The organism is Halomonas sp. KM007, from assembly GCF_050709225.1.
Taxonomy (GTDB): domain Bacteria; phylum Pseudomonadota; class Gammaproteobacteria; order Pseudomonadales; family Halomonadaceae; genus Vreelandella; species Vreelandella hamiltonii.
Genome location: NZ_CP136131.1, coordinates 913312 through 970471, shown reverse-complemented (window position 1 = coordinate 970471; position 57160 = coordinate 913312). Strand labels below are relative to the sequence as shown.

Here is a 57160-nt window from a genome sequence, read left to right as displayed (position 1 = left end):
CGTGAAACCATCAAGGCCCACCTGGATCGGGAAAAGCAGTTGTTTGCCCAGGGCATCAAGGTGCTGTCGCTGTTCTTTATCGACGAGGTGGCCAAGTACCGCGACTATGCCCAGCCGGATGAGCAGGGCGAGTATGCCCGTATTTTCGAAGAAGAGTATCAGCTGCTAAAGGACGAATATTTATCTGAGCTGGCGATCGATAATGAAGCCTATCGGCAGTACCTGGACGGCATCGAACCGGCAGCCACGCACAACGGTTATTTCTCCATCGACAAGAAGACCAACCGCCTGAAAGATCCGGCTGTTGGGGCTCGTTCCGTTGATTCTGACGATGTGGATGCCTACGACCTGATTTTGAAGGACAAGGAGCGCTTGCTGTCCTTCCAGGAGCCGACGCGTTTTATCTTCTCTCACTCGGCCCTGCGCGAAGGCTGGGATAATCCCAACGTCTTTGTTATGTGCATGCTCAAACACAGCGACAACACCATCTCACGGCGTCAGGAGGTAGGGCGCGGGTTGCGCCTGTCGGTGGATCAGCACGGTGACCGTATGGATAACCCTGCTGTGGTGCACACCATCAACGTGCTGACCGTGATTGCCAGTGAGAGTTACAAGGATTTTGTTGCCGGTTTACAGCTAGAGATCAGCGACACTCTGAGTGCACGGCCCCGCCAGGCCACTGCGGCGTTCTTCAGCGGCAAAGTAATGAGTACTGAAGGCGGCCTTGTCACTGTCAGTGACGACATGGCGTCAGGTATCGAATACTACCTGGTGCAGAACGGATACGTTGATCGTCAGAAAAATATTCTGGACAAATACCACGATGCAAAAGACAGCGGAACAGTGGCTGAGCTACCGGATGACCTGAAGCCTTATGCTGATCAAGTTTTTGACTTGATCGACAGCGTATTCAGCGATGCCCAGCTGCCTAAAATCGAAGATGGTCGCAAACCGAAAACGAACCCCCTCAACGCCAACTTTGACAAGAAGGAATTCCAGGCGCTATGGCAAAGGATCAATCGCAAAGCAGTGTACCGTGTCGAATTTGACTCGGACGAGCTGGTGCGCAAGTGCATCGCAGCCCTGGACAAGAGCTTGCGCGTCACCCCGCTTCAATACACCGTGCAAAAGGGCATCCAGCTGGATGGCCTGACAGATGAGCAATTGAAGAAAGGCGATGGCTTCAAGGTCGAGGAAACCGCAACGGAGTATGGTGATTCAATCCACTCGCGGGTCCGCTATGACCTGCTCGGCAAGGTGGCCGAGAATGCGCAGCTGACCCGCCAGACGACCGCCAACATATTGCAAGGCATTCAACCCGCCGTGTTCCAACAGTTCCGGCAAAACCCTGAACACTTCATTGCCGAGGCCTCCCGGTTGATCATCGAACAGAAGGCCGCGATGGTCATCGAGCGCCTGGCCTACGATGAAGTGGACGAGCGCTACGATGTGGATATCTTCACCGCCAACCAAACCGGACAAGACTTCTCCCGAGCCACGCAAAAGCTCAAAAATCACGTCTACGACTACGCCATCACCGATTCTGAGATCGAGCGTCGCTTTGTCACCGAACTCGATACCAGCAGTGAGGTAGTAGTTTATGCCAAGTTGCCACGTGGCTTCCTGATTCCTACCCCGGTGGGCGACTACAACCCAGACTGGGCTATTTCATTCCGAGAAGGTAACGTCAAACACATCTACTTTGTCGCTGAAACCAAGGGCTCAATGTCGTCCATGAAACTACGCGAGATCGAAAAAACCAAGATTGAATGTGCTCGCAAGTTCTTCGCCGAGATCAGTCAGCAGGTCACCGGTGATAAAGTGAAGTACGACGTGGTAACAGACTACGCCAAGCTGATGGATGTGGTAGGTCCGTAAGCTGCTCGAGGGCGATCAACTGTCAAGTCATGCTTGACAGTTGATGTGGATCTGCGTGTTCGGCAGCTACCGACAATATAAAGCTCCTCGAGCTCGCCCATATGATGCTTGCTTATGGTCGATATTGCTTTAGTGCGAAGCCAGCTCTTCAAAAAACGCAGGGTCATCCTGAATCGTCGCCAGTACCTTAGCGTGCCACACGCTGCTATCTGTCTAGCCCAGAAGGGTGAATCCTACTTCCACCATCCCAAACACCGCCACCCCCGCCGCCACTGGCCAGCCCAGGGAGCGCAGGCGCCGCCATACCAGCAGCGTCACGCTCAGCCCGATGGCCGTGGCGAGCCACGAGGTCGGGCTGGGGTTGACGGGCACGATGGAAACCCCGAGCACGCCTGCAATCATCAGCGGGCCGAGGATCACCAGCCACTGCGGCATGGCATTGAGGCCGGTGTCGCTACCCAGGCGGCGCTGCATCCACAGAAAGGGCACCACCCGCATCAATAGCGTGCCCAGCGCGCATATCACCACGGCAACCCACAGCGATGTGCTCATGGCGTGTGCTCCCGGCTGCGAAAGGTCAGGGTGTAGAAACACAAAGCGCCGCAGGCCGCCGCCAGCGGAATGGCCACATTGCTCCAGCCTGCCAGGTTCAAGCCCAGTGCGGCCAGCACGGTACAAGTGGTGGCGGCCGCCCAGCGTTTGCTGGTAAAACGCGGTGCCACCATGGTGAGGAAGAGCGCAGGCAGGGCAAAGGGCATGATTTCTCCCAGCAATGGCCAGCGGGCGGTGACGGCTTCGCCACCGCTGGCTCCGGCAATGGTACCTATGATCCATACCCCCCAGGCCAGCAGCGACGCGCCCACGAACCAGGCAAAGCGCTTGGCCTCGGGGAGCTGCGGCAGGCGGGTGAGCGCCAGGGCAAATACCTGGTCGGTCAGGCCGTGCATCAGCCAGGGCCAGTGGCGGCTACGGGGTAGCAAAGGCGCCAGGTTTGGCCCATACACCACATGGCGCACGTTGATCAGCAGGGTCAGCGCCACCACCAGCCACAGCGGCGCACCAGCCGCGATCATGCCCACGAACAGAAACTGCGAGGCGCCAGCGTAGATCAGGGCCGAAATGATCGCGGCTTCCCAGGTCGTGAAACCCGCCTGGGTTGCGACCAGGCCAAACGACAGCGAAACGGGCACATAGCCACCCAGCAATGGGATGGCTTCGCGAACGCCCTGAAAGCCGGCGCGCAGGGCGGAATGCTGGCTCGTATCGGCTTGCTCGATCGACTGGTTCACGATGGCGTACTCCCTTGGCCGTCAGTAGGAAACGTTAGCTTGGCAACTATTATGACCTTCTGTCAGGGGCGTGTCATGCGTAGAGAAGGTTTCCAGTGGCATCTTTCATGCATGGTCTATAGCGCGTCTGCTACGAGGAAGCGCGATGTATTCATTAGCCATGCTCAACCCCGTTAAATCGATACTGCGCAGTGTGGCACTTCTGTTGCTGGGCAACGGCCTGCTCAACACGCTGCTTACCCTGCGGGGCACGGCGGAAGGTTTCTCCAGCGCGGTGCTGGGCATCATCATGTCCGGCTATTTTGTCGGGTTTATCTGCGGCACCTGGGTAAGCGGGCGCTTGATTCGGCGTATGGGGCACATTCGTACCTTTGGCTTCTGCGCTTCCATTTGTTCATCGGTGGCGCTGTTGCATCTGGTGTTTATGAAGAGGATGAGCGTGAGCGTTTGGCGAGACTGCTGAAAACATCCAGCGGGTAGTACGAGAGCGTCGTAGAGCAAATCGTGGGTAACCGTCGTGGGGAGGGCGTGCGGGGGAGTGGCGGTGGTCAGCCGCCACTCCCCCTGGCAAACGCCTACGCGCGCTTCGCCTCTTGCGCCCGGCAGGCGGCAGCCGTAAACAGCACGTCGGTGGACGAATTGAGCGCCGTTTCGGTGGAGTCCTGCACCACGCTGATGACGAAGCCGATTGCCACGGCCTGCATGGCGACTTCGGTAGGAATGCCGAACAGGCTCGCCGCCATGGGAATCAGCATCAACGACCCACCGGCCACGCCAGACACACCGCAGGCCGCCAGGGCCGAGACGACGCACAGCAGCAGGGCAGTGGGGAAGTCCACGGCAATGCCCAGCGTATGGGTGGTGGCCAGGGTAATGACGGTAATGGTGATGGCGGCGCCGCACATGTTGATGGTGGCGCCCAGCGGAATGGAGATGGAGTAGGTATCGGCATCCAGCTTGAGGCGGCGGCACAGTTCCAGGTTCACCGGGATATTGGCCGCCGAGCTGCGCGTAAAGAAGGCGGTGATGGCACTGCCGCGCAGGCAGGTGAACACCAGGGGGTAAGGATTCTGGCGAGTGACCAGATAGACCAGCAAGGGGTTGCTCACCAGGGCGACGAACAGCATGCAGCCCACGATGACACCCAGCAATTGGGCATAGTTGAGCAGCGCCTGCATACCGGATTCAGCCAACGTACCCGCCACCAGGCCAAAAATGCCAATGGGGGCCAGCCGAATCACCAGCGTCACGATGCGGGTAATGGCGTTGGAGAGGTCTTGCAGCGCCTGGCGCGTGGTATCGGCCGCCTGACGCAGCGCCAGACCCAGCGCAATGGCCCAGGCCAGAATGGCGATGAAGTTGCCTTCCATCAGCGCGCTGACCGGGTTGGTGACCGCGTTCAGCAGCAAGTCACGCAGTACGCTGAAAATGTCGCTGGGCGGGTTGCCGTCTACCTGGCCGGCATCCAGCGTCAGTTCGGTCGGCATCCAGAAGCTGGCGGCCACCGCAATCAGCGCGGCGATCAGCGTTCCACATACATATAAAAGCAGCACCGCACGAATGTGCGTAGGTTGCCCTTGGCGATGTGCCGCGATAGCCGCAGCGACCAGTACGAATACCAGAATGGGGGCGACGGCCTGCAGGGCGGCGATGAACAGTTGGCCCAGCAAGCCAATGTCGCTGGCGACCGTAGGGGCGAGTAGCGCCAGCAGCACCCCCGCAATGATCCCCATCACGATCTGGGGTACGAGCCCCCATTGTAACAGTGGTCGGAAGAGGGCAGTGGCGGTAGCTATCATGACGGAACTCTCAGGTAGTGGGTGCAGATAGTAGGTGCAGATAGTAGGTGCAGTAGTCGGTGGAGCCGCGAGCTGGCAAGCCGCCAGCCCGTGCCTGAAAGGGGCAGTATTCTATCAGCTACGCAGAAGCTGTGGGGGGGGCTGCAAAAAAGCGCCTAAGGCTATCTCGAAAATGGCGGGCCGGAGATATACTGATATTAGCGTCTGGGCTCGGCGTCAGCAGGCTTGGCGCGCTAACGTGGTTTCCAAAAAAACATCAGGAATACACCCATGCGTATCAAAGTGTGGCTCTTCTCTTTATTGCTGCTGTGCAGCTCGTCGCTCGTGATGGCGGACGATTACTATGTGGATATCACCAATCGTACCGGCTACACCATCTATTACATGTACGTGAGCCCAGCATCGTCTTCCAGCTGGGAAGAGGACGTGCTAGGGAGCGATGTGTTGATGAATGGTGATACCCAGCGGGTGACGTTGACGGGCTATCGCAGCCCTTACTTCGATATTCGCCTGGTCGATGAGGATGACGATAGCTATACCTTCTGGAACATCGATGTATCGCGCCAGGATATCGTGGTCACGTTGGAGCATCTGGACTAAAAGAAACGGCTTGCGCTCAGGGAGCGCAAGCCGAAGTAAACCTTGTAGGAAGCTGGGTGGTCAGTGCATCAAGCCACGGCGACAGAAACGGATGACGTCGCTTTCATCGCTTGATTAGCGGCACTGGAAGATTCAGCGTGCTGTGCGGCGCTCAAGGTCGCCATGTCGGCATAGGCCTTGCCGTCGCCTATGCGATTGAGCACGATGGCCAGCAGCGCCCAGCCATAATGCTCGAAGGCCAACAGGGGCAGGGCCAGCATACCGATCAGAAAGGCCGCCAGGGTCACCTGATCCGGGGTGATGTGGCAGGCGTGAAGCGCGCGGGCGACCCAGCGTAGCGGAGGGTGGGTCAGGGGCATGGTAAAGCGGTCCAGCATGGGTGAACTCCTGAGCGGGGTGGGGCTCAGCCTGGAGCAGTGAAACAGATTTGTATACCTTGATTCTCTGCGGTCAACATTTTAGCCAATGCTAATAATTACGACCAAAGTGTTTAGACTTTGGTTGTAATTGCCGTCAATTTACTGGACTAATGGCTTATGGCAGTGAATAAAGGGCACCTCAAAAAAGCCAGACGCGCTGGCACATTTGTCCTTGGGTTGGCCCGTACGGCGCCCATTCGTTCACCCTGACTGCGAGCGGTACTTCATAATGCGCAGAACTGCCACGATGACGCTCTGGGACTCCCTTTGGCATTCCCATGACCAAGCAAAAAACCTCCTCATGTGTGCGCTGCCCACTTCTGGCACGGGCAGCGCTGGGCGAGGTGGTTCCTCTGACGCACAGCCAGGCAATCAGCCTCCGCGTCCGCCTGCCTTCAACACGGCGCAAAAAATTGGCCTGGTACTCGGGCCTGCTCTCTTTGCCTTTGTTTTGCTGTTTTTCCATCCGGCCGACCTGAGCTTCGAAGGGCGCATGGTGCTGGCTACCACGCTGTGGGTTGCCGTCTGGTGGATCACCGAAGCGATTCCGATCCCGGTCACCTCGTTACTGCCCATCATCCTGCTGCCGATTACCGGCGCCCTGGATGGCAATACGGTGACGGCGGCCTACGGTAACCCGATCATCTTCCTGTTCCTTGGCGGCTTCATGATCGCTCTGGCCATGGAAAAATGGGATCTGCACAAGCGCATTGCGCTGTCGATCATTTCCATTTTAGGCACCAGCATCAATAGCATCGTCTTTGGCTTCATGGCGGCCACCGGCTTCTTGTCCATGTGGGTATCCAATACCGCAGCGGTCATGATGATGCTGCCGATTGGTACCGCCATTGTCTACCAGGTGACCCAGGAGCTGAAAAAAACCGAAGGAGATCACAGCGACGAGATTGATAAGTTCAGTAAGTCGCTGATTTTTGGCGTGGGCTACGGGGGCACCATAGGCGGTTTGGGCACGCTCATTGGCACGCCGCCGAACATAATCCTGGCGGCGATCGTGAACGAGCTGTTCGGTGTCGAGATTTCGTTCGCGGGCTGGCTGATGTTTGCCTTCCCGGTGGTAGTGACGCTGCTGGTGATTGGCTGGGTGATGCTCACACGCTTCATTTATCCGATCAAGCTCGCCAAATTGCCGGGCGGCCGAGCGCTGATCCGCAAAGAGAAAGAAGCGCTGGGTAGGATCACCTTCGAAGAGAAGGCGGTGCTCGGTGTGTTCCTGTTTGCCGCGTTTTTCTGGATTACCCGCTCGTTCCTATGGCAGGGGCAGATCCTGACGATCCCCGGCATTAACGACACCATGATTGCGATTACCGCTGCCGTGGCGCTGTTTCTCATTCCTTCTCCCAACAAAGGCGGCTGCCTGCTGGGGTGGGATGTGGCCAAAGACGTACCGTGGGGCATCTTGCTGCTGTTTGGCGGTGGCTTGGCGATTGCGGCGGGCTTTGGCTCGTCGGGTCTGGCTTCCTGGATTGGCGGCCAAATGAGCGTGCTGGAAGGCGTCAACTTCCTGCTGGTGATTCTGCTGGCGGCCGGCATGGTACTGTTCCTGACCGAAATCACCTCCAACACAGCCACAGCGACGATGATTTTGCCGGTGCTAGCCTCATTGGCGCTGGCGCTCGATATTCATCCGTTCGTGCTGATGGTGCCAGCGGCCATGGCGGCCAACTGCGCCTTTATGCTGCCAGTGGGCACGCCGCCCAATGCGATCATCTTCGCCACGGGTAAAATCAAAATCATCGAGATGGTGCGCAACGGTTTCTGGCTCAACATCATTGCGATGCTGTTGATCGTGGCCGCGGTCTACTTCCTGCTGCCGATGCTGTGGGGCGTGGATATCACCACCTACCCGGATGCGTTTAGAGACTAACCCGCGACGTGTTCCGCATTAATCGCCCCGCCTCGTGCGGGGCTTTTTCATGGGTGAAACGCAGGCGCGGTTGCTATGATGACCGCACACTTTTTTCATCGAGCCTGTCATGCGATTACTTCACACTGCCGATTGGCATTTAGGGCGTCTATTTCACAACCTTTCCCTGCTGGATGACCAGCGTCATGTGTTGCAGCAGTTGCTGGAGATCATCGACCGCGAGCAGGTGGATGCGGTGCTGGTCGCGGGCGATATTTACGACCGCTCGGTGCCACCCGCTGCGGCGGTCACGCTGCTGGATGAGATATTGGTCGAGCTGTGCGAGCAGCGCGGCCTGCCGGTCGTGATGATTTCCGGTAACCACGATGGCGCTGAGCGGTTAGGGTTTGGCGCGCGCCATTTGCGCCAAGCCGGGCTGCATATTCTCACTGACTTAGCCACTTGCGATCAGCCAGTCACGCTCACGATTGGCGATGACACGGTGGATGTGTTCGGCATCCCCTACGCGGACCCAGAGTACGTGCGCAGCGCGTTTGGCGTGGACGTACGCGACTTCGATAGCGCCCACCGCTACCTGCTGGAGCGCATTGAGGCACAGCGCCAGCCGGGCCGCCCGACGCTACTGATGAGCCACTGTTTTGTGGATGGCGGCACCGCCAGCGACTCCGAGCGCCCGCTCACCCTAGGCGGTGCCGAAAGCGTGGCGTGGGAACCCATGCAGAGTTTCGACTACGTGGCGTTGGGCCACCTTCACGGCCCCCAGATTCGCGGTGGCGAGCACATTCGCTATAGCGGCTCGCTGCTGAAGTACAGCTTTTCCGAAGCCACCCAGCGCAAAGGCGTCACCCTTGTTGAGGTGGGCAGCGAAGGTGTCACTCAAATAGCCCACCATCCGCTGCTGCCCCGCCGGGACGTGCGCGTGCTGGAAGGTGAGCTGGCTCAGCTGCTGGCCCAAGGGGCCGCTGATCCCCACGCCGATGACTATCTGCTGGTGCGCCTCACCGACCGTCACGCCATTCTCGACCCCATGGGTAAGCTGCGGGCGGTGTACCCCAACGTGCTGCACCTGGAAAAGCCCGGCATGCTGGAAGCAAAAGGCCGCCAACAGCTAGGCCGCGAGCGGCTCGCGTTCAGCGCGCTGGATATGTTCAGCGACTTCTTCACTCAAACCAGCGGCGAGCCAATGAGCGACGCCCAGGCCCGTGCCATGAGCGAGTTGATCACCGCCTTGAGTCGCGAGCAGGAGGGCCAAGCATGACGCCATTAACGCTGACCATGCAGGCTTTTGGCCCCTTTGCCGGTAGCGAAACCATCGACTTCACCGCGCTGGGCAGAAGCCCGCTGTTTCTGATTAACGGCCCCACCGGCGCGGGTAAAAGCTCGATCCTCGATGCGATTTGTTTTGCTTTGTACGGTCAAACCACCGGCAACGAGCGGGACGCCGTTCAAATGCGCTGCGATCAGGCGGATGCCTCTCTGCTCACCGAAGTTAGCCTGACGTTTCGCCTGCGTGATGTCATGTATCGGGTGCGCCGAGTGCCTTTGCAGGAGCGTCCCAAAGCCAGCGGCGAAGGCACAACGACACAAACCGCAGAAGCCCAGCTGTGGCGACTCACTCCAGAAGGCGAGGAGGACGAGTGCTTAGTGGCGCGTAAGGTCACCGACGCCACGGCGGAGCTGCAAGCGCTAATAGGCCTAGACGCCAATCAGTTTCGTCAGGTGATGGTGCTCCCCCAGGGTAAGTTCCGGGAGCTGCTGCTGGCAGGCTCCAAAGAGCGCGAAGTCATTTTCTCCCAGCTGTTTCAAACCCAGGTGTTCCAGCGTATTGAAGAGCGCCTGCGCACTCAGGCTAATCAAATCGAGCGGGCGGTGAGCGATCATCGCCAGCATATCAATGGCATTCTTGCCGGGGGGGAGCTTGAGAGCGAAGCCGCGTTGGCGCAAGAGCTAGAAGCGCTGGTGCCACAGGTAGACCAAGCGCGGGAAGGCTTTGAAACCGCGCAGCGAAAGCGCCGACTTGCCGAACAGCAGCGCGATGAGGCCCTGGCGCTACAGCGCCAATTTGAGGCGCGGGACGCGCTGGCAGCCGATAAAGCCCGTCATCTTGAGCAGCGAGGCGAGGTGGAAAACAGCCAATCGCGGTTAGCGCAGAGTACCCATGCCCAGGCGCTGCGCCCCCAGAAAGCCGCTCTAGACCAAGCGCAGCAGGCGTTGGCTACCGCCCACGATGAGCAGCGCCAAGCAAACGCCGCGTTAATCACGCAGCATTCTCACGCTGAACAGGCACAGCAGGCGCTAGAGACGGCACGCCAGCAGCAGGCGGAGCTCCCTGTAATGAGGGAGCGGCACCGCCAGCTGGGCGAGTTTATCCAGAAAAGCCAGCAGCTCAGTGAACTGCAGGAGCACTTTCAAACAGCTCAGGCCGTTTGGCAACAGGCCGATGAGGCGCTTAAGCGTGATGAGCAGCAGCTAGATGGCATTCGCCAGCAAGGCGAAGCCATCGGCGTTCACCTGGAACGCTTGCAGAGTGAGTTTCAGCAACTGGCGAGCGCCCCCGCTGAGCTAACCCGCCATCACCACCTGCTAGCCCTGCGCCAAGAACTGGATAAACTCACCCAGCGGCACCAGGCATTAACCACGCAACAGCTGCAGGCTAAAAACGCGCTCAGCCACCAGCAAGGCGAGACCGAGCGTGCCGAACGCTACGCCACTGAGCAGGAGATGCGCTGGCACCAGGGCCAGGCTGCGCTGTTAGCGCTGACCCTTGAGCAGGATGCCCCCTGCCCGGTGTGTGGCAGCCTGGAACATCCCGCCCCAGCGATAAATCGCGCTGAGTTGGTCACCCAGGCACAGGTGGAAGAGGCCAGAGCAGCGCAGGAACAGGCCCGTCAAGCGCTACAACGGGCAGAGCGCCATCACCATCAGCTCACCCAACAGATCGACAGCCACACAGAGCAGGCCCAGCGACTGAATCAGCAGTTAGGGGAGTGGGTGAGTCAACCGCTGTCTGCTTTGCAAAATGCCTATGAAGACCTGCGCCGCCAGGTGCAGCGCCGAGAGCAGGTTGACGCTGAGATTCGCCAACAGACCGAAGCCCGGGACGCGCTGCGACGCGAGTGGGGCACGCTGGATAAACAGCTAAAAGCCCAGCGGCCTGAGGTGGAAAAGGCGAAAGAGCACGCGCTTCGCTTAGAGAGTCAGCGCGACCAGCTGAGCCAATCGCTGCCGGAAGACGCCCGTTATCCCGAAGCAATGCGCCAAACCCTGGCCGAGCTGGAGCAGCACATCGCCCAGCTTGAAAAAGCCTGGGAGAGCGCCCAGCAAGCGCTTTCGACTAGCCAGACCCAACTGGCGCGGGCGGAAGAGCAGTTGCGCGGGGCGAACGAGCGGGTCGAGCGTAGCGAGCAGTCGCTTCAGCAGGCTCGCGCCGAGTGGCAGGCCGCGCTGCAGGCTAGCCCCTTTGCTGATGAGGCGGAATATCAGGCTGCCCAACTGAATGATGCCCAGCGGCACGAGCTGACGCATCGGGTGGAGGCGTATCAACGCCGCTTGGCCGAGCTTGAGGGCGCGCTAGAGAATTACCAAACCCAGCTGGCGGAAAAGATACCGCCGGATCTTGCCGCACTGACTGCCCAGGCTGAAAGTGCACAGGCCCAAGAAAACAGCCAGCTAGAGGCGTGGCGGCAACTGGATGGGCGATTAACCACGCTGCAAAACATTCACCAAAAGCTGGTGGCTGCCCACGCCTCCCAGGCGGAGCTGGAGGCCCAATACCAGCTGTGGGGCACGCTCAGTGAAGTCGCCAATGGCCGCACCGGCCATCGCATTAGCCTGCAGCGCTTTGTACTGGGCGTGCTGCTGGATGATGTGTTGATTCAAGCGTCTGAACGTTTGGTGCGCATGAGCCGTGGGCGCTACCAGTTGGTGCGCCGGGAAGACCCCTCTAAAGGCAATAAAGCGTCTGGCCTTGAGCTGGACGTGGCCGATACCTACACCGGCAAAAATCGCCCGGTGGCCACGCTCTCTGGTGGGGAGTCGTTTATGGCGGCGCTGTCGCTGGCGCTGGGGCTTTCCGATGTGGTGCAGGCCTACGCGGGCGGTATTCAGCTCGATACGCTATTCATAGATGAAGGCTTTGGCAGCCTGGACCAAGACGCCCTTGATCAAGCCATCGCCATGCTGAGCGAGCTGCAAATGAGCGGACGCATGATTGGGATTATTTCCCACGTCAGCGAACTCAAAGAGCAGATGCCGGTTCGTATTGAGGTGAGCGCTAGCCGTCATGGCAGTTCGGTCGAGGTGAAAGAGGCGCTGAGCTAAGCGCTAGCGCAAGGTTAATTCATGCTGTATTCATGTAGCATGCGCTATAACAAGGGTTAAACGACCCGCGTTCAACCCGTCGAATGAATGTCTATTGAGGAGTGCAAGGATGAATGCAAGCAAAATTCTGCAGCAGCTGATGAGCCAGGCCAGTGGTAGCAAAGGTAGCAGCGGCGGCATGGATGTCAAAGGCGTGATTGATGGGCTCTCCCGCCATTTGGGCGGTAATAGCAGCCAAGGTACGCGTCAAAGCAGCGGATCCAGCGGTTTTGATGTGAAAAGCCTGCTGGGCGGCGGTGCCCTGGGCATGCTGGTGGGCTCGAAGCGTGGCCGCAGCATGGGCGGTAAAGCGCTCAAGTATGGTGCGATTGCGGGAGTGGGCATGCTGGCGTGGAAAGCGTGGCAAAGCTCTCAGGAAAAGAAAGGAGCTGCGACCCAATCCTCCTCGGAAGGCGAGCGTGTCGAGGTGTTAAGCGGTGAGTATCAAGAGCGCCGCAGCCTGGAACTGCTGCAGGCGATGATTATGGCCGCACGGGCGGATGGTCATATCGATGAGCAGGAGCAGGCGCTGATCACCGATCAGATTGATGCCCTCGGCGCGGATGAGGAGATGCACCGCTGGGTCGAACAGCAGCTAAAAGCCCCGCTGGACGCCCAGGCATTGGCCCGTGAAGCGGACTCCCCCCAGGCCGCTCGCGAAATGTACTTGATTAGCGTTGCGGTGATTGATGACCAAAACCCCATGGAGCGGGCATGGTTGGACCAACTCGCCAGCGCGCTAAACCTAACGCCTGAGATGGCGGCAGAGCTCGAGCGTCAGGCGCAGCAGGCTGGCTAATGCTCGATACGCTCAACTTCTGGCTAGCCACCGGCTTTGGGTTGGGGCTAGCGCCCGTTGCGCCGGGTACCTTTGGGTCACTGATTGGCTTGCCGCTGGCGTGGTGGCTCTTGGGTCGCCCAACGGGGCAGCAGGCGGTCATCATCGCGCTGATGCTGATAGCGGCCGTGCCGGTCTGTCATATCGCTGCGTGGCATTATGATGGCCTGGACCATGGCAGCATCGTTGCCGATGAGTACGTCGCTCTTCCGCTCGCGGTGCTGGGACTAAAAGCCGCTCGCCATCCATTGGTTCTGGCCTTGGCGTTTGGCGTCTACCGCTTTTTTGATGCTTTAAAACCGCCGCCTATTCATTTAGCGGAGTATGTCACCGGTGGGTTGGGCATTGTGTTGGATGACGTGATTGCCGCGCTGGTAAGCTGGCTGGTGGTCGCGCTGATAGTGACGCTATGGCAGCGTCGGCAGCAGAAAATTGTCTAACGCCACTTTTAAAATACGCTACCCATAAAAAATGCCGCAGGTCATAAACGACACTGCGGCGTTTTTATGGATTAGCCCATCGTAAGCCGATGGGCTTGGCGATGTTAGCTTTGCACCACAATCACCGATTTAATGTTGACGAACTCGTGCATACCAAAGCCGCCGTGCTCACGGCCGTAGCCGGAATCCTTCACGCCGCCAAACGGCATTTCAGGCGTTGCCACACCAAAGCCGTTGATAAACACCATGCCGGTATCGAAATACTTGCTGGCCAGCTCGGTGGCGCGCTTCACGTCTTTGGAGATGATGCCACCGCCCAAGCCGTAGCGGCTGTCGTTGGCGATGCGCATGGCGTCTTCATCATCTTTGGCACGAATCAACGCGGCAACCGGGCCAAACAGCTCGTCGTCGTAGGCGGGCTGGCCGGGGGTGACGTTATCCAGCACGGTGACCGGGTAGAATGCCCCTTTACCTTCTGGTTTTTCGCCGCCGCAGAGGATTTTTGCGCCTTTACGCACGCTCTCTTCCACCTGTTTGTGAAGGCCGTCACGAAGATCGACACGGGCCATCGGGCCTAGGTCACTATCTTTTTTGGTCGGGTCGCCCGCTTTTAAGTCCTTCATGCGTGCCACGTAGCGCTCTTTAAACGCTTCGTAGTTCTTTTCGGTGACCACAAAGCGTTTTGCCGCTACGCAGGTTTGGCCGCCGTTAAACACGCGGCCAGTGACGCAGGTATCCACCGCCACGTCCAGGTCGGCATCGTCCAGCACCAAGTAGGCATCGTTGGAGCCTAGCTCTAGTACGGTCTTTTTCAGATGCTCGGCGGCTTTGGCGGCCACTTTGCGGCCAGCGCCGTCGCTGCCGGTCAGGGTCACACCACGCACGGCTTTATGGGCGATGATGGTGTCGGATACATCGTGTGAAATCACCAGCGTGCGGAAAACGTTTTCCGGCAGGCCCGCTTCGCGGTAGATTTTTTCCAGCAGCAGGCCGCTGCCCGTCACGTTTTCAGCGTGTTTTAGCAGCACGCTGTTGCCCGCCATAATATTGGCGATGGAGTAACGCACCACTTGGTAAGCAGGGAAGTTCCAGGGCTGAATGCCGTAAATCACGCCCATGGGGGAGTAGGTAACAATACCGCGCTCGCCGTTGCCGGGTTTGCGCTCTTCATCGGCCAGCTTGGTGGGGCCATGTTCGGCGGTGTAGTCACAAATGCCGACGCAGAGATCCACTTCCAGGCGCGCTTGCGAGGGCAGCTTACCCATCTCTTTGACCATCAGGTCGGTAAGCTCTTCTTTATGCGCGTTTATGGCTTCGCCAATCGCTTTCACCACCTTGGCGCGGTGCTCTAGCGGCTTGAGCCGCCAGTCTAAAAACGCCTCATGACTGGCCTCGACTATCTGCTTGGCCTGGCTTTCATCCATCAGCGTGTAGGTCTCAAGCGTTTCGCCGGTGGTCGGGTTCACTGTCGTAATGGTGTTGCTCATAAGATCTCCTATCTCTTTAGATCAACGGGGCGTTCAATCAAGTAGAGTAGTCCTTTAGCCGACTGGTCTATTAATGCTGACTTTTTACCTTAGTAGAAAAATGGCGTTTTGCCCAAATGAATAATTAGCCATTTAATAACGCTCACGTTGGGGCAAGTCGCATAGGAAATCGTTCCATAAAAAAACGCCAAGGCGGATAAAGCGTCTTGGCGCTTTTGAGGGTAACGGAGAGGGTTACTTGTCAGGTTCCGCTTCCTTACAGCGACCTTAGCCGATGCGGCCACACCGTATCGAGGGTGTCTAGTGCGGCTTTAATCGTGGGCTCGGTGGCGCGGTCGCTGCGCCAGATCAGGCTTAATGCGCAGGGCAGGCGAACGTTGTCTGCCACCGCCAAGCCGCTCTCTTGGCGTTCGGCCATGGCCAGCGCGTCTCGCGCTAGGCTCAGGCCCACGCCTGCTCTGACTAAATCCAGCATACACGCCTCTTGGTCGACCTGGGCAACACGGTTCGGAGTCGCGCCGCTTGCGGCCAGCGCCCGCTTAAGTAGTCGCGAATGCGCTGACACGGTGGGAGTTACAATCCAGGGTAGTTGCGCAAGCGCCTCCCAGCGGGTGTCGGCAAGTTTGGCTTCCCAGCCCGGCGGTGCCACCACGTGGTAGTGAAAGTGAGTTAACTCCCGCCACGCCAGGGCGCTATTGCCGGTACCTTCGCCGGGCGGGGCGAGAAAAAAGCCCACATCCAATTCCCCTTGCTCAACGCTGTCCAATACGCTGCCGCTCATGCCGTGGTGAAGCTCGGTTTCCAGCTGTGGCGCGCGGGCCATCAAGCGGCTGAGAAAATCGCCCAAGCGAATAAATTCTGGGTCAACAATGGTGCCAATACGCAGCTTGCCGCGCAGCGTGCTGTGTAATGCGCTGGCGCTCTGCTCAAAGGCCAGAGCGCTGGCCAGGGCATTTTCAGCCGCAGGCAGCAGGGCGTAACCATCGGCGGTGAGCGTTAACCCTTGCGGGCGGCGGGTGAATAGCGTTAAGCCCAGATGCTGCTGTAGCTGCTTCAACTTTAGGCTAACCGCGGGCTGGGTCAGATGGAGCTGATCGGCCGCCCTCGAGACGCTGCCGGTATGGGCAACGGCCACAAAGGCCCGTAGCGTGGCGTACTCCTGCATGGTCGATGACCTTCGTTGTCATGTTATTAGCAGAGCTTATATCCGGGTTAAAAATTACTCAATTGCTTGGCCTGTGGCGCCGGGTAGTCTAGGGCAGACTCTCCTCACCACTTAAACGATGTTTATAAAGGTAGCGACAATGACAACTCACGCCATTCACCACTTCATCAACGGCCAGCGCAGCGAAGGCACCTCTGGTACTTCCCAGGACGTGTTCAATCCGGCCACGGGTCAGGTCACCGGCCGCGTTGCCCTGGCTTCGGCCGCCGATGTGGACACCGCCGTGCAAGCCGCCCAGGCGGCATTTCCAGCCTGGGCCGATGCGCCGCCTATTCGCCGCGCTCGGGTAATGTTTAAATTCCTGGAGCTGCTGAACGCCAATAAAGATGCCCTGGCCGAAGCAATCACCAAAGAGCACGGCAAGGTATTTACCGATGCCCAGGGCGAAGTGGCACGGGGTATTGATATTGTTGAGTTTGCCTGCGGTATTCCCCAGCTATTAAAGGGTGATTACACCGAACAGGTCAGCACCGGCATTGATAATTGGACCGTGCGTCAGCCGCTGGGCGTAGTGGCAGGTATTACGCCATTTAACTTCCCGGCAATGGTGCCGATGTGGATGTTCCCCATCGCCATTGCTGCCGGTAACACCTTTATTCTCAAGCCCAGCCCGCTGGACCCTAGCGCCTCGCTGATGATTGCTGACCTGTTGCAGCAGGCGGGCCTGCCGGATGGCGTATTCAACGTGGTGCAGGGCGACAAGGACTCCGTGGAAGCGCTGATCGATCATCCGGAGGTGAAGGCGCTGTCGTTCGTCGGTTCCACCCCCATTGCCAACCTGATTTACGAGCGCGGGGCTAAGCACGGCAAACGCGTACAGGCACTGGGCGGGGCGAAAAACCATATGGTGGTGATGCCAGACGCCCATCTGGATAAAGCAGTGGATGCGTTAATTGGCGCAGCCTACGGCAGTGCGGGCGAGCGCTGCATGGCGATTAGCGTGGCCGTGCTGGTGGGCGACGTTGCCGATAAAGTCGTGCCGATGCTCACCGAGCGAGCCCAGGCGCTGAAGGTCAAGGATGGCATGCAGCTGGACGCCGAAATGGGTCCCATCGTGACCCGCCAGGCCCATCAGCGCATTACCGGTTACATCGAAAAGGGCGTGGCCGAGGGTGCACAGCTGATCGTCGATGGCCGTGAATTCGACGGCGCCAACGCGGGAGAAGGCTGCGCCGAGGGGTTCTGGATGGGTGGCACGCTGTTCGATCACGTGACCCCCGACATGACGATCTATAAAGAAGAGATCTTCGGCCCGGTGCTGGTGTGTGTGCGCGTGCCGGACGTGGCCACCGCCATTCAGCTGATCAACGACCATGAGTTTGGTAACGGCGTGAGCTGCTTCACCGAAAGCGGTAGCGTTGCCCGTGAGTTTGGCCGCCGTATCCAGGTAGGTATGGTCGGCATCAACGTGCCGATTCCCGTGCCCATGGCGTGGCACGGTTTCGGCGGCTGGAAGCGCTCGCTGTTTGGCGATACCCATGCCTATGGCGAAGAGGGCGTGCGCTTTTATACCAAGCAGAAGTCGATCATGCAGCGCTGGTCTGACTCCATCGACGCCGGTGCCGAATTCGTGATGCCCACGGCGAAGTAACGCCCGCTCTTCACCGGAGTCACCCGCATGTCCAACAATACAACTACCCCCATGGCGGCTCATGCCGCCATGCAATGCTTTGACTATATCGTGGTAGGCGCAGGCACCGCTGGGTGCCTGATGGCCAACCGACTGAGCGCCGACCCGAACAATCGGGTGCTGCTGATCGAAGCCGGTGGCCGAGACAACTACCACTGGATTCATATACCCGTCGGGTACCTGTATTGCATCAACAACCCGCGCACCGACTGGCTGTTTCGCACGGAGCCCGACCAGGGGTTGAACGGTCGCTCGCTGATCTACCCGCGCGGCAAGACCCTGGGGGGCTGCTCCAGTATCAACGGCATGATCTACATGCGCGGCCAGGCGCGGGATTACGACCACTGGGCGGAAGTGACCGGCAGCGATGCCTGGCGCTGGGAGAACTGCCTGCCGGACTTTATCAAACACGAAAACCACTACCGATTGGATAAAGGCAGCGACGGTGATGACACTCACCGCGCGTTTCATGGCCACGGCGGCGAGTGGCGGGTGGAGAAGCAGCGCCTGAAGTGGCAGGTGCTGGATGACTTTGCCGAAGCTGCCGTTCAGGCCGGTATTCCTCGAACCGAGGACTTCAATCGAGGCAGTAACGAAGGCGTTGCCTATTTCGAAGTCAACCAGCGCGACGGCTGGCGCTGGAACACGGCCAAGGCGTTCTTGCGCTCGGCCTTGAAGCGGGACAACCTGACGCTGTGGCACTCCACCCAGGTGAATCGGCTCTGCTTCGAGCGTTATCAGACCGTCCCCCGCTGCGAAGGAGTCGAAGTGGTGCGAGCAGGCAAGACGCTGCGCGTGCAGGCCAGCAAGGAAGTCGTGCTGTGTGCCGGCGCGATTGGCTCGCCCCACCTGCTGCAGTTATCGGGCATCGGTCCCGCCGAGCACCTTGCCGAGCATGACATCGAGGTCGTGAACGACCTGCCGGGGGTGGGCGAGAACCTGCAAGATCACCTCCAGATACGTTCGGTGTATCGTGTCAGCAATGCCAAAACGCTGAACGCCATGGCCAGCACGTTATGGGGCAAAGCCGGTATCGGATGGGAGTACCTCACGCGGCGCACGGGACCCATGAGCATGGCGCCGTCGCAGTTGGGCGCGTTCACGCGTAGTTCCGACGACCAGCCGTATCCCAATATCCAGTACCACGTGCAGCCGTTGAGTCTCGAAGCCTTTGGGCAGCCGCTGCACCCGTACCCTGCGATCACCGCCAGCGTGTGCAACTTGAACCCTACCAGCCGAGGCACCGTGCGCCTGAAAAGCGCCGACCCGCGCCAGGCACCGGCGATCGCGCCGAACTATCTGAGCACCCCCGAGGACCGCAAGGTGGCCGCCGATTCGCTGCGGGTGACGCGACGCATCGCCGAGCAGCCCGCCTTTGCCAGATACGCCCCGGAAGAGATCAAGCCGGGCGTGGAGTACCAGACCGACGAGGAGCTGGCCCGTTTGGCAGGGGATATTGGCACGACGATTTTCCATCCGGTCGGCACCACGCGGATGGGAAAAGACGACGACCCCATGGCCGTGGTGGATGCGCAATTGCGGGTTCGCGGGGTGTCTGGACTGCGGGTGGCCGACGCGGGAGTGATGCCCACCATCACCAGTGGCAACACCAATTCGCCGACGCTGATGATCGCCGAAAAGGCCGCCGGATGGATTTTGGAAGAAAATTCATTGCACTGACATTTTTTTCCATCATAGTGTTGACGTGCAGCGTCGTTAAGCGCATGCTGCATGCAGTTGGTTAGCAAGTCGAACGTAGTCAGCAGTATCGAAACGCTCTCGCGTTGAGTCTGGTGAAAGTTTCTTGTTCTACCCACTGCAACTCGGGTATTACCCGGCTCTTCATTAAGCTAAATCGAGGATTTCGATCATGGCAACTGGTACCGTTAAGTGGTTTAACGACACTAAAGGCTTCGGCTTCATTTCTCCGGACGACAATGGCGACGACCTGTTCGCGCACTTCTCCGAAATTCAAGCTGACGGCTTCAAAACTCTGCAAGACGGCCAGAAGGTTTCCTTCGACGTCACCCAGGGTAAAAAAGGCCTTCAGGCTTCCAACATCAAAGTTCTGTAATCTGAACGAATGATGTTGTCAGGTGACCTACGGGTCAGCCTGTAAAAAAACCCCGCCTTCGTGCGGGGTTTTTTGTTTGCCACGATTTTCACCTCACCTCACCTCACCTCACCCCTCATGGGTATATTCTATTTTGTTCTTACTGTGTTTCTAAAAATAACTTTTTAGAATATTGGGCAGGCGGCACAATATCCCCAGGTTCGTTTATCAAGGATATGGGTTTATGTCGCTGGATGCCTGGATTGCCGTTGGGGTGGTGCTGACGATTTTCCCCCTCATGGCGCTGTCGCGCCTGGGCCCCGATATCATTCTATTGGGAGCCGTGGTGGTATTGATGACACTGGGGGTCATCGACCCGCAGCAGGCGCTGGGAGGCTTCTCCAACAGCGGCCTGTTCACCGTGGCGTTCATGTACGTGCTGGTGGCCAGCATCCGTGAAACCGGCGGCATCGATTTGATCATTCGCTATGTGCTGGGCCGCCCGAGCACCGAGCGGGGCGCCCTGACCCGGCTGCTGCTGCCGGTGGCGTCGCTGAGCGGCTTTCTCAACAATACCCCGGTGGTGGCCACCTATATCCCTGCGGTGATGAGCTGGAGCCGCCGTTTGAAGCTGTCTCCCCAGCGGCTGCTGATGCCGCTGAGCTTTGCCTCCATTCTGGGCGGGACCATCACGCTGATCGGTACCAGCACCAATCTGGTGGTGCATGGGTTGCTGGTGGAGCGCTACCCGGAGCTGGCCATGGGGCTGTTCGAGCTGGCCTGGGTCGGTTTGCCGGTGGCCCTGGCCGGGCTTGCGTACCTGATTGTGCTGGGCCCACGCATCCTGCCTGCCCGCAAAGGCGTCGCCAATGCCTTTGCCAACCCCAGAGAATTTACCATCGAGATGGAGGTGGACCCCACTGGCGTGCTGGTGAACCGCACCGTGGAGGAGGCGGGGCTGCGGCATCTTCAGGAGCTGTTTCTGGTCGAGATCGAGCGTGACGGTAACGTGGTCAGCGTGGTGGGGCCGGGCGAGCAGCTCAAGGGCGGTGACCGGCTGGTGTTCGTGGGCACTTCGGCGGCGGCCGTGGAGCTGCAGCAGATCCGGGGGCTGATTCCCTCCCGGGATGGCGCTTCCAGCCTGGAGAAGGAGTTCAAGGAACGACGTTTGGTAGAAGCCGTGGTCTCCAGTCAGTGCCAGTTCATTGGCCAGCGCATTCGCGACGGACGCTTTCGAACTCTGTACGGGGCGGCGGTGCTGGCGATTTGTCGCGGCGGTGAGCGGGTGACCGGCAACCTCGGGCAGGTACGCCTGCAGCCAGCGGACGTGCTGCTGCTCGAGGCTCGCCCGCCGTTCATCGAGCGCCATCGCCAGTCCAAGGATTTCCTGCTGATCAGTGAACTCAACGGTGCGGCCAGGCCGGTGCATGAAAAGGCGCCGCTGGCTTGGGCGATCCTGCTGGGGGCGGTGATGCTGGCGACCTTTGGCGTGCTCAGCATGCTCAATGCTGCCATGCTGGGCGCTGCCATGGTGCTGCTGACCGGTTGCTGCACGGTAGGCGCGGCCAAACGGGGTCTGGATACTCAGGTTCTGCTGACCATTGCGGCCTCGTTCGGCGTGGGGGCTGCGCTGCAAACCTCTGGAGCAGCCGACGTGATGGCGGGCGGTATTCTCTCTCTGGTGGCAGGTAATCCCTGGCTACTGCTGTTGGGCACCTACTGCGTGGTGGCGCTGCTCACCGAGATGGTGACCAATAACGCGGCGGCGGTGATCATCTTTCCGGTGGTGATGGCGGCGGCCGAGAGCCTGGGCGTCAATCCCATGCCCTACGTGGTGGCCGTCATGTTTGCTGCGTCGGCCAGTTTCCTGACCCCCATTGGCTACCAGACCAATCTGATGGTGCATGGCCCAGGGGGGTATCGGCTGGGGGACTTTCTGCGCGTAGGCGGTGGATTGAACCTGCTGACCGGGGCCATTGCGGTGACGTTGATTCCGTGGGTGTGGCCGTTTTAAGCGGGGAAGGACTCGCCCAACGCGTCGCTTTACGCTAGGGTGGCGCTTTTGACAGCCACCAAGGAATGCGACATGACAGCTCCAGGCGAACTGATTATCGAGCCGCAACATGGTCAACCCGCCGATGCGTGCGTGTTCATCATTCATGGACTCGGTGCCGACGGGCACGATTTCGAGCCGCTGGTGCCTGCGCTGGCCTTGCCGGAAAGCGCCCATGTGCGCTTCATCATGCCCCATGCGCCGCGCCTGCCGGTGACCATCAATGGGGGCATGGTGATGCCTGCCTGGTATGACATCCTGGCCATGGACCTGGGGCGCCGGGTCGACGAAGTGCAGCTGAAAACCTCCGCCGCGCGCATTCAGGCGCTGATTCAGGAGCAGATCGACCAAGGCATCGATAGCCAGCGCATCATCGTGGCAGGGTTCTCTCAGGGCGGCGCGGTGGCTTATCAGGCGGCTCTCTCGTTCCCCCAGCCGCTGGGCGGGTTGCTGGCGATGTCGACCTACTTTGCCACCGCCGACAGCATTGAACTTGCCGAGGCCAACCGCCATATCCCCCTTGAGGTGCATCATGGTAACTTTGACCCCATCGTGCCTGAAACGCTTGGCCGCTCTGGCGCCGAGCGCCTCAAGGCGCTCGGTTACTCGGCGAACTATCGTCAATATCCCATGGCCCACGCGCTCTGCCCGCAGCAGGTCAACGATATCGGCAGGTGGTTGAGCGAACGGCTCGCGTAGTACGGCCTCCTTTTTTGCTGGCCAATGCACAGGATAGGCGGAGGCACTTCATGATGTCGGTGGATATATTGGAAGCTGGGCTGGCGCTTTGCTTGGTGGCAGTGGCGCTTGCCTGTCTGTTGGACCGCCATCTGCGGCGGACCTGTCGGCTGTTTTTGCTGTTCACGCTGCTGATGAGCCTGGCCTGGTGGCAGTGGCAGGCGCCCTGGTTGGGGCTGATGGAGCTGGTGCTGGGTGGCGCGCTCACCGGCGGCAGCTTCTTCTATGCCCTGAAGGCATTTCCCTCGGCTCACCCGGAGGCTGCCCACTACGACCGAGTGCAGCACAGGGCCGGGCATGTCATCAGCCGTGGGCTGCTGGCGCTGGCGTGGAGCGTGATGATCGGCGCCGCGCTGCGCTACCTCTTGCCCGACATGGCCTACTCGTTGAGCGAACACCCCTTGATGCTGGCGGCGGTCGTCATGGTCTCGGCGTCCATGGGGGCTTTTGCACTGCATCGACATTGGCTGCGTCGGCTGATGGCCTTCAATGTGCTGGGGTCGGGTGTGTTTCTGCTGTTGGCAGGCATGGTGGGCCCCTTGCCCAATGCCCAGGCGCTGATTGGCGTGGGCTTGCTGATTGCCTGGCTGGGCACCCTGCTGGGCGTGCTGTTGATACGGCATCTGCTGCAGCTGGAAGGGGTGTCGGCCTTGGTCGATGAGCAGCCAGCCCCCCTGGCCCCCCGTGAGGCTTCACAATGAGCTGGCGTTTTGGCTTGCATGACAGCACTTTCGAGCCGTTGTGGTCGACCCACTGGGCGCTGCTGGTCGTTCTGCTGCTACCTACCCTGATAGGCCTGCTGGGGGCCTGGTTGCGTCCCGCGCGCATGGTGCCCGTCCTGCTGGCCTGTACGCCGGTGCTGGTAGCAGGCCTGTGGATGGTCATGGATGCCCAGCAGGCGGGCGTGTTGCGCTGGCAATGGCAGCTGGCAGGGGTGGATCTGGCGCTGCGCTTCAGTGGCGTGAGCGGCTTCATGCTGCTGATAACCCAGTGGGTCGCGTTGGCTGCTGCGCTGTATACCCCTGGGCACTTGGCGCTTTCCCAGCCTGGCCCCCAGGGGCGCTGGCTGTGGCCGCTCATGGGCGTTCTGGTGAGCGCGCTGTCGTTGATCTGGATGGCGGCCGATTTGCTGACCCTCTACGCCGCTTTGGAGCTGATGGGGCTGGCCGCCGTCGGCATGCTGCTGCTGTCGGGCAAGGGCCGTGCGTTCAAGGCCGGTATGCGCTACCTGCTGCTGGCGTTGGTGGGGTCGTTGGCGTTCCTGCTGGGCATTGCCCTGCTGCTGGGGTACTGGGGGGAACTGACGCTGATGGGCCTGGCCCAAGTCGTCGAGCCAGGCCCGGTGAGCTGGGTCGCGGCGGCACTGATGGGCGCGGGGCTGGCGCTGAAGGCTGCACTGTTTCCGCTGCATGGCTGGCTGACCCCGGTGCACGAAAACGCCTGGACGCCAGTGAGCGCCCTGCACGCGGCGCTGGTCATCAAGGCCTCGCTGTTCATTCTGCTGATGGTGTGGAGCGTGCTGCTGCCCGATACCTGGCTGGCCCCGCAGCTGGTGGGCTGGCTGGGAATGACGGCCATCCTGTGGGGCGGGCTGGTGGCATGGCGGGCAGAATCGCTGAAAACCCTGATCGCCTCGTCCACGGTGGGCCAGCTGGGCTATTTGATGGTGGCATTTCCGCTACTGCTGGGGCCGCAAGCCTCGCCACTGCCCCAGGCGCTGGCCTGGGAGGGTTTCTGGCTACAGCTGATGGGGCACTCGCTGGCCAAGGCGGCGATGTTTCTGGCGGCCGGCAATCTGCTGCTGGCCACCGGCAAGAGTGCTCTGCAAGCGCTGGCGGGCACCAGCCGCCGATTGCCGCTCTCACTGCTGACTTTCGGCATCGCCTCCATCACGCTGATGGGCCTGCCACCCAGCAGCGGTTTCACGGCCAAGTGGCTGCTGCTGCAGGCCATGGTGCTCACTCAGCAGTGGCTTGCCGTTGCAGCATTACTGGCGGGAACGCTGCTGACCGCGGCCTACGTGTTCAGGGTCTTCCGCTACTCGTTCGATGAAACCGCACCGCGCCATGACTACCAGCCATTGGCGCCGGGCATGGATGCGGTGGCACTGGCGCTTGCCCTGGCCGCGCTGCTGCTGGGTCTGTTGGCCCACTTGCCGTTGGCCCTGCTACAAGGAGGTGGCGCATGAACGCAGCCTGGTTACCGCTGACCACACTGGCGACCTCCATGCTGGCCGCCGTGGCCATTTTTGCGCTACCCGAAGAGGCGCGGCGCTGGCGTACCGGCATCAACCTGCTGGCGGCGGTCAGCAAGATCGTGCTGGTCGTGCTGATGGTCGGGCGCGTGGCGGAAGGCTACGAGGACACCTTCAGCTTCCAGATTGTCGAGGGCGTCGATTTCGTGCTGCGTGCCGATGCGCTGGGCGTGATGTTCGCCGGGCTCTCATCGCTGCTCTGGCTGTGCACCACGGTGTACGCCATTGGCTACCTGGAGCATGCGGCCAATCGCAAACGCTTCTTTGGCTTTTTCAGCCTCTGCGTGGCCAGCACGCTGGGCATTGCGCTCTCCGGCAACCTGTTTACCTTCCTGATTTTTTACGAAATGCTGACGCTTTCGACCTACCCGCTGGTAGTGCATTCGGGCACCGCCAAGGCGCTGGCGGCAGGGCGCGTGTATTTGCGTTACACCCTGACCGGCGGGGTCGTGCTGCTGTTGGGGGCCGTGCTGCTGTATAGCCTGACAGGCGACCACTCCTTTGCTTCCGAGCGGGGTTTGTCGCCTTACCTGGCCGACCACCGTGGCCTGCTGACGCTGATTTTCGTGCTGCTGGTCGGCGGCCTGGCGGTCAAGGCGGCCATGGTGCCGCTGCATGGCTGGCTGCCCAGAGCCATGGTGGCGCCTGCTCCGGTGAGTGCGCTGCTGCATGCCGTGGCGGTGGTCAAGGCGGGGGCCTTCGGCATTCTCCGCGTGATCTATGACCTCTACGGGATCGAGCTGAGCGTCGAACTGGGGGTGACCACGGCCTTGGCCATCGCGGCCTCCATCACCATCATCTACGGCTCGCTGAGGGCCATCGCCCAGCAGGAACTCAAGCCACGGCTGGCCTTCTCGACCATCAGTCAGGTGTCGTATGTGATTCTGGGGGTCAGCCTGTTTGGGCCTTTCGGCACCATCGGTGCGCTCGCCCATCTGCTCCACCAGGGGCTGATGAAGGTCACGCTGTTTTTCTGCGCGGGCAACTACGCCGAAGAGCTGGGCATCCATCGCATCGATGAGATGGATGGTGCTGGCAAACGCATGCCGCTGACCAGTCTGGCCTTTACCGTGGGGGCGCTGGGCATGATCGGGCTGCCGCCCATCGCGGGGTTCATCACCAAGTGGTACCTGGGCATTGGTGCCATTCAGGCCGAGATGTATTGGGTGGTGGCGGTACTGGTGGCCAGCAGCACGCTGAACGCCATTTACTTTCTGCCTATCCTGCATCGGCTCTGGTTCCGGCAGGGGCCCGATCACGGGGTGGGTGCGTGGCCCAACGAGCAGCGTCTGGGGCGCCTGGAAACCCATGGCTGGCTGTTGTGGCCAGCCGTGTTTACCGCGCTGGCCAGCCTGGGGGCCGGGTTGCTGGCAGGCTTGCCGTTTAGCCCTCTGGATTGGGCAACGCGGGTGGCGGTAGGGGAGTATCTACCATGATGACGACACTGCTGCTGGCCGTGGCCTTGCTCTGGCCGCTGTGCGTGGCTGCCGGGGCGGTATGGCATGCCTACCGCACCCCGCCAGCGCAGCGGCGCTACTGTTCGTGGCTATGGGTCAGCGCCGCCTGGCCTGCGTTACTGCTGGCTTATATGGGTGAAGGCCGTTGGGTGCTGGAAGCCTGGATGCTGGGGGGCTGGTGGGAGCTGAATGCGCTCAGCCGCCCCTGGCTGGCCTTCAGCGCGCTGCTATGGAGCCTGGCAGCGCTGCATGCCCGGGGCTACTTTGCCGCCGAGGAAGCCTTGGCTCGAGGGGGCGATGACGACGCCCAGCGGCGCTTGCAGCGGTTGACGCTGTTGTGGCCCCTGGCCCTGCTGGGCAATGTCCTGCTGATCCTTGCCCAGGACATTGCCAGCTTTTACCTGGGCTTTGCGCTCATGACCTTTGCCGCCTACGCGCTGGTGGTGCATAGCGGCAGCGCCGAGGCACGGCTGGGGGCTCGGGCCTACCTGATCCTCGCCGTGCTGGGCGAAGGGCTGATTCTGGGGGGGCTGCTATGGGCGGCTGGCTCCATCGACACCTTGACCCTGGAGGGCGTTCGCGAGGCCATTGCCCGCTCGGAGCACGGTGCCTGGATGGCACTGCTGCTATGGCTGGGGTTTGGCGTCAAGGCCGGGGTGGTGGGGCTGCATGTGTGGCTTCCGCTGGCCCACCCGGTCGCCCCTGCGCCTGCCAGCGCGGTGCTCAGCGGTGCCATGATCAAGGCCGGGCTATTGGGCTGGCTGAACGTGCTGCCCCTGGGGGAGTCGGGCCTGGCGCCTGAATTGGTACTGCTGGGCCAGGCCATGATGGCGCTGGGGCTGGCCGCTGCGTTCGGGGCTGCCCTGTATGGTGTGTGGCAGCGTCACCCCAAGGCCGTACTGGCCTATTCGAGTATCAGCCAGATGGGCATGCTGACGGCGCTGGTAGGCACCGGGTTGACGGTGCCTCAGGCGTGGCTACTGCTGCTGCCCGGACTGGTGCTGTTTGCGGCCCATCATGCGCTGGCCAAAGGGGCGCTGTTCATGGGAACCAGCGTCAGCGAACACATGCCCCGCTGGCGTATACCGCTGCTGTTTGCGCTGATGGCGCTGCCGGGCGTATCGCTGACAGGTGCCCTGGCAGCCGGGCTGGTCAGCAAGTGGGGAGTCAAATCGGTGCTTTACGATGCCCAACTGACCACGCTGGTGCTGTTGCTGACCTGGGCGGCCGTGGGCACCTCGCTGCTGGTGAGCGTGTGCCTGTGGCGGCAGTGGCAGCTGCGCAAGAGCGGGGGCAGCCACCCCATGCAGTGGGGCGCCTGGTTGGCCGCCGTGGTGGCCGCGCTGGCCACCCCGCTGTGGCTGCCGCTGTACGGTGCCGAGGTGCCGCCGTTGGCCGAGTGGGCCGGTATCGTCTGGCCTTTCCCGGTGGGTCTGTTGGCGTTGGTGGTAGCGCTTTCCCTGCGCCAGCGTGCGAAAGTTTCTCCACCGCCAGCGGGCGATCTATGGTGGCTGTACGCGCCGCTGGCAGGCTATGCCCTGCAGGGCTGTCAGCGCTTCAGTGATGCGCTGGGGCGCGTCAAAGCTGCGTCGGTGGCGCACAGCCTGGCTTTCGAGCGAACGACCATGCAGCTGCTCAGGCACAGCCTGCGTGCAGAGCCCTGGCTGCGCCAGCACGGCAGCGGGCTGATGATGGCCATGGCCGTGCTGCTGGCGCTACTGTTGATGTGGGAGGGACGGGCATGAGCAAGCCGCAGGCGGGGTCGCAAGCGTACCAGGAGGAGCGAGGGCGTCAGGCCATGACGCCGGATGACATACCCCGGCTGGGCTGGCTGGATATCGGCTGGCGCGTGTTGAGGGCGGCCCGCCGAGACCGAGTGACCATGTACGCTGCCTGCGTGGCGTTCTACGCCTTGCTGGCACTGTTCCCCACCATAGCCGCCGTGATTTCCATCTGGGGGCTGCTGTTCGACCCGGTAGAAGCAGGGCGCCAGCTATACGAGATCAGCCGTTTCATGCCGCCCGATGCGGCCAACCTGATCGATCAACAGGCCCAGGACGTGGTGGAAAGCGCCCAGCGTGGCAACGTCATGGCCGCCCTGGCAGGGCTGCTGGTGGCCATGTACATCGCTTCCAAAGGGGTGTCGGCGCTGGTGGTGGGGCTCAACGTGGTTTACGGCGAGCGTGAAAAGCGCCCCGCGTTGTTGCGCCTGGTCGTGCTGGTGGCGCTGACGTTCGGGCTCATCGGCATGACCCTGGTGTCGCTGGGGTTCATTGCCGTGGTGCCCATGCTGGTGGAGTGGCTGATGGTGGAGCCTCCCTTTGACAAGCTGTTGCAGTGGCTGCGCTGGCCAGCGCTGCTGGTGCTGATGAGCCTGCTGATTGCGCTGTTGTATCGCTTTGCACCGTACCGCCGAGCGGCCAAGTGGCGCTGGCTGAGCTACGGCACGCTGCTGGCCACCGCCACCTGGCTGCTGGGGTCTGGGGGGGTGTCGCTTTACGTGCGCTACTTCTCCTCTTTCAGCGAGCTTTACGGTTCACTGGGCGCCGTGGTGGCGCTGATGCTGTGGTTCTGGATGTCGGCTTTCGTGGTGCTGCTGGGGGCCGAAATCAACTGTGAAATGGAGCGCCAGACCTACCAGGACACCACCACCGGCGAGCCGCGCCCGCTGGGTGACAGAGACGCCTTTGCCGCGGATACGGTGGGCGTGAAGACCCCTTGGCAGGATCGCGACTCGCAGGATTGAGCAGCGGCGACCGCCCAGCCAGGCTGTGCGGTCGTGGGTTGGATGGTAGGACGACGACGTCAGTGGCTGTTCAAAGCAGTTCCTCTGCTGCCAGTGCCAGCCGTGAGCGCTCGACGCTTTTCAGCGTTATGTGACCTGCATGGGGCCAATCCCGGAACCGCTCCACCACGGCGGCCATGCCGCAGGTGTTGGCGGTCAGATAAGGAGTGTCGATCTGCCCCACGTTGCCGAGGCAGACGATCTTGGTGTTGCGTCCTGCCCGTGTCACCAGCGACTTGAGCTGTTTGGGCGTGAAGTTTTGCGCCTCGTCGATGATCAGAAACGTATCGTTGAGCGTGCGCCCGCGCATGAAGCTGGGCGAGCGGATCTGCACCCGCGAGCCGATCAGCTGCCGCGTGGCACCGTTGTCCCAGCTCGACTCTCCCTCTTCGTTGCGTAGCAGGTTATCCATGTTGTCATGGAAGGCCCCCATCCACGGTGACATCTTTTCCTCTTCCGTGCCCGGCAGAAAGCCGATGTCTTCGCCCATGGGAATGGGGGCTCGAGTGAACACGATGCGTTCGAAGCGTTTGCTGTCCAGGGTCTGCTGAAACGCGGCGGCCAGGGTCATGAAGGTTTTACCGGTGCCCGCATTACCGGCAATGGTCACCAGGTCGATCTCGGGGTCCATGAGCAGGTTCAGGGTAAAGTTCTGGCGGCTGTCATGGGCGTGTACCCCCCAGACGCCCGCGTGGTGGCGGTAGTTGGTAAGCAGCTGCAAGCGGGCAGAGGAGGGCGATAGCTCCCGAACGATGGCTTCGAATTCCGCGCCGTTTTCGCTATCCGACACCAGCATGCCGACATGCCAGTCCCTGGGCATGGTGCCGCAGAGCTGGTAGAAAGTGTGGTGCGCGACGCGCTCGACATTGACCTCCACGTTGAGACTTTCCCAAAGCGAGGCACCGCCCAGGCCCGCGGCCTCGTACACCTTGGCCCCTTCGATCATCGCATCGCTGTCGGAGAAGGCGCGGTCGTTGAGGTAGTCCTCGACGGGCACTTTCAGCGCGGCAGCCTTGACGCGAAGATTGATGTCCTTGGTGATCAGAATCACCGAGGCATCCGGGCGCTCGTCACGCAGGCGGCAGGTCTCTGCCAGGATGCGGTTGTCGGGACTGTCATCCAGCGCGTCGAACGGCTTCAGGTCGTTGTAGCACAAAAAGTGCAGCCGACCGGACTCCCCGCTGATACGTGGAATGGGGATGCCTTTCTGGATTTCATCGAAGGTGACCTGATTGGTCAGGTCGGACAGGGTGCGGCTGATCTGGCGAGCGGTGCGGGCAATTTCACGGATGCCGTTCTTGTGCTTGTCCAGCTCTTCAAGCACGGTCATGGGGATGACCACATCGTGCTCATCGAAATGATAGAGCGCGGCGGGGTCGTGAATCAGGACGTTGGTATCCAGCACATACAGCCTGGTGGCTTTCTTATCGAGTCGTACCATCGCGGAAACTACTCCTTGGTTGACGGCAATACCGACACTGGCAGATGCTCTTTACGCTTGGATGACACTTACCTGTGCCGCTTCGCTAGCGTGTCCTGCTCCTCCTTGTTAAGTACTTGCTTATAGCGTGGAAGGCTTTGGCCATTTTCGCTACCGCGATATTTCAACGTAGTCATTGATCCCTGTGGTGATGACGTTCGAGGCCTAGCGAGTCGCGCTCAGAAAACGCGTAACGCTGGTCAATAGCGCGGTGGCTACCACGCCAAGGCTTTCGCCCTCCACGTAGCGGTAGTAGTGGCTCTCCAGCGCCAGGTCATGATTGAGCGCGCAGAGCTGGCCGTTGGCCAATGCTCCTTTGACCAGCGGGTAGGGCAGGAGTGCCCAGCCGGTGCCGTTGATCGCCGCATCACGGATCACCTCGAACATCGTCAACCCCAGGTAGTTGGTCGAAAACAGCGCTTCGCTGACCAGCCTGTCGCCCTGGTCGAAGGTCAGGCACACCTGCGTGTACTGGGCCAGATCATCTCGGGTGACGCTGGGCAGGCGGCTGAGCGGGTGATCGGGAGCGGCCACCAGGCTCATGCTGACCGGTGCCAGATGATTGGCCTTCACCGTGGTGCCCTCGGCGGTATACAGGCCGAAAGCGATGTCCACGGTTTGACGCACCACGAACTGTGGGTGCTCTTGCGGGGGCAGCAAGTACACCGAAATGGCGGTCAGCGGGTAGCGCTGCTTCAGTTCGTGCATGACCTGACGCCAGAAGGCTTCTGGCAGCGCATCGTCGCGGGCAATGCACAGTTGGCTCTCGACGCCTTGCAAATGCTGCTGGCAATGCTTCTTGATCCGGCTGGCACTGGTCAGCAGGCGGTAGCAGTCCGGCAACACGCTTTCGCCCACCGCCGTGAGCTGCAGGCTGTTGCCCGAGCGTTCGAACAGCGCCACCCCCAGGCTATCTTCCAGTGCGTTCACGGCCGCACTGAGCGTGCTGCGTTTCATGCCGGTATGCCGAGCCGCCGCCGCAAAGGAGCCGTGTTCGGTCACTTCGATAAATGCTTCCACCTGTTCTGCGCGCATGATGTTGCCTTCCTGGGTGCCAATAATATTGGCGCTGAGCGATTGGTTTAACGTGGCAGGTCTCCCTATGATACCTCGCGCTATACCTACTTTTCATGGAGCAATTCGCGTGACCCCCTTCATCGCAGAGCGCCGTGCGCTCAGATTTTCCGCCATTTCTGCCAGTCTGTTCGCGTTTACCGGCCTGGCGATCGGCTTGGCCAGTGGCTCGATCACGATACTCTTCGACAGCGGCTATTCGCTATTAAGTTTAGTGCTGGCCTCGCTGTCGCTGTTTGCCCTTCAGCAGGCGCGCAAGCCCGCTGATGATCACTACCCCTTTGGGCGGCTGACGGTAGAGCCGTTGGCAGTGCTGCTCAAAGGCGTGGTGATTGCCCTGGTCTGCCTGTTTTCGCTGGTCTCGGCGCTGTGGAGCCTGGCTCAGGGAGGCCGCCTGGTGACCCTGGACCTGGCTCTGATCTTTGGTGTGGTCAACGTCACGGGGTGTCTGGTGACGTGGTGGTGGCTGGCGCGCCATGCGCGGGTTGCCAAGTCTTCGCTATTGAATGCCGAGCTTCGTCAGTGGCAGATGGATACCTGGCTGAGTGCCGCCGTGATGCTGGGGTTCGTGCTGACCTGGGGGCTGACGTTGACGCCCTGGGCGCATCTGGCACGGTTCGCCGACCCGGTCATGGTGCTGATTATCGCGGGCTATTTCTTGCCCATGCCGATTCGCATGGTCAAGGATGCCTTGCGTGAACTGATGTTCGGTGAGCCCGTGGGCAGCGTTCGTCAGGAAGTGATTCAGGAAGTGGCGGATTTCGATATTGCCGACGACGATGTGCGCCTGGCCCAGGTGGGCAGTTTCCTGATGGTGGATATCCAACTGGACAAGCAGCAGATCGATGACGCCGAAGAGATCGTGGAAAGCGTCGAGCAGCACTGCAAGCAGCGTAATTTGCGCCCGGTCATGAGCATTACACTGGCGACTTCCAAAGCGTTGACACGCTATTAAGTTTGGCAGTAGACGATGAGATGTCCACCGCCACGTTCAACTCACGAGACCTCCATGACCCCGGCCATCAATAGTGCACGGCAAGCAGGCATTGCCTTTCAGGTACACGACTATCCACATGATGCAGCGGCCACGTCCTATGGTCTGGAAGCCGCCGAAAAGCTGGGTGTTTCACCGGCACAAGTGTTCAAGACGCTGGTGGTCAGCCTGGATGGCAAGCAGCTGGCCGTGGGGATCGTACCGGTCGATTGCCAGCTGGGGCTGAAGCAGATTGCCAAGGCCGCAGGGGCCAAGAAGGCGGCGATGGCAGCACCTGAAGCAGTGGAGCGCAGCACCGGTTACGTGCTGGGCGGCGTCAGCCCGCTGGGCCAGAAAAAGCGTTTGCCCACCTTCATCGATGCCTCTGCAAAGGCGTGGCCCACGCTGTATGTCAGTGCCGGGCGCCGCGGGCTGGAGATCGAGCTCTCCCCCGATGACCTGGCGGCCTTGAGCCATGGGCAATTCGCGGCGCTCTCCGCCTGACGCCATGCCAAGGGCGGCCCGCTCCCAGTCAGGCAGGGCAGGGCGCTTTCTGGTATGGTGCTTCACATTATCGAATCGCTGGGCCTCATGCCCCTTCAGGAATTTCTTGTGTCAGATACCTCTTTTGCATCTCTTGCGCTGTCGCCTGCGCTGCTTGCCACGCTGGACTCCCTTGGCTATCACCAGATGACGCCGGTTCAGGCGCAGAGCCTGCCGCCCATGCTGGCGGGCCGCGACGTGATGGCCCAGGCCAAGACCGGCTCGGGCAAGACCGCCGCGTTTGGCCTGGCGCTGCTCTCTCAGCTCCGAGTGGAAGCGTTCAGCGTGCAGGGGCTGGTGCTGTGCCCGACCCGGGAGCTGGCAGACCAGGTAGCCGAAGAGCTGCGCCGTCTGGCGCGCGGCATGGCCAACGTGAAAGTGCTGACGCTGTGTGGTGGTGCGGCCTTTGGCCCGCAACTGGCCTCCCTGGAGCACGGTGCGCATATCGTGGTGGGCACGCCGGGGCGCATTGACGAGCACTTGCGCAGAGGCTCGCTGACGCTGGGGTCTTTGACGACCCTGGTGCTGGACGAAGCCGACCGCATGCTCGATATGGGCTTTCAAGCCACCATCGACGACATCATTGCCGACACGCCTGCCGACCGCCAGACGCTGCTGTTCAGCGCCACCTTCCCGGACGAGCAGTCGACCGAAGGCCTGGCCATCATGACACGGGGTGTCATGCGCGACCCGGTCAGCGTCAAGGTGGAGGAGACCCACGATGCCACCACCATCGAGCAGCACTTCTACGCCGTGGCCAACGACGACGCACGCTTTGCGGCGCTGAAACAGCTGCTGCTGGCCACCCGTCCCACCACCAGCGTGGTGTTCTGCAACACCAAGCGCGAAACCCAGGCGGTGGCCGACAGTCTGGTCGATACAGGTTTCAGTGCGGTGGCCCTGCACGGCGACCTGGAGCAGAAGGATCGTGATCGGCTGCTGGTGCTGTTCGCCAACCAGAGTGCGTCGATTCTGGTTGCCACGGACGTGGCCGCCCGTGGGCTGAACATCGCCCAGCTGGATGCCGTCTTCAACTACCAGATCGCCCGCGAGCTGGAGGTTCATGTTCACCGGGTCGGGCGCACCGGGCGTGCCGGTGCCAGCGGTATCGCCTGCACGCTGGTGACCCCGCAGGAGCAGTATCGCCTCGAACGCCTTGCGGAGCTGCTGGGCGAGCCGCTGACCCCCGAGCCGCTGCCCAAGGCGTCCGACAGCACTCCGTTCGAGCCACCCATGGCCACGCTACAGCTGGCAGGTGGCAAGAAAGACAAACTGCGCCCCGGCGACATTCTGGGCGCCTTGACCAGTGAAGGCGGCCTGCGCGGTGATCAGGTGGGCAAGATCAAGGTACTGGCCCGCAGCGCTTACGTGGCGGTGGAGCGCGGTGCCGTTCAACGCGCCCAGGCCAAGCTGGAGCGGGATAAACTCAAGGGGCGTGCTTTCCGAGTGCGCCGCATTCGTCACTAACAGGATCAGCGCAGCAAGCCATGAAAACACCCAAACGATTACAGCCCCTGGTCGACGATGGCCTGATCGATGAGGTGCTGATGCAGTTGATGAGCGGCAAGGAAGCGCAGGTGTACGTCGTACGCTGTGGTGACGAGACGCGCTGCGCCAAGGTCTTCAAGGAGGCCAAGCAACGCAGCTTCAAGCAGGCGGTGCAGTATCAGGAAGGGCGCAAGGAGCGCAATAGCCGCCGCGCGCGAGCCATGGCCAAGAAGACCCGCTACGGTCAGAAAGAGCAGGAGCAGGCGTGGCTCACCGCCGAGGTGGACGCACTGTATCGGCTGGCCGCTGCCGACGTGCGTGTTCCCAAGCCCTATGGCTTCGTGGATGGCGTGCTGCTGATGGAGATGATCACCGACGCCGCAGGCGACGTGGCCCCGCGGCTTGACGATGTCACCCTGACCCACGAGCAGGCGCTGCGCTATCACGCCAAAGTGATCCAGGACGTGGTGCGTATGCTGTGTGCCGGTCTCATCCACGGCGATTTATCCGAGTTCAACGTGCTGGTGGATGCCGACGGCCCGGTCATCATCGACCTGCCCCAGGCGGTGGATGCCGCAGGTAACAACAACGCCGCCGCCATGCTCGAGCGCGACGTCAACAACATGCGCGCCTATTTTGGCCGCTTTGCCCCGGAGCTGCTGGACACCCACTACGGCAAGGAGATGTGGGCGCTCTATGAGTCCGGCGAGCTGCACCCCGAAAGCCAGCTGACCGGCCACTTCGAGTTCGACAGCCACATTGCCAACGTGGCAGAGCTGATGGAAGTCATCGACGACGCCAAGGAAGAGGAGGCCGAACGCCTGGCGCGCCTGCGCGGTGATGACGACGAAGACTAGCCGCCGATATCGTGTACACTAGGCTATCCATTAGCAGGGTAACGATATGCGCGGGTGCCGGCGGCCAGTCGCCAGTGCTTGAGTAGGTCACGTTTCAGGGAGGGGCGCGTGAAGGGAAGTCGTTTCAGTGCAGCCAGTGCCAGAGCGCTGGCCGTGTCGCTGGGTGTCGGCGCCCTGGGCGGCCTGCTGTTTCAACTGCTGAACCTTCCCCTGGCCTGGATGCTGGGCCCGCTGGTGGCCAATCTGCTGGCCTCCGCCAAGGGCGCCAGCGTTGCAGTGCCCGAGCCGCTGCGCAACGTGTTTCTGGCCGTCATGGGGCTGGTGCTGGGCAGCCAGGTAACGCCGGAGCTGGCACATCGTGTGCTGGACTGGCCGCTGTCGGCGGCGCTGCTGCTGCTCGGGGTGGCCGCCTCCACGGCGGTGGCCTCGGCCTGGTACCGGCGCTGCGGGTTCGACCCGGTGAGCGCCTGGTTTGGTGCCGCCCCCGGCGCGATGACGGCGATGATTCTGCTGGGCGAAAAGTGTGGTGGTGACCCTCAGCGCATCGCCGTAGCCCAGTCGCTGCGCATTATTCTGGTCATTCTCTTCCTGCCACCGCTGTTCTGGGCCTTTGAAGGGGGCGAGGGCTCGTTGGGGCCAGCCGCTTCGTCGCTGGAACACGGCTGGATGTTGCTGACCATTCCCCTGCTAATACCGCTGGGCCGCTGGCTGCGCATCCCCAGCTCGGCGCTGCTGACTCCCTTGCTCATGGCCGCCCTGCTGTCGGGGCTTGACCTGGCCAGCCTGGCGCTGCCCCAGTGGGGCATGAACCTGATGCTGTGGGTGCTGGGCAGTGCCATTGGCTCGCGTTTCCAGGGCATGACCCGCCGGTTGTTGGGCCGCTACCTGTGGCAATCGGCCGTGGCGACCCTGCTGGCCCTGATGGCCCTGGCGGTATTCGCCGAACTCATTCATCGCACCGTAGGGGTGGGCCGAGATGTGGCGCTGCTGGCGCTGGCCCCTGGTGGCATCGGTGAAATGGCGATTCTGGCTGTTGCCCTGGATATCGACCCGGTCTTCGTGGCATTTCATCACCTGCTGCGCATGATTACCCTGATGGTGTTCGCGCCGTTCTGGGCGCGCTGGCTGCTGAGCCGCCGCCGAGCGCACTGACAGACGCCATTCGGCTCTCTTCAAAGGCTTCTTCGTCAAGGACTTCCCATGTTGTCACGCCTGCTGTTGCCGCTGTTCCAGTTTTTTGAGCGCCGCGTAAACCCCTACCCGGAAGGTGAGGTGTCGACGCCTCCCCAAGGGCTGCTGCCGTTTATCTGGCACTTTTCGCGCCCAGTCTGGCCCTGGCTGCTGCTGATGTCGCTGATGACTGCCGTGGTGTCCGCCGCCGAGGTGATGTTCTTCAGCTATATGGGCGAGCTGGTGGATTGGCTCGGCCGGGTCGAGCGGGCCGACTTCTGGGCGCAGCACGGGCTGTGGCTGGCGGGTGTAGGGCTGGCGGTGGTGGTCGGGCTGCCCCTGCTGGTGCTGGGCCAGTCGCTGATTACCCACCAGAGCATTTTTGGCAACTACCCGATGATCGGCCGCTGGCTCTCGCATCGCCACATGCTGAGCCAGAGTCTGGCGTTCTATCAGGACGAGTTTGCCGGGCGCGTGTCGCAGAAAGTGATGCAAACGGCGCTGGCCGTGCGGGAGACCGTCACCAAGGTCATGGACCTGATGGTCTACGCCATCGTCTACTTTACCGGCGCGGCGATTCTGCTGGGGCGGGCCGACCCTTGGCTGCTGCTGCCGCTGGGTGCCTGGCTGGTGGGCTATCTGGGCATCATGCGCTACTTCGTGCCCCGGCTGCGGGACGTTTCCATGGCTCAGGCGGATGCCCGTGCGCAGATGACCGGCCGGGTCGTCGATAGTTATAGCAACATTCAGACCATCAAGCTGTTTGCCGACACCCAGCGCGAAGAGCGCTACGCCAAGGATGCCATGGAAGGCTTCATGATCACCGTACACCGTCAGATGCGGCTGGTCACGGTGATGAGTGTCTGCTTGACGCTGCTCAATACGCTGCTGCTGGTCGGCACCGCCGGCATGGCCATTGCGGCCTGGTTCCTGGAGGCGATCTCGCTGGGGGTATTGGCCATTGCCATTGCGCTGGTGATGCGTATCCGCTTCATGTCGGACTGGATTCTCTGGGAGGTCGCCGGGCTGTTTGAAAACATCGGCACGGTGCAAGATGGCATGAACACCATCGCCCAGCAGCCGACGGTCAAGGATGCTCCCGACGCCAAGGCGCTGAGCGTGCCCAAAGGCGAAATCGTCTTCGATGCCCTGCGCTTTCAGTATGCCCAAGCCAAGGGGCAGAGCCGACACGTGTTCGACGGGCTGAGCCTGACCATTCGACCCGGCGAGAAGATCGGCCTGATTGGCCGCTCTGGGGCGGGTAAGTCGACCCTGGCGAACCTGCTGCTGCGTTTTTACGACTTGCAGGGAGGGCGCATTCTGATCGACGGCCAGAACATTGCGGAAGTCACCCAAACGTCGCTGCGCCACCAGATCGGCATGGTCACCCAGGACACGTCGCTGCTGCATCGCTCGCTGCGCGACAACATTCGCTACGGCAGCCCCCAGGCCAGCGACGACGATGTGTGGCAGGCGGTGTGCCGCGCCCATGCCGATACGTTCGTTCATGATCTGGTCGACCCACAGGGGCGCCGGGGCCTGGATGCCCATGTGGGCGAGCGGGGCGTCAAGCTCTCCGGGGGCCAGCGTCAGCGCATCGCCATTGCTCGGGTACTGCTCAAGAATGCGCCTATTCTGGTGCTGGACGAAGCCACCTCGGCGCTGGACTCCGAAGTGGAGTCCGCCATTCAGGAGCAGCTGGATGCCCTGATGGAAGGCAAGACCGTCATCGCCATTGCCCATCGGCTTTCGACCATTGCCATGCTGGATCGCTTGATCGTGGTGGATGAAGGCCGCCTGGTCGAGAGCGGCACCCATCAGGAGCTGCTGGCCCGCAACGGCATTTACGCCGGCCTGTGGCAGCGCCAGTCGGGCGGTTTTTTGGGCAATGACCTTGATTCTGAACAGGCGGCCCCCATGTAGCCGTAGAGAGTCGATACTAGACCGGTCGCCTATTTTTGGCGCATGCAAAGGAGACAGTGATGCAAGCCATACAGCTACGCGCCCCCGGTGGGCTGGACCACCTCGATGTCGTCGACCTCGCTGCGCCCGGCGAGCCCGGCCCCGGCGAAATCAAGGTGCGCCTGCACGCCAGCTCGCTGAACTTTCATGACTATGCCGTGGTGGCGGGAATGATCCCTGCCGCTGATGGCCGTATCCCCATGTCGGATGGGGCCGGGGTCGTGGAGGCCGTGGGCGAGGGAGTAGAGGAGTTTGCCGTCGGTGATGCAGTGGTCTCGACGTTTTTCCCCGATTGGCTGGAAGGGCCCGCTCGGGTAGGCGATTTTGCCACCACACCCGGCGACGGCGTCGATGGCTATGCCCGTGAGCAGGTGGTGCGCCCGGCCAACTGGTTCACTCACCAGCCGAAGGGTTACAGCCATGCCGAGTCCGCCACGCTGACCACGGCGGGTTTGACCGCCTGGCGTTCACTGGTGGTAGACGGCGGGCTGAAAGCGGGCGATAGCGTGCTGGTGCTGGGCACCGGTGGCGTCTCCATCTTTGCTCTGCAGTTTGCCAAGCTGATGGGCGCTCGGGTCATCGCCACCTCGTCGTCCGATGCCAAGCTGGAGCGCCTGCGTGAACTGGGTGCCGAGCACACCATCAACTATCGTGACACGCCGGAGTGGGGCAAGCGCGTGCTGGAGTTGACCCACGGTGAAGGGGTCGATCACGTGGTGGAAGTCGGTGGGCCGGGCACCTTGCCGCAATCCATCGACGCCGTGAAAATCGGTGGGCACATTTCGCTGATCGGCGTGCTGACCGGCCGTGAAGGCGAGGTGCCCACGGCAAAGCTGATGGCCAAGCAGGCACGTTTGCAGGGGCTGATCGTGGGCAGCCGCCGCCATCAGATGGAGATGATCAAGGCGATCGAGACAGCCAATCTGAAGCCGGTGATTGACCGGGAGTTTGCGCTGGCCGATATCGCGGACGCGTTTCGTCATCAGGAGTCTGGCAAGCACTTCGGTAAAATCTGCCTCAGCTATTGATCGGGTGACCGCTTGATCGAAGGTAAAGTGATCGAACCCGAGCAGATCGAGCCCGTGTCAGATAGCGATATGCACAACGCCCGCCATGATGGCGGGCGTTGTGTTTCATACCAGCGAAAAGGGAATGACGCTGAACGGGCTCGCTACGCTTTGCAGCTGAATACCACGCCCTTGACCTCCAGCTCCCAGATATCATCGTAGGGCACGGTAACACCGTTCATGTCACCGGGGTCGCCGGTACTGTTCTTGATGATGGTCTCCGGGATCACTTTGACCCCCGTCATACCCACGTGCTGTATGCGCGCGCTGAACCGATTGCCGTCCTGTTCGATCAGCACCCGCTCCCCAGCAATGCACTTCGCAAGCTTCTCGTGTAGCTCTTCCCTGGTGACGTCAACCACGCTCATCGTTGCCTCCTGCGCATCGCTCATCAATGTATTGGCCTTATCCTAACGACTTTATTCTAGACGATAAGTTCGGCTATCTGCGTGGTCGTACGTGGGGCATGCTAATCTTGATCTACTTTACCGGCGCGAGGCGCGATATGGATCAAGGCCCGACGAATGCAGCGCCAGCTCCGTGGGAAGTAGTGGAACTGGAAGCCTTTCAAACACCGCAGCATACCCAGGCCAGCCAGTGGAAGCGCAGTTGGCGCGTGGCCACTGCCTGGATGCTGGGAAACCGTGCCGACAGGCGTCAGGCGGCACTGGAGAGCGAACTGCGCGCCTTGCCGGAAGTGAAACTCGCCCACTGGGCGCCTCCGGTGGATTGGACGCCTGCCGCGATGAGCTTGCATCGGGCGCTGGCCGCCTATCAAGAGGCACCGCTGGTGCTGTTCGTGTCGCCTCCCCACGGTGGGCATGCGGATATCGTTGGCCACTGGGCGGGCCAGCACGGCATCGAGTGCCTGGAGGTGCCTACCTTTGCCGAGCGCATGGCTGGAGAACTGGCGTGGGTAACGGCGGCTGCCCCGGCAAAGCGCTGGGCCATTCCGGCGCTGGAGCGGCATTTCCTGCGTCATGCCTATGGTTTGCAGGGCGTGCGCGCGCTGGTGGAGCGTGCCCAGGGCGGGCGGCTGGGGCAGGGCGTGTTGGGGTGTGATAGCTGGAGCTACGCCTTTCTGAAGCAGGCCGTCGGGCTGGAAGGGGTTCCCGTGTTGACGCTGCAAGGGCTTGAAGGCGCACAGCTGGCGGACTATTTTTCCCAGGCCGCAGGCCAGTGCCCGCCCGTTTACAGCACCCGTACTCGACAGCCCGTGCTGGAGGACTCCCCCAAACAAAAGGGCGTGTTCAAGGAGCTCCAGCAGTTGGCGGCCCATAGTCGCGGCCACCTGGGAATTGCCTGGCACTATTGGCGTGAGCGCCTGCGTGAACCGGCCGAGGACGCCCGCGCTCACACGGGCAACCGTTCCGATCATGGCGAAACATCGCTATGGCTGCTGGATACGCTGGCGGATGCGGAGCTCCCCGCCGACACCGGCGATCTGGCCACCCTGCTACTGCACACCCTGTTGATCCATGGGGGGCTGGAGGATCAGGCGTTGGCCCATGTGCTGCCTTTCTCGGAACACGAGATAGTGAGCGTTCGGTTCGCGCTGGCCAGTCGCGGCATGCTGCACTGCCATCAGGGGCGGTGGCAGGTGGCACCCTTGAGCTACGCCAGCGTTCGGCAACTGCTGGAATCGAGACACTACCTGGTAGACCCGCTTTAGGAGCCCCCATGGACGATCACGAACAGTATGCCCGCCTGTTTAACGAGCTGGACAGCGAAGCCTTCATCACCCTGGGGCTGCTGCTGGCAGGTGCCATCGTGCTGATCATTGCCAGCCAGCGGGGGCTCAACTGGCTGGCCAATCGGTTGCATGGCCCGATCAGGTTTCGGGTCTTTGCGCTGGTGCCTCTGACGCGTCTGCTGATCCTGATCACGGCCCTGGCCATTGCGGTGCCCATCGTCATCGAGCCCTCTTTACGCAACATGGTGACGCTGTTGGGGGCCATAGGCCTGGCCATCGGTTTTGCCCTGAAGGAGTATGTCAGCAGCCTGATTGCGGGCGTGGTCTCTGCCGTCGAGCTGCCCTATCGGCCCGGAGACTGGGTCAATATCGAAGGCACCTACGGAGAGGTCAAGCATGTGGGGATGCGTACGGTAGAGATTCAAACGCCGGACGATGATCTGGTGGCCGTGCCGCACTTGAAGCTTTGGGATTCGGCCATCTACAACGCCAACAATGGCGGCGCCAGCCTCCAGTGTGTGGCCAGCTTCTACCTGCACCCCGAGCACGAAGGCGGCTGGGTGCGCCAGGCGCTGCGCGACGTGGCGTTGACCAGCGCCTACCTGACGTTCGACAAGCCCATCATCGTCGTGGCCGAGGAGAAACCCTGGGGAACGCACTATCGCATCCGTGCTTATCCCGTCGACCCGCGTCAGCAGTTCCTGTTCGTGACCGATTTGACGGTACGCGGCAAGGCGATTCTGAGCGATGCCGGTATTCGTCCCGCGCTACTGCCCCCTGAGATGCTGATGGATGCCCAGGGCGCGGGGCGGACATGAAGACGCAGGGCGAGAGGCTCTACATCGGTTGGGACGTGGGCGGCTGGAATTGCGACCATAACCCGGCCAGCCGAGATGCGCTGGTGGTACTCGATGCGTCACTGACCCTGGTAGGAGCGCCCTGGCGGGGCAATCTGCGCGAGACGCTCAATGACGCCGCCTCGTCTGGTGATCTGATCGCCCGCCTGTTGGGGCTCTGCCAGCACGTGGCGGACGGTGGTGAGCGGGTCTTCATGGCGGTGGATACACCGCTGGCGCTGCCGCAGGCGCTGCTGGCCCTGGCCAGAGGGGAAGCCGTCGCGGCATTGGGCCGCTCTCAGGAAAACCCCTATCTTTACCGACACACCGAGCGTTGGCTGTTCGAACGTGGCGTTACGCCGCTGTCGCCCATCAAGGACATGATTGGCAGCCAGGCCACCAAAGGCATGCACGTGCTGGCGCGCTTTGCGCCGCATAGCGTGGCGTGCGGTCAGTGGCAGAGCGAGCAGGGGGAGCTGACTGTCGTGGAGGGGTATCCATCCCCCGCCAAACGCTCCGAGGGCTTTGCCGCTTTGCGCCAGCGCTGCGTGATCCCGGCCCAATGGCAGGCGGTGCTGCACCAGCCCACCCCCCGCCAGCAGGACATGCACGATGCATGGCAGTGTGCGTTGCTGGCCTGGGCACTGGAGCATGCGCCCCAGCAGGTTGCCTGGCCGCCAGCGGAGATGCCGACGGCCGAAGGGTGGATTTTCGTTCCTGGTGATGCGCTGAAGGGCTAGCCGCTCAGGCGTTCTCTTCCGGCAGTTCGGCGCTGTGAAAGACGTTCTGCACGTCGTCCAGCTCGTTGAGCATGTTCAGCAGCTTTTCGAACATGGCGGCGTCGTCACCTTCCACCGGCGTGGTGTTCTGTGGCAGGAACTGGATTTCATCCACTTCGAAGTCGATCTCGCCAAAGGCGTCCAGCAGTGCCTGCTTGGCCTTGGCGTAATCGGTGTTCGGAGCAAATACCGTGATGCGACCATCTTCCTGCTCGATGTCGGTGACGTCCACGTCGGCTTCCATCAACGCTTCCAGCACGGCTTCTTCATCGCCACCGGTAAACGAGAAGATCGCGCAGTGATCGAACATGTGGCTCACGCTGCCCGGCGTGCCGATCTTGCTCTTGGTCTTGGTAAAGCAGCCGCGCACATCGCCAAAGGTGCGGTTGGGGTTGTCGGTGAGGCAGTCGACGATGACCATGGCGTTGCCGGGGCCGAAGCCCTCGTAACGAGCGGTCGAGAAGTCCTCGCCTCCGGCACCGCTGGCCTTGTCGAGGGCCTTGTCGATGACGTGGGACGGCACCTGGTCTTTCTTGGCACGCTCCATCAGGCCGCGCAGCGCAAGGTTGCCATTGGGGTCGGTGCCCCCTGCCTTGGCGCAGACGTAGATTTCACGCCCGTACTTGCTGTACACCTTGGTTTTCGCAGCGGCCGTCTTGGCCATGGATTCCTTACGGTTCTGAAACGCCCTACCCATATTGAAGTCCTTTATTAACCATGAACTGCCTGCACGGCAGGCGTCATTGATCGGCGTTGCCGAACGTTCTGAAAAAGGAAAATTTTACCCAACAGCGTACCATGCTAACAGCGTTATTTAAGGCCGTATTCAAGGCCGGGGAAGGATTCCACGACGCGCAGCCCAGGCAGCCACCCGACTGCGCTTGAGCTGGCGTATACTGGTGCGCTGATCAACCGCTGGACTCATGGAGAAACGCATGCCGCTGACGCTCTGGTTATCGCTGGCCGCCATCTGTGCCATGGGGGCCATGTCCCCGGGGCCAAGCCTCGCGCTGGTACTGCGCCACACTTTGGGGGGCGGGCGGCTGCCCGGCGTGACCGCGGCGGTGTTCCATGCCCTGGGCGTGGGTTTTTATGCCCTGTTGACCGTGCTGGGGCTGGGCGCGCTGGTGGTACGCCACCCCGAGGTCTTTCAGCTGATCACCTGGGGTGGGGCCGCCTACCTGGCGTGGCTGGGGATCAAAGCCTTGCGGGCCGGGCGCGCCAGCTCGCTGGCGGCCGATGCGGTGGTCACCACGCCAGGCCAGGCGGCCCGAGAAGCGGTGCTGGTGGCTCTGGGCAATCCCAAGCTGATCATCTTTTTCGTGGCCCTGCTCAGTCAGTTCGTGACACCGGATATGAGCCCGTTGGCCAAGGGCATCATCGTGGCCACGGCGATGGTCATCGATGGCGGCTGGTACGTGCTGGTGGCCGTGGGGCTGTCGCACTCGCGAGTGCTGCCCTGGCTGCAGCGCCACGCCCACTGGGTCAACCGTGTTACCGGTGTGCTGCTGATCGCGCTGGCGCTGAGGGTCGTGGCGGGGCCACTGCTATAAGCAGCCATGGTGGAAAATTCGCGCAGGCGTGAGCCGCCGGGCTGGTGCTGGCAGGCCGCCTCGTGGCAAGGTAGCGTCAGACGATAGCAAGAGGGTGTGTGATGAGCATTTACGAACAGGATTGCTACACCCATCAGGGCCAGCCCTTCAACCTGCGTGCGCTGCGCGGCCAGGTGCTGTTGGTGGTCAACGTCGCCAGCCAGTGTGGCTTTACGCCCCAGCTCAAGGAGCTGGAAAGCCTGTACCAACGCTACCGTGACCGTGGCTTTACTGTGCTGGGCTTTCCCTGCAACCAGTTTGGGCGGCAGTCGCCCGAAAGCGCCGAAGCATTCTGCACCTTCGGGGAGCAGCAGTTCGGGGTCAGCTTTCCGCTCATGGAGAAGGTGAACGTCAACGGGGGCAACGCGCATCCGCTCTTTACGCTGCTCAAGCAGGGAGCGCCAGGCGTGCTGGGCACGCGGGCCATCAAGTGGAACTTCACCAAGTTTCTGGTCGCCAGAGACGGGCAAGTGCTGGCGCGTTTTGGCCCACGAGACCATGGCCCACGCCTGCGCCTGGCCGTGGAGGCGGCGCTGGACAAGGCGTGAAGGGGCTAGAGCTCGCCCCGGCTGACCATCAGCCGCTGCATCAGGTCGTTCCAACGGTGGCGTACCATCATGGTGGTCAAGCCCGAAAACAGTGCCCAGGTTTTGCGCCGCCAACCCTTCAGGCGCAGGTTGTGATTGACCAGCTGCTTCATCAGCTTGTAGTCATCGAACTTGCGCCACTCGCTGGCCACCGACAGCTGATGGCGTGACAGCACCGGGGCCAGCTCGATACGGAACACCCACTCGAGCTCCTTGAGCGGTAGCCCGTGCTGTTCGATGACCTCGATCATGCGGGCGTAGTCGCGCTCGGTGGGTTCGCGGTCCAGCCAAAGCGGGGCGAGCGCCAACCAGAGGTCGCCGCGTTCATCGACTAGCTGCTGTGCATTCATCACGGTTCTCATCGGCAGGAAGTGGGCAGGGCGTTATCCTGCCGTGAATCCCCCATAACCTCAAGAGCGGACAGGGCGCGCCTGGCCCGCTAGAATAGCGCCTACTGGCAAGTGAGCACGAGGGTGCTCCGATGATACTCATCCGATGAAGGGGTCCAATGTGATCATTAAACCGAAAGTTCGGGGCTTTATCTGCACCACTACTCATCCTAAAGGCTGCGAACAGAACGTTCTCGAACAGATCGAAGCGACCCGCGCCCGTGGTTTGGACAAGCGCCAGGGCCCGAAGAAAGTGCTGGTGATCGGGGCTTCCAGCGGCTACGGCCTGGCGGCGCGTATCACGGCGGCCTTCGGCTACGGTGCCGATACCCTGGGCGTGTTCTTCGAAAAGCCCGGCAGCGAGAAGAAGCCCGGCACGGCGGGCTGGTACAACAGCGCGGCCTTCGACAAGTTTGCCAAGCAGGAAGGGCTGTACAGCAAGTCCATCAACGGCGATGCGTTCTCCCATGAAGCTCGCGAGAAAGCCATCGAGCTGATCAAGCAGGACATGGGCGAGATCGACCTGGTGGTTTACTCACTGGCCTCGCCGGTGCGCAAGATGCCCGATACCGGCGAGCTCAAGCGCTCCAGCCTGAAGCCCATCGGTGAGACCTACCGCGCCACGGCCATCGATACCAACAAGGACGTGATCATCGAAGCCGAGGTGGAGCCGGCGACGCAGCAGGAGATCGACGACACCATCACCGTGATGGGCGGCGAAGACTGGGAGCTGTGGATGAGCGCTCTGGCAGACGCAGGCGTGCTGGCCAAAGGTGCCCGCAGCGTGGCGTTCAGCTATATCGGCACCGAAATCACCTGGCCGATCTACTGGCACGGTGCCCTGGGGAAAGCCAAGGAAGACCTGGACCGCGCAGCGGCGGCCATCGATGCCAAGCTGCAAGAGAGCGGCGGCGGTGCCAACGTGGCGGTGCTGAAATCCGTCGTTACCCAGGCCAGCGCGGCGATTCCGGTGATGCCGCTGTACATCGCCATGGTGTACCGCATCATGAAAGAGCAGGGCCTGCACGAAGGCACCATCGACCAGTTGAACCGTCTGTTCGGCGAGCGCCTCTACTCAGGCCAGCCCGGTGAGATGGCCACCGACGAGCAGGGCCGTCTGCGTCTGGACGACTGGGAGCTGCGTGACGACGTTCAAAAAGCCTGTCAGGACCTGTGGCCAAACGTCACCACCGAGAACCTGTTCGACATTACCGACTATGCTGGTTACAAGCATGAGTTCCTGAAGCTGTTTGGCTTCGAACGTGACGATGTGGACTACGATGCCGATGTGAACCCCGATGTGGCGTTCGATGTCGTAACCTTGTAACGCTTGGGGCGACGGAGTGAGCGCCGCGCTGTTTCATCTAACCGGTCAGGAAGAGGTGGAGTATGGATACCAGAGAGAGCAAGACCCCGGAAGAAGAGAAAGAGCACGTACTGAACCAGCGGTTGCCCGAAGATTTCGACAAGGCGGCGCCGCATAAACAGCCGGAGGCCAAGAAGCCCCCCAGTGGCATGCACAAGCTGCTGCCCGTGGTGATCATTGGCCTGGGCCTGGTGGTGGCGGCCTTTGTTATCCTTGGCATGGGCAACAGCGGCGGTTGACGCAGCACCTTCGTTTGCCGGGCCAGTGGCCCGGCAATTTGCATTTATGCGCCGTGTTTTTGTTCCTGCGGTCATGGCGCTGCCTTCCGCGCCGCAATTGGGTAAGATGACGTTTGATTTGAACACGTTATCTCGACAGCCAGCGGCGGTTTCCATGCAGTGCCTCTCACCTTGTCACACCTTCACATGCCCACTCGGCCGTTGACGCCTTCCCCCGATCAGCGTCGGCGGGTTGCCTTTGTGCTGCTTCCCGGGTTTTCGTTATTGGCCCATGCCAGCGCCATCGAGCCACTGCAGATGGCCAATCAGCTCAGTGGCCAGATGCTGTATCACACGGTGACGCTCAGCCTGGATGACGAGCCCGTGCGCAGTGCAGCGCAGCTTTCGCTGCTGGCCCAGCACTCGTTGGAAGCCGCTCTTGGGCCGCTGGACATGCTGCTGGTCTGCGCACCGACACCGCTACCCTACGTACTGTCCGCCAGGCTTCACGAGTGGCTGCGCGGTCATCAGGGCAGGGGCGTTGCGCTAGGCGGTCTGGCGGGGGGCACCGAAGTGCTGGCCCGCTGCGGGCTGCTGGAAGGCTATCGCGCCACACTGCCCTGGCAGCGCTTCGCCGCATTTGCTCAGGCGTACCCCCAGGTCACGCTTTCCCAGCAGCTGTTCGAGATCGACCGTGACCGTCTGACCTGCGCGGGCGGCACCGCCGCCATGGACATGATGCTGACGCTGATCGGCAAGCATCACGGCCCACGGCTGGCAGAGCAGGTCTCGGAGCAGTTCGTGTGCGATCGCATTCGCCTTGCCGATGAGCGCCAGCACGTACCCCTGCGCCACCGCCTAGGCCACGCCCCGCAAAGCCTGGTGGATGCGGTCACGCTGATGGAAGCCAATATCGAAGAGCCGCTTTCGACCCTGGAACTGGCCGAACACCTGGGCATTTCCCGGCGTCAGTTGGAGCGGCTGTTCAAGAAGTTCCTGCAGGCGGTGCCCAGCCGTTATTATCTGGACTTGCGGCTGCAGGAAGCCCGCAAACAGCTCAGAGAGAGCGACCGTCCCGTGGGCGACATTGCCCTGATGACCGGTTTCTCCTCGGGCGCGCACTTTTCCACCGCCTACCGTAACCACTTTGGGATCACCCCGCGGGAAGAGCGGCTGGGGTAGGCGCAGCTTTTCATAATTTAGCGTCCCAATCGTGAAAGCAGGGCGGCCACCGCCCCTCGTATACTGATGTCATCGCTGACTCCACCGGAGGATTTGTTTCATGAGCCACACCCCAAGTCGCCAGGATTTCGACCACTACATGATGCCCAACTACTCACCGCAACAGAGCATTCCGGTGCGTGGTGAAGGCAGCCGCCTGTGGGATCAGCAAGGCCGTGAATACATCGATTTTGCCGGGGGGATTGCGGTGAACTCGCTGGGCCACTGCCACCCGGTACTGGTCAATGCGCTGAAAGAGCAGGGCGAGAAGCTCTGGCACTTGTCCAACGTGTTCACCAACGAGCCTGCGCTCAAGCTGGCCAGGACGCTCACCGAGCGCACCTTCGCCGACAAGGTATTCCTGTGCTCTTCCGGCGGTGAAGCCAACGAGGCGGCGCTGAAGCTGGCGCGCCGCTGGGCGGTGGATCACCACGGCGAGCACAAGGACAAGATCATCTCGTTCTACCAGTCGTTCCATGGCCGCACCTTCTTCACCGTGAGCGTGGGCGGGCAGCCAAAATACTCCCAGGGCTTTGGCCCGGTGCCCGGCGGCATTCTGCACGCCAACTTCAACGACCTGGAGAGCGTGCGCAAGCTGGTGGGCGATGACACCTGCGCCATCATGGTCGAGCCCATGCAGGGGGAAGGCGGCATCGTGCCCGCCACCCAGGAGTTCCTGCAGGGCCTGCGCGATCTGTGCGACGAGCACAACGCGCTGCTGATTTTCGATGAAGTGCAAACCGGCGTTGGCCGCAGCGGCGAGCTGTATGCCTACAAGAACTTCGGCATCACTCCGGACATTCTCACCAGCGCCAAATCGCTGGGCGGTGGCTTCCCGATCGGTGCCACCTTGACCACCGACGCCATTGCCCAGTCGCTGGTGATCGGTACCCATGGCTCCACTTACGGCGGCAATGCGCTGGCATCGGCGGTGGCCCTGGCGGCGGTCGAGTTCATCGACACCCCCGAAGTGCTGCAAGGGGTCAAGCAGCGTCACGACCTGTTCCGTGAGCACCTGGAAACCATCAACCGCAAGCACGGCGTGTTCAAGGAGATCCGCGGCATGGGGCTGTTGATGGGTGCACAGATGTCCGATGCCTTCGAAGGTCGCGCCAAGGATATCCTGCCGCTGGCCATGGAAGAGGGTGTGATGGCGCTGATCGCAGGTCCCAATGTGCTGCGCATGGCGCCGTCGCTGGTGATCCCCGAGGCCGACATCGCCGAAGGCATGGCGCGTCTCGAACGAGCCATCGAGCGCCTTGTTGCCAGCGCATGAGCAGGCCGCAAGCGTTACCAGAAGGAGCGTTGAGCATGCTGGTTATCCGTCCGGTCACTCTGGCTGACCTGCCTGCCCTGGAACAGCTGGCCGAGCACGCCGTTCCTCGGCTGACCAACCTGCCTGCCAACCGTGAGCGGTTAGAGGAGCGCATCCTGCGCTCCCAGGAGGCGTTTGGCAGCGAGGTCGATTTTCCGGGTAACGAGCAGTACATGTTCGTGCTGGCGGACGATCATCGTCATGAGGTACTCGGTACCGCCACTATTCGCGCCCAGGCGGGGGCCGCCGAGGCCTACTACACCTACCGCCAGGAGACGCTGATCCACGCCTCCCAGCAGCTCAACGTGCGCCGGGAAGTACAGACCCTGGCGCTGTCCCACGAGGTCTCGGACGCCACGCTGCTCTGTGCGCTGTCGCTCAACCCGCGTTACAAGGGCACCAGCGCCGAGAGCCTGCTGCGGCGGGCGAGGCTGATGTTCATTGCCCAGTACCCGGAGCGCTTCTCGCGGATTCTCGCCGTGGCATTTCCGGGCTACCTGGATCGCCAGAATGAATCACCCTTCTGGGAGAGCGTGGGCCGCCACTTCTTTGCCCGCGGTTTCCAGGCGATGAACCACATGGCCGGGGTGCGCTCGAAAAGCTTCATCGCCGAGGTGATGCCCCAGTTTCCGCTCTACCTGCCGCTATTGACGCCGCCCGCCAGGGCAGCCATTGGTCGTGAACATCCGGCCCACGAAGCGGCGCTGGCGGAAATGCTGGCGGAAGGCTTCGTCCGCTCCCGGCATGTGGATATTTTCGATGCTGGGCCCATCGTCAAGGCCGAGCGCGAACGGCTGGAAACCTGTCGTCGTGCTGCCTGGCACCCGGTGCGGGTGCGCCCGGAGCATGCCTTGCCGGATGCCGAACCGGCGATGATCGCCAACCAGACGCTGAGCGATTTTCGCTGCATCGTGGCGCGCTATGCGCTTTCGCCCACCGGACAGCTGGTGCTTTCCCCGCAGCATGCGCAGCGCCTGGGGGTGGAAGAGGGGCGCGCCGTATTGGCGGCACCGTTAGCCCTGCCCAGCGCCCTCGATGCGCTCGATGAAGGAGAGATGTAATGCGCATTCGCCCCATTGCCCGTGATGATCTGGATGGGCTCCAGGCGCTGGCGCAGCAGGCAGGCGTTGGCTTTACCTCGCTGCCGGATAACCGGGAGTTCCTGGCGGGCAAGATTGACGCCGCCGCCCGCGCGTTCGAAGAGCGCACGCCAGTGGACGACCGGCTCTACTTTTTTGTACTGGAAGATGACACCAACGGCGAGCTGGCAGGCTGCTGCGCCATTGAGGGTCAGGTGGGGCGTGAAGTGCCGTTCTACAACTATCGGCTTGGCACCCTGGCTCACTCTTCGGTACAGCTCGACCTGCATCGCACCATCGACACGCTGTTTTTGAGCTCGGACCATACCGGCGATGCCGAGGTGTGCTCGCTGTTCCTGCGCCCGGAGTATCGTGGCGAGGCCAACAAGCATTTGCGCAACGGTGCGCTGCTTTCCAAGGCGCGCTGGCTGTTCATGGCCCAGTTCCGCGACCGTTTTCCCGAGAAGGTGCTCGCCGAAATGCGCGGCGTGTTCGATGAAAACAACGTCAGCCCGTTCTGGCAAAGCCTGGGCAAGCACTTCTTCCCCATGGATTTCAGCGAGGCAGACCGGCTGACTGGTCTGGGTCAGAAAAGCTTCATTGGCGAGCTGATGCCCAAGTTTCCCATTTACACCACGTTCATGTCGGAAGAGGCGCGGGCCTGTATTGGTCAGGTACATCGCCACACCCGCCCGGCGCTGGAAATGCTCAAGAAAGAGGGGCTGCGTTGGGAAGGCTACATCGACATCTTCGACGGCGGCCCCACGGTGGAAGCCTATATCGATGATGTGCGAGCGATCCGCAATTCACGCTGCTATCAGGTGGAGGTGTCGCCCGACGCTGCCGCAGAAAGCGTCAGCCGCTGGCTGGCGGCCACCACTCAGATGCAGCACTTTACCGCTGGCTGGATTGGCCGAGGTCCCGCTGATGAAAGCACCGTCGTCCTGACCCCTCAGGAGGCCAAGCGGCTGGGCGTCGCCACGGGCGACACGCTGCGTCTGCTGGAAACCTGATCTGCCCACGTACCCGACTACCCGACTACCCGGCTCAGCAAAGGAGAGCGTCATGCATAACCCGAACGCACGCACCCCGCGTATGCCCGCCCAACAGCAGCAGTTGATCGATGGGGCCTGGGTGGTCGGCGAGGCCGCCCCCGTGACCAAGCACGACCCCGTGGCAGGTACGCTGCTCTGGCAAGGCGCTTCGGCGTCGCAGCCCCAGGTGGGGCGGGCAGTCGAGGCCGCCAGGGCCGCCTTCCCCGGTTGGGCGCGCACTCCCTTTGCCGAGCGTCAGGCGCTGGTGGAGCGGTTCGTCGAGGTGCTCAAGGCGCACCAGGAAGACCTCGCCGTGGCGATTGCCGCAGAAACCGGCAAGCCGCTATGGGAAGCGCGTACCGAAGTCGGAGCCATGGTGGGCAAGGTGGCACTCTCCATCAAGGCGTACCACGAGCGCACCGGCGAACGTGAAAAAGAGCTGGGTACCGCCAGAGCGGTCCTGCGCCACCGGCCCCACGGGGTGATGGCCGTGTTCGGCCCCTATAACTTCCCCGGGCACCTGCCCAACGGCCACATGGTGCCCGCGCTGTTGGCGGGTAACACGGTGGTGTTCAAGCCCAGCGACCAGACCCCGCTCACCGCGGATTTGACCCTGCAGTGCTGGCTGGAAGCCGGCTTGCCCGCCGGGGTGATCAACCTGGTACAAGGCGGCGTGGCCGTGGGGCAGGCGCTCTCTGCCCATCCGGGTATCGATGGCCTGCTGTTTACCGGCAGCGCCAAAGTGGGCGGCCTGTTGCAGCAGCAGTTTGCCGGGCAGCTGGATAAAATCCTCGCCCTGGAGCTGGGGGGCAACAACCCGCTGGTGGTCAAGGAGGTGGATGATCAGCGCGCAGCCGTCCTGACCATTTTGCAGTCGGCGTTTCTTTCCGGCGGCCAGCGCTGCACCTGTGCTCGTCGTCTGATGATTCCCCAAGGGGAGGTGGGAGATCGTCTCATCGACGCGCTCTCCGAGGCAATTGCCAGGCTGCACGTGGCCGGGCAGTTCGAGGAGGAGCCCGCGCCGTTCTATGGCGGCCTGGTGAGCGTGGCCGCGGCCGATGGCCTGCTCAAGGCGCAGGACGAACTGGAAGCCATGGGCGGCACGGTGATCAACCGTATGCAGCGCCTGGCAGAGAACACCAGCCTGCTCAGCCCCGCGCTGATCGACGTGACCGGCCTAAAGGTGCCCGATGAGGAGCACTTTGGCCCGCTGCTGAAAATCCATCGCTATGCCGATTGGGACGAGGCGTTGGCACTGGCCAACGACACCCGCTACGGCCTTTCGGCGGGGTTGATCGGCGGCGAACAGGCGGATTGGGACGACTTCCTGCTGCGTATTCGCGCAGGCATCGTGAACTGGAACCGCCAGACCACGGGGGCATCGGGTGACGCGCCCTTCGGCGGCGTAGGCGATAGCGGCAATCACCGCCCCAGCGCTTTTTATGCCGCCGACTACTGCGCCTACCCCGTTGCCTCCATGGAGGCCGACAGTCTGGAAATGCCGGAAACCCTGCCACCGGGAGTCACTCTATGAGCGTCCACAGCATTCGGGAAGTCAACTTCGACGGCCTGGTCGGGCTGACCCACAACTACTCGGGACTGGCCCACGGTAATGTGGCCTCCATGAGCCACGGGGGCCTGGTCTCCAACCCCCGAGAGGGCGCGCTGCAGGGGCTGGCCAAGATGAAGTCGCTGATGGATGCAGGCTACGCCCAGGGCGTTCTGCCCCCGCAGCAGCGGCCGGACCTGGGCGCGCTGCGCGACTTGGGCTTCAGCGGCAGCAACCGAGATATCCTCGCTCGAGCGGCGCAGCAAGCGCCACAGCTGCTGCGGGCGGTGTGCTCGGCTTCCAGCATGTGGACCGCCAACGCGGGCACCATTACGCCTGGCGTGGATGCGCCGGATGGTCGGGTACACTTTACCCCGGCCAACCTGCAGTCGAGCTTCCACCGCTACCTGGAGCCGCGCACCACGGGGCGCGTACTCCAGGCGATTTTCCGCGATGAGCAGCACTTCGCCCACCACCCGGTGCTGCCCGCCACTCCCGCGTTTTCCGATGAAGGGGCGGCTAACCATACCCGGTTGTGCGGTGAGTACGGCGAGCCCGGCGTGCACCTGTTCGTGTATGGTCGCCAGGCGTTTGGCGGCGGGCGCAGCGAGCCCAAGCGCTATCCCGCCCGGCAAACGCTGGAAGCCAGCCAGGCGGTGGCTCGCCAGCACGGGCTAAGCGACGCCCAGACCGTGTTCGCCCAGCAGCACCCGGAGGCCATCGATGCGGGCGTGTTCCACAACGATGTGATTGCCGTGGGCAACGGCCCGGTGCTGCTCTACCACGAAATGGCGTTTCTGGACGAGGCGCGGACCCTGGACGAGCTACGCGCCAAAATGAGTACGCCGCTGATTCCCATTCGGGTCTCGGCGGAAGCGGTGAGCATGGAAGACGCGGTGGCGTCGTACCTGTTCAACTCCCAGCTGCTTTCCAACCCGGATGGCACCATGACCCTGGTGGTGCCCAGCGAGTGTCAGGAGCGGGAAGCCGTGTGGCGCACGCTGCAGGATTTCATCCTGGCAGGCAATAACCCCATTGGCGAAGTGATCGTCAAGGACGTGAAGCAGAGCATGCGCAACGGCGGCGGCCCCGCCTGCCTGCGCCTGCGCGTGGTACTCAGCGACGCCGAGCGCGCAGCCCTCAGCGGCCGCGTGCTGCTCGACGATGCGCTCTATAACGACCTCACCGCCTGGGTGAGCCGCCACTACCGCGACCGCCTCGCCACCGACGACCTGGCCGACCCGCAGCTGGCCACGGAAGTCCTCACCGCGCTGGATGAGCTGACGCAGCTGCTGAACATTGGCTCGGTGTATCCGTTTCAACAGGGGTAAGCGCCCTGCCACACAGCCCATCATGAGATTCTCTCATGATGAGTTGAATTAATGTCGCTTTTCATTCATGTGGTGGTCTGGCATAAAGAACACATCCTCTTCGATGACGTGGCGCTAACGCCCGTGTATCGAAACGTCACATATGGCATCGAGCGCTGAGCTGCATTGCGGCGCCGTCGCCAATCTCGACCAACAGGGTGTTTGTTCGCGATGAGCTACGACTTTACCTTCGATATCAAGAGCGTCCGGTTCGACGAAAACTACCGTCCTGCCGAGAGCACGCGTACCACGACCAACTTCGCCAATCTGGCGAGAGGCGAGCGCTGCCAGGAAAACCTGCGCAATGCGCTGACCATGATCAACAACCGCTTCAATACCCTGGCGCATTGGGATAACCCCAGGGCAGATCGCTACGCCGTCGAGCTGGATATCATCACCGGCGAGCTGAACATGGCAAACGCGAGCGATGCCTTCCCCGCGATTGAAATGCTGAAGACGACCATCATCGATCAGCATCTCGACAAGCGCATCGAGGGCATGATGGGGAACAATTTCTCTTCCTATGTTCGCGACTACGACTTCAGCGTGTGGCTAGCCGAGCACAATCAGGGGCGCTCGGAGTTTGGCATCCCGGAAGGGTTTGGCGACCTGCATGGCAAGCTGTTCAAGCGTTTCATTCATTCCGACGCCTACCGCGCATCGTTCAGCAAGGCGCCGGTCATCTGCCTGAGCGTGTCCCACAGCAAGGTGTATCGTCAGACGGAAAATTGCCACCCCGTGCTGGGCGTCGAGTACGTCAACGACGAGCCGTCGCTCACGGATTTCTACTTCGCCAAGATGGGCCTGCAGGTGCGCTACTTCATGCCGCCCCATAGCGTGGCGCCATTGGCGTTCTATTTCTCCGGCGACCTGCTGGCCGATTACACCGACCTTGAACTGATCAGCGCCATCAGCACCATGGAGACGTTTCAGAAGATTTACCGCCCCGAGATCTATAACGCCAACTCGGCGGCAGGCAAGCTCTATCAGCCTAGCCTGAAGCACCAGGACTACTCGCTGACGCGCATCGTGTACGACCGTGAAGAGCGCAGCCAACTGGCCATCGAGCAGGGGCGCTTTACCGAGCAATATTTCATCAAGCCCTTCCGCCAAATACTCGACAAGTGGTCGGCCGATTACGCCCTTTGATCCCCTCATCATGAAGGTTATTTCTTATGAAGACACTGTTGCCCACCTCGACCGCCGGTAGTTTGCCCAAGCCCGCCTGGCTGGCCGAGCCCGAGACGCTCTGGTCCCCCTGGAAACTGCAGGGCGACGAGCTGGTGGAAGGCAAGCAGGATGCGCTGCGGGCGTGCCTGCACGATCAGCGTCAGGCAGGCATCGACATCGTCAGCGACGGCGAGCAAACCCGCCAGCACTTCGTGACAACGTTCATCGAGCACCTCGATGGTGTCGATTTCGAGCAGCGCAAGACGGTCAAGATCCGTGATCGCTACGAGGCCAGCGTGCCTTCGGTGCTGGGCCCTGTCTCGCGGGAAAAACCGGTATTCGTCGACGATGCCAAATTCCTGCGTCAGCAGACCGACCAGCCCATCAAGTGGGCGCTGCCAGGCCCCATGACCATGGTCGACACCCTCTATGACGGCCACTACAAGAGCCGTGAAAAACTCGCCTGGGAATTTGCCAAGATTCTCAACCAGGAAGCCCGTGATCTGGCGGCGGCGGGGGTAGACATCATTCAGTTCGATGAGCCCGCCTTCAATGTGTTCTTCGATGAGGTGAACGACTGGGGCATCGCCGCCTTGGAAAAAGCCATCGAAGGCGTCACCTGCGAGACCGGCGTGCATATCTGCTACGGCTACGGCATCAAGGCCAACACCGATTGGAAGAAGACGCTGGGGTCCGAGTGGCGCCAGTACGAGGAAATCTTCCCCAAACTGCAGGCCTCGAACATCGACATCGTCTCGCTGGAGTGCCAGAACTCCCACGTGCCCATGGAGCTGATCGAGCTGATTCGCGGCAAGAAGGTGATGGTCGGGGCCATCGACGTGGCCACCCACACCGTCGAAACCCCGGAACAAGTCGCCGATACCCTGCGCAAGGCGCTACGCTTTGTAGACGCCGACAAGCTCTACCCCTGCACCAACTGCGGCATGACGCCCCTGCCGCGCAAAGTGGCGCAAGGCAAGCTGAAGGCATTGAGCGCAGGTGCCGACATCGTGCGCCAGGAGCTCTCTCGATAACAGGCTTCTCGATAACAGGCTCCTCGATAACAGGCTCTTGGATAACTAGTCTCGATAGCCTTGCCCGATAAACAGGCCAAATCCTTATCGAAACACCCGTGCCGCACGCCATTGGGGTGTCATAG

At 61.7% G+C, this 57160-nt stretch carries 51 protein-coding genes (1 of these 51 cut by a window edge); 40 read left to right on the top strand and 11 right to left on the bottom strand.

Features of this window, described 5'->3' with window-relative positions:
• Window positions 1–1878: the 3' portion of a type III restriction-modification system endonuclease gene (locus tag RVM27_RS04530; protein ID WP_498957461.1), read on the top strand. The gene continues 1218 nt to the left of window position 1, outside the view; 1878 of the gene's 3096 nt are visible here — the last part of the coding sequence; its start codon lies beyond the left edge, outside the window; it ends in the stop codon at window positions 1876–1878.
• A 213-nt stretch (window positions 1879–2091) separates the two neighbouring features.
• Here RVM27_RS04530 and RVM27_RS04525 read toward each other — a convergent pair whose 3' ends face one another.
• Both RVM27_RS04525 and RVM27_RS04520 read right to left on the bottom strand, forming a co-directional pair.
• Complete coding sequence (locus tag RVM27_RS04525) at window positions 2092–2430, bottom strand: AzlD domain-containing protein (protein WP_498940460.1); 339 nt, start codon at window positions 2428–2430, stop codon at window positions 2092–2094.
• Window positions 2427–3167: an AzlC family ABC transporter permease gene (locus RVM27_RS04520; protein ID WP_498940462.1), complete on the bottom strand. Its 741-nt coding sequence runs from the start codon at window positions 3165–3167 to the stop codon at window positions 2427–2429. Before RVM27_RS04520 ends, RVM27_RS04525 begins: the two co-directional genes overlap by 4 nt.
• Window positions 3168–3312: 145 nt before the next feature.
• On the opposite strand from RVM27_RS04520, the gene RVM27_RS04515 reads away from it, so the two are divergent.
• Entirely contained in the window at window positions 3313–3630 is a 318-nt protein-coding gene (locus RVM27_RS04515) for a hypothetical protein (RefSeq protein WP_498940464.1), read from the top strand.
• Window positions 3631–3742: 112 nt separating this feature from the next.
• Here RVM27_RS04515 and sstT read toward each other — a convergent pair whose 3' ends face one another.
• Window positions 3743–4966, bottom strand: a complete 1224-nt coding sequence (sstT, locus tag RVM27_RS04510; RefSeq protein ID WP_498940466.1) for a serine/threonine transporter SstT — start codon at window positions 4964–4966, stop codon at window positions 3743–3745.
• A 270-nt stretch (window positions 4967–5236) separates the two neighbouring features.
• On the opposite strand from sstT, the gene RVM27_RS04505 reads away from it, so the two are divergent.
• Window positions 5237–5566: a hypothetical protein gene (locus RVM27_RS04505; protein WP_039175695.1), complete on the top strand. Its 330-nt coding sequence runs from the start codon at window positions 5237–5239 to the stop codon at window positions 5564–5566.
• A 68-nt stretch (window positions 5567–5634) separates the two neighbouring features.
• Here the strand turns inward: RVM27_RS04505 and RVM27_RS04500 are convergent, their stop codons facing one another.
• Complete coding sequence (locus RVM27_RS04500) at window positions 5635–5943, bottom strand: hypothetical protein (protein ID WP_498957460.1); 309 nt, start codon at window positions 5941–5943, stop codon at window positions 5635–5637.
• 343 nt (window positions 5944–6286) lie between these two features.
• Here RVM27_RS04500 and RVM27_RS04495 point away from each other — a divergent pair, with 343 nt between their 5' ends.
• The 5 genes from RVM27_RS04495 to RVM27_RS04475 all read left to right on the top strand — a co-directional run bounded on the left by RVM27_RS04495 (window position 6287) and on the right by RVM27_RS04475 (window position 13507).
• Window positions 6287–7870: an SLC13 family permease gene (locus RVM27_RS04495; RefSeq protein WP_498957459.1), complete on the top strand. Its 1584-nt coding sequence runs from the start codon at window positions 6287–6289 to the stop codon at window positions 7868–7870.
• A 109-nt stretch (window positions 7871–7979) separates the two neighbouring features.
• Window positions 7980–9128, top strand: coding sequence for an exonuclease SbcCD subunit D (locus RVM27_RS04490; protein ID WP_287807485.1), 1149 nt, complete (start codon window positions 7980–7982; stop codon window positions 9126–9128).
• Entirely contained in the window at window positions 9125–12190 is a 3066-nt protein-coding gene (locus RVM27_RS04485) for an AAA family ATPase (protein WP_287807483.1), read from the top strand. Before RVM27_RS04490 ends, RVM27_RS04485 begins: the two co-directional genes overlap by 4 nt.
• Window positions 12191–12299: 109 nt before the next feature.
• Entirely contained in the window at window positions 12300–13028 is a 729-nt protein-coding gene (locus tag RVM27_RS04480; protein ID WP_287807481.1) for a tellurite resistance TerB family protein, read from the top strand.
• A complete protein-coding gene (locus RVM27_RS04475; protein WP_287807479.1) occupies window positions 13028–13507 on the top strand; it encodes a phosphatidylglycerophosphatase A family protein in 480 nt (159 codons plus the stop codon). The genes RVM27_RS04480 and RVM27_RS04475 overlap by 1 nt, the downstream gene beginning before the upstream one ends.
• Window positions 13508–13611: 104 nt before the next feature.
• Here RVM27_RS04475 and RVM27_RS04470 read toward each other — a convergent pair whose 3' ends face one another.
• Window positions 13612–14994, bottom strand: a complete 1383-nt coding sequence (locus tag RVM27_RS04470) for an NAD-dependent succinate-semialdehyde dehydrogenase (protein ID WP_498957458.1) — start codon at window positions 14992–14994, stop codon at window positions 13612–13614.
• Window positions 14995–15250: 256 nt separating this feature from the next.
• Window positions 15251–16159 carry a LysR family transcriptional regulator gene (locus RVM27_RS04465; protein WP_498957457.1) on the bottom strand — a complete coding sequence of 303 codons (909 nt, stop codon included), beginning with the start codon at window positions 16157–16159 and terminating at the stop codon, window positions 15251–15253.
• Between the two features lie 139 nt (window positions 16160–16298).
• Between RVM27_RS04465 and RVM27_RS04460 the strand changes: the two genes are divergently transcribed.
• From RVM27_RS04460 to RVM27_RS04415, 10 genes are all read left to right on the top strand, one after another.
• A complete protein-coding gene (locus RVM27_RS04460; protein WP_498957456.1) occupies window positions 16299–17810 on the top strand; it encodes a CoA-acylating methylmalonate-semialdehyde dehydrogenase in 1512 nt (503 codons plus the stop codon).
• Window positions 17811–17861: 51 nt separating this feature from the next.
• The gene (locus RVM27_RS04455) at window positions 17862–19529 is read left to right on the top strand and encodes a GMC family oxidoreductase (RefSeq protein WP_498941695.1); all 1668 of its coding nucleotides are present in this window, start codon (window positions 17862–17864) and stop codon (window positions 19527–19529) included.
• Window positions 19530–19719: 190 nt separating this feature from the next.
• Window positions 19720–19923 carry a cold-shock protein gene (locus RVM27_RS04450; protein ID WP_009101184.1) on the top strand — a complete coding sequence of 68 codons (204 nt, stop codon included), beginning with the start codon at window positions 19720–19722 and terminating at the stop codon, window positions 19921–19923.
• A 223-nt stretch (window positions 19924–20146) separates the two neighbouring features.
• Window positions 20147–21916, top strand: coding sequence for an SLC13 family permease (locus RVM27_RS04445; protein WP_498957455.1), 1770 nt, complete (start codon window positions 20147–20149; stop codon window positions 21914–21916).
• Between the two features lie 72 nt (window positions 21917–21988).
• Window positions 21989–22654 carry an alpha/beta hydrolase gene (locus tag RVM27_RS04440; RefSeq protein WP_498957454.1) on the top strand — a complete coding sequence of 222 codons (666 nt, stop codon included), beginning with the start codon at window positions 21989–21991 and terminating at the stop codon, window positions 22652–22654.
• A gap of 50 nt (window positions 22655–22704) precedes the next feature.
• Entirely contained in the window at window positions 22705–23394 is a 690-nt protein-coding gene (locus RVM27_RS04435) for a Na(+)/H(+) antiporter subunit B (protein ID WP_498957453.1), read from the top strand.
• The gene (locus RVM27_RS04430; RefSeq protein ID WP_498957452.1) at window positions 23391–24881 is read left to right on the top strand and encodes a complex I subunit 5 family protein; all 1491 of its coding nucleotides are present in this window, start codon (window positions 23391–23393) and stop codon (window positions 24879–24881) included. The genes RVM27_RS04435 and RVM27_RS04430 overlap by 4 nt, the downstream gene beginning before the upstream one ends.
• Window positions 24878–26383 (top strand): complex I subunit 5 family protein, encoded by a 1506-nt coding sequence (locus RVM27_RS04425; RefSeq protein ID WP_498957451.1) that lies wholly within the window; start codon window positions 24878–24880, stop codon window positions 26381–26383. The genes RVM27_RS04430 and RVM27_RS04425 overlap by 4 nt, the downstream gene beginning before the upstream one ends.
• Complete coding sequence (locus RVM27_RS04420; RefSeq protein ID WP_498957450.1) at window positions 26380–28149, top strand: proton-conducting transporter transmembrane domain-containing protein; 1770 nt, start codon at window positions 26380–26382, stop codon at window positions 28147–28149. Before RVM27_RS04425 ends, RVM27_RS04420 begins: the two co-directional genes overlap by 4 nt.
• On the top strand, window positions 28146–29150 hold the full coding sequence (locus tag RVM27_RS04415) for a YihY/virulence factor BrkB family protein (RefSeq protein WP_498957449.1): 1005 nt from the start codon (window positions 28146–28148) through the stop codon (window positions 29148–29150). Before RVM27_RS04420 ends, RVM27_RS04415 begins: the two co-directional genes overlap by 4 nt.
• 70 nt (window positions 29151–29220) lie before the next feature.
• Here the strand turns inward: RVM27_RS04415 and RVM27_RS04410 are convergent, their stop codons facing one another.
• Together RVM27_RS04410 and RVM27_RS04405 are read right to left on the bottom strand one after the other, a co-directional pair.
• Window positions 29221–30630 (bottom strand): PhoH family protein, encoded by a 1410-nt coding sequence (locus RVM27_RS04410; RefSeq protein WP_287806371.1) that lies wholly within the window; start codon window positions 30628–30630, stop codon window positions 29221–29223.
• Between the two features lie 204 nt (window positions 30631–30834).
• Window positions 30835–31704 (bottom strand): LysR family transcriptional regulator, encoded by an 870-nt coding sequence (locus RVM27_RS04405; protein WP_189462632.1) that lies wholly within the window; start codon window positions 31702–31704, stop codon window positions 30835–30837.
• A gap of 109 nt (window positions 31705–31813) precedes the next feature.
• Between RVM27_RS04405 and RVM27_RS04400 the strand changes: the two genes are divergently transcribed.
• The 7 genes from RVM27_RS04400 to RVM27_RS04370 all read left to right on the top strand — a co-directional run bounded on the left by RVM27_RS04400 (window position 31814) and on the right by RVM27_RS04370 (window position 39764).
• The gene (locus tag RVM27_RS04400) at window positions 31814–32698 is read left to right on the top strand and encodes a cation diffusion facilitator family transporter (RefSeq protein WP_287806373.1); all 885 of its coding nucleotides are present in this window, start codon (window positions 31814–31816) and stop codon (window positions 32696–32698) included.
• Between the two features lie 54 nt (window positions 32699–32752).
• Entirely contained in the window at window positions 32753–33220 is a 468-nt protein-coding gene (ybaK, locus tag RVM27_RS04395; protein WP_039175734.1) for a Cys-tRNA(Pro) deacylase, read from the top strand.
• 108 nt (window positions 33221–33328) lie between these two features.
• Window positions 33329–34726 (top strand): ATP-dependent RNA helicase, encoded by a 1398-nt coding sequence (gene dbpA, locus RVM27_RS04390; protein WP_498957448.1) that lies wholly within the window; start codon window positions 33329–33331, stop codon window positions 34724–34726.
• Between the two features lie 20 nt (window positions 34727–34746).
• The gene (locus RVM27_RS04385) at window positions 34747–35604 is read left to right on the top strand and encodes a PA4780 family RIO1-like protein kinase (protein WP_498957447.1); all 858 of its coding nucleotides are present in this window, start codon (window positions 34747–34749) and stop codon (window positions 35602–35604) included.
• 108 nt (window positions 35605–35712) lie between these two features.
• Window positions 35713–36756, top strand: a complete 1044-nt coding sequence (locus tag RVM27_RS04380; RefSeq protein WP_498957446.1) for an AbrB family transcriptional regulator — start codon at window positions 35713–35715, stop codon at window positions 36754–36756.
• A 48-nt stretch (window positions 36757–36804) separates the two neighbouring features.
• Window positions 36805–38697, top strand: a complete 1893-nt coding sequence (locus RVM27_RS04375) for an ABC transporter ATP-binding protein (RefSeq protein ID WP_498957445.1) — start codon at window positions 36805–36807, stop codon at window positions 38695–38697.
• Window positions 38698–38756: 59 nt separating this feature from the next.
• On the top strand, window positions 38757–39764 hold the full coding sequence (locus tag RVM27_RS04370) for a zinc-dependent alcohol dehydrogenase family protein (RefSeq protein ID WP_498957444.1): 1008 nt from the start codon (window positions 38757–38759) through the stop codon (window positions 39762–39764).
• 143 nt (window positions 39765–39907) lie between these two features.
• Here RVM27_RS04370 and RVM27_RS04365 read toward each other — a convergent pair whose 3' ends face one another.
• Window positions 39908–40171, bottom strand: a complete 264-nt coding sequence (locus tag RVM27_RS04365) for a hypothetical protein (RefSeq protein ID WP_498957443.1) — start codon at window positions 40169–40171, stop codon at window positions 39908–39910.
• A gap of 137 nt (window positions 40172–40308) precedes the next feature.
• Here RVM27_RS04365 and RVM27_RS04360 point away from each other — a divergent pair, with 137 nt between their 5' ends.
• From RVM27_RS04360 to RVM27_RS04350, 3 genes are read left to right on the top strand one after another with little or no spacing between them, the layout of a single operon-like run.
• Window positions 40309–41475, top strand: coding sequence for a hypothetical protein (locus RVM27_RS04360; RefSeq protein ID WP_498957442.1), 1167 nt, complete (start codon window positions 40309–40311; stop codon window positions 41473–41475).
• An 8-nt stretch (window positions 41476–41483) separates the two neighbouring features.
• On the top strand, window positions 41484–42314 hold the full coding sequence (locus tag RVM27_RS04355; protein WP_039175745.1) for a mechanosensitive ion channel family protein: 831 nt from the start codon (window positions 41484–41486) through the stop codon (window positions 42312–42314).
• Complete coding sequence (locus tag RVM27_RS04350) at window positions 42311–43072, top strand: DUF429 domain-containing protein (RefSeq protein WP_498957441.1); 762 nt, start codon at window positions 42311–42313, stop codon at window positions 43070–43072. Before RVM27_RS04355 ends, RVM27_RS04350 begins: the two co-directional genes overlap by 4 nt.
• A gap of 4 nt (window positions 43073–43076) precedes the next feature.
• Here RVM27_RS04350 and RVM27_RS04345 read toward each other — a convergent pair whose 3' ends face one another.
• The gene (locus RVM27_RS04345) at window positions 43077–43808 is read right to left on the bottom strand and encodes a YebC/PmpR family DNA-binding transcriptional regulator (RefSeq protein WP_498957440.1); all 732 of its coding nucleotides are present in this window, start codon (window positions 43806–43808) and stop codon (window positions 43077–43079) included.
• A gap of 238 nt (window positions 43809–44046) precedes the next feature.
• On the opposite strand from RVM27_RS04345, the gene RVM27_RS04340 reads away from it, so the two are divergent.
• Both RVM27_RS04340 and RVM27_RS04335 read left to right on the top strand, forming a co-directional pair.
• A complete protein-coding gene (locus RVM27_RS04340) occupies window positions 44047–44664 on the top strand; it encodes a LysE family translocator (protein ID WP_486996315.1) in 618 nt (205 codons plus the stop codon).
• Window positions 44665–44765: 101 nt separating this feature from the next.
• A complete protein-coding gene (locus RVM27_RS04335; protein ID WP_016916405.1) occupies window positions 44766–45251 on the top strand; it encodes a glutathione peroxidase in 486 nt (161 codons plus the stop codon).
• 5 nt (window positions 45252–45256) lie between these two features.
• Here the strand turns inward: RVM27_RS04335 and RVM27_RS04330 are convergent, their stop codons facing one another.
• Window positions 45257–45640, bottom strand: a complete 384-nt coding sequence (locus RVM27_RS04330) for a DUF7079 family protein (protein ID WP_039175751.1) — start codon at window positions 45638–45640, stop codon at window positions 45257–45259.
• Between the two features lie 160 nt (window positions 45641–45800).
• On the opposite strand from RVM27_RS04330, the gene fabV reads away from it, so the two are divergent.
• The 10 genes from fabV (at window position 45801) to RVM27_RS04280 (ending at window position 57035) form a co-directional block, all read left to right on the top strand.
• A complete protein-coding gene (gene fabV, locus RVM27_RS04325; RefSeq protein WP_498957439.1) occupies window positions 45801–47006 on the top strand; it encodes a trans-2-enoyl-CoA reductase family protein in 1206 nt (401 codons plus the stop codon).
• A 62-nt stretch (window positions 47007–47068) separates the two neighbouring features.
• Window positions 47069–47284, top strand: coding sequence for a hypothetical protein (locus RVM27_RS04320; protein ID WP_016916408.1), 216 nt, complete (start codon window positions 47069–47071; stop codon window positions 47282–47284).
• A gap of 186 nt (window positions 47285–47470) precedes the next feature.
• Window positions 47471–48445 carry a GlxA family transcriptional regulator gene (locus tag RVM27_RS04315; RefSeq protein WP_287806446.1) on the top strand — a complete coding sequence of 325 codons (975 nt, stop codon included), beginning with the start codon at window positions 47471–47473 and terminating at the stop codon, window positions 48443–48445.
• A gap of 100 nt (window positions 48446–48545) precedes the next feature.
• Window positions 48546–49760, top strand: coding sequence for an aspartate aminotransferase family protein (locus RVM27_RS04310; RefSeq protein ID WP_100731903.1), 1215 nt, complete (start codon window positions 48546–48548; stop codon window positions 49758–49760).
• 35 nt (window positions 49761–49795) lie between these two features.
• A complete protein-coding gene (locus RVM27_RS04305; protein WP_498957438.1) occupies window positions 49796–50860 on the top strand; it encodes an arginine N-succinyltransferase in 1065 nt (354 codons plus the stop codon).
• Entirely contained in the window at window positions 50860–51891 is a 1032-nt protein-coding gene (astA, locus tag RVM27_RS04300) for an arginine N-succinyltransferase (RefSeq protein WP_039175757.1), read from the top strand. Before RVM27_RS04305 ends, astA begins: the two co-directional genes overlap by 1 nt.
• 82 nt (window positions 51892–51973) lie before the next feature.
• On the top strand, window positions 51974–53446 hold the full coding sequence (astD, locus tag RVM27_RS04295) for a succinylglutamate-semialdehyde dehydrogenase (protein WP_498957749.1): 1473 nt from the start codon (window positions 51974–51976) through the stop codon (window positions 53444–53446).
• On the top strand, window positions 53443–54792 hold the full coding sequence (gene astB, locus RVM27_RS04290) for an N-succinylarginine dihydrolase (protein ID WP_498957437.1): 1350 nt from the start codon (window positions 53443–53445) through the stop codon (window positions 54790–54792). The genes astD and astB overlap by 4 nt, the downstream gene beginning before the upstream one ends.
• Window positions 54793–55002: 210 nt before the next feature.
• A complete protein-coding gene (locus tag RVM27_RS04285) occupies window positions 55003–55980 on the top strand; it encodes a DUF1852 domain-containing protein (protein ID WP_081192364.1) in 978 nt (325 codons plus the stop codon).
• Window positions 55981–56006: 26 nt separating this feature from the next.
• Window positions 56007–57035, top strand: coding sequence for a methionine synthase family protein (locus RVM27_RS04280; protein ID WP_498957436.1), 1029 nt, complete (start codon window positions 56007–56009; stop codon window positions 57033–57035).
• The last annotated feature ends 125 nt before the right edge of the window (window positions 57036–57160 follow it).

Coding starts and splice junctions, on each gene's coding strand:
- RVM27_RS04525 (WP_498940460.1), bottom strand. CDS start 2,430: ATGAGCACATCGCTGTGGGTTGCCGTGGTGATATGCGCGCTGGGCACG.
- RVM27_RS04515 (WP_498940464.1), top strand. CDS start 3,313: ATGTATTCATTAGCCATGCTCAACCCCGTTAAATCGATACTGCGCAGT.
- sstT (WP_498940466.1), bottom strand. CDS start 4,966: ATGATAGCTACCGCCACTGCCCTCTTCCGACCACTGTTACAATGGGGG.
- RVM27_RS04505 (WP_039175695.1), top strand. CDS start 5,237: ATGCGTATCAAAGTGTGGCTCTTCTCTTTATTGCTGCTGTGCAGCTCG.
- RVM27_RS04500 (WP_498957460.1), bottom strand. CDS start 5,943: ATGCTGGACCGCTTTACCATGCCCCTGACCCACCCTCCGCTACGCTGG.
- RVM27_RS04495 (WP_498957459.1), top strand. CDS start 6,287: ATGTGTGCGCTGCCCACTTCTGGCACGGGCAGCGCTGGGCGAGGTGGT.
- RVM27_RS04490 (WP_287807485.1), top strand. CDS start 7,980: ATGCGATTACTTCACACTGCCGATTGGCATTTAGGGCGTCTATTTCAC.
- RVM27_RS04485 (WP_287807483.1), top strand. CDS start 9,125: ATGACGCCATTAACGCTGACCATGCAGGCTTTTGGCCCCTTTGCCGGT.
- RVM27_RS04480 (WP_287807481.1), top strand. CDS start 12,300: ATGAATGCAAGCAAAATTCTGCAGCAGCTGATGAGCCAGGCCAGTGGT.
- RVM27_RS04475 (WP_287807479.1), top strand. CDS start 13,028: ATGCTCGATACGCTCAACTTCTGGCTAGCCACCGGCTTTGGGTTGGGG.
- RVM27_RS04470 (WP_498957458.1), bottom strand. CDS start 14,994: ATGAGCAACACCATTACGACAGTGAACCCGACCACCGGCGAAACGCTT.
- RVM27_RS04465 (WP_498957457.1), bottom strand. CDS start 16,159: ATGCAGGAGTACGCCACGCTACGGGCCTTTGTGGCCGTTGCCCATACC.
- RVM27_RS04460 (WP_498957456.1), top strand. CDS start 16,299: ATGACAACTCACGCCATTCACCACTTCATCAACGGCCAGCGCAGCGAA.
- RVM27_RS04455 (WP_498941695.1), top strand. CDS start 17,862: ATGGCGGCTCATGCCGCCATGCAATGCTTTGACTATATCGTGGTAGGC.
- RVM27_RS04450 (WP_009101184.1), top strand. CDS start 19,720: ATGGCAACTGGTACCGTTAAGTGGTTTAACGACACTAAAGGCTTCGGC.
- RVM27_RS04445 (WP_498957455.1), top strand. CDS start 20,147: ATGTCGCTGGATGCCTGGATTGCCGTTGGGGTGGTGCTGACGATTTTC.
- RVM27_RS04440 (WP_498957454.1), top strand. CDS start 21,989: ATGACAGCTCCAGGCGAACTGATTATCGAGCCGCAACATGGTCAACCC.
- RVM27_RS04435 (WP_498957453.1), top strand. CDS start 22,705: ATGATGTCGGTGGATATATTGGAAGCTGGGCTGGCGCTTTGCTTGGTG.
- RVM27_RS04430 (WP_498957452.1), top strand. CDS start 23,391: ATGAGCTGGCGTTTTGGCTTGCATGACAGCACTTTCGAGCCGTTGTGG.
- RVM27_RS04425 (WP_498957451.1), top strand. CDS start 24,878: ATGAACGCAGCCTGGTTACCGCTGACCACACTGGCGACCTCCATGCTG.
- RVM27_RS04420 (WP_498957450.1), top strand. CDS start 26,380: ATGATGACGACACTGCTGCTGGCCGTGGCCTTGCTCTGGCCGCTGTGC.
- RVM27_RS04415 (WP_498957449.1), top strand. CDS start 28,146: ATGAGCAAGCCGCAGGCGGGGTCGCAAGCGTACCAGGAGGAGCGAGGG.
- RVM27_RS04410 (WP_287806371.1), bottom strand. CDS start 30,630: ATGGTACGACTCGATAAGAAAGCCACCAGGCTGTATGTGCTGGATACC.
- RVM27_RS04405 (WP_189462632.1), bottom strand. CDS start 31,704: ATGCGCGCAGAACAGGTGGAAGCATTTATCGAAGTGACCGAACACGGC.
- ybaK (WP_039175734.1), top strand. CDS start 32,753: ATGACCCCGGCCATCAATAGTGCACGGCAAGCAGGCATTGCCTTTCAG.
- RVM27_RS04385 (WP_498957447.1), top strand. CDS start 34,747: ATGAAAACACCCAAACGATTACAGCCCCTGGTCGACGATGGCCTGATC.
- RVM27_RS04375 (WP_498957445.1), top strand. CDS start 36,805: ATGTTGTCACGCCTGCTGTTGCCGCTGTTCCAGTTTTTTGAGCGCCGC.
- RVM27_RS04370 (WP_498957444.1), top strand. CDS start 38,757: ATGCAAGCCATACAGCTACGCGCCCCCGGTGGGCTGGACCACCTCGAT.
- RVM27_RS04365 (WP_498957443.1), bottom strand. CDS start 40,171: ATGAGCGTGGTTGACGTCACCAGGGAAGAGCTACACGAGAAGCTTGCG.
- RVM27_RS04360 (WP_498957442.1), top strand. CDS start 40,309: ATGGATCAAGGCCCGACGAATGCAGCGCCAGCTCCGTGGGAAGTAGTG.
- RVM27_RS04355 (WP_039175745.1), top strand. CDS start 41,484: ATGGACGATCACGAACAGTATGCCCGCCTGTTTAACGAGCTGGACAGC.
- RVM27_RS04350 (WP_498957441.1), top strand. CDS start 42,311: ATGAAGACGCAGGGCGAGAGGCTCTACATCGGTTGGGACGTGGGCGGC.
- RVM27_RS04345 (WP_498957440.1), bottom strand. CDS start 43,808: ATGGGTAGGGCGTTTCAGAACCGTAAGGAATCCATGGCCAAGACGGCC.
- RVM27_RS04340 (WP_486996315.1), top strand. CDS start 44,047: ATGCCGCTGACGCTCTGGTTATCGCTGGCCGCCATCTGTGCCATGGGG.
- RVM27_RS04335 (WP_016916405.1), top strand. CDS start 44,766: ATGAGCATTTACGAACAGGATTGCTACACCCATCAGGGCCAGCCCTTC.
- RVM27_RS04330 (WP_039175751.1), bottom strand. CDS start 45,640: ATGAATGCACAGCAGCTAGTCGATGAACGCGGCGACCTCTGGTTGGCG.
- RVM27_RS04320 (WP_016916408.1), top strand. CDS start 47,069: ATGGATACCAGAGAGAGCAAGACCCCGGAAGAAGAGAAAGAGCACGTA.
- RVM27_RS04315 (WP_287806446.1), top strand. CDS start 47,471: ATGCCCACTCGGCCGTTGACGCCTTCCCCCGATCAGCGTCGGCGGGTT.
- RVM27_RS04310 (WP_100731903.1), top strand. CDS start 48,546: ATGAGCCACACCCCAAGTCGCCAGGATTTCGACCACTACATGATGCCC.
- RVM27_RS04305 (WP_498957438.1), top strand. CDS start 49,796: ATGCTGGTTATCCGTCCGGTCACTCTGGCTGACCTGCCTGCCCTGGAA.
- astA (WP_039175757.1), top strand. CDS start 50,860: ATGCGCATTCGCCCCATTGCCCGTGATGATCTGGATGGGCTCCAGGCG.
- astD (WP_498957749.1), top strand. CDS start 51,974: ATGCCCGCCCAACAGCAGCAGTTGATCGATGGGGCCTGGGTGGTCGGC.
- astB (WP_498957437.1), top strand. CDS start 53,443: ATGAGCGTCCACAGCATTCGGGAAGTCAACTTCGACGGCCTGGTCGGG.
- RVM27_RS04285 (WP_081192364.1), top strand. CDS start 55,003: ATGAGCTACGACTTTACCTTCGATATCAAGAGCGTCCGGTTCGACGAA.
- RVM27_RS04280 (WP_498957436.1), top strand. CDS start 56,007: ATGAAGACACTGTTGCCCACCTCGACCGCCGGTAGTTTGCCCAAGCCC.